The sequence below is a fragment of the Nostoc sp. DedVER02 genome (genome assembly GCF_034530675.2).
In the GTDB taxonomy this organism is placed as follows: Bacteria; Cyanobacteriota; Cyanobacteriia; order Cyanobacteriales; family Nostocaceae; genus Nostoc.
Map to the genome: position 1 here is coordinate 103,989 of NZ_JAVRCP020000007.1, position 57,671 is coordinate 161,659.

Consider the following 57,671-nt stretch of genomic DNA (forward strand, 5'->3'; position numbering starts at 1 on the left):
ACACATCAAACCCGTGATAATAGTGCGTTACGAACTCCGTTCTAACACACGCTACAATACCTAATTTCGTTCAAAAATCAAATAGTAATCCTATAGATTATTAAATATAGGAATCCGGTTTGATTTCCGAAAATACCCGTAGGATGTGTTAGCGACAGCGTAACGCATCAAACCCGTGATAATAGTGCGTTACGAACTCCGTTCTAACACACGCTACAATACCTAATTTCGTTCAAAAATCAAATAGTAATCCTATATCTTAAAATTCTTCACAAGTTCCTCATTTTTTTTAAATATAGTCAAAACATAAACAACATAAACACATTGTTTTAAATATCCAAAGGTTTAGCAACTGACTATTCTGTGCAATAACACTTTTAGTAACAGGATTTGAGAAAAATATGAATTACTGTCCTTGCTGTTCAAATTTACTTTTAGAACATATACGCCGTACAGAGAGTTATTGGTTTTGCCGCCACTGCTGGCAAGAAATGCCTGTTTATACTTTGAATGAATCTAGTTCATTTACAGAGGCCGTCGCAGAAAAAATTTCTAGAAAACCTCAAAAAGAAAAACGTATAAATACTACTGTTTACGCAAACCAATTGCAACCTATGAACGAATGGATAGGACTACAAAACTTGTCTGCCTAATATCCAATTACCGGAATTAATTGAGTAGAGTTTTTCCTTGAAATATTCCAGTAATTAATTGTCATCAAATCCGAGGCTATAGCCCATCTATAAGGTATTAGCTGACATAACTAGAAAGTTTAAAGAAGCAGGAGGAGTAAATAATCTGGTGATTTAACCCCGGATTATTTAGAGCTACTGAATGAGATTGATGCTCCGAACTTCATATTAATTCAATAATCTCTTATTTAAAACCCCCGATTTAATTCGAGGGTTTTAAATAATGAAAAATGAATTTGTAATTTTGATTTTATTAATATATCGCTCATGTGTTACAGCTTATATATAATATGCAGTCTCAATCATGTTCCCAAGATTCGTGATTGAGTAAGTCGATAATTCTATCTCTGAGTAGAAATTCATTTTTTTCTAGCTCAAGTTCAAAATTAACCCACTCACGATGAGGAATATATTTACACAGAGTATAAATTGCCTGCTGACGGTTAACAAGTCTCTTTTTAACAAGTTGAAGTGCTTCTTTCTTGATAACTTCGATGTCATATTTAACCGTAGTGTTCATAGGTCGTTCCTTTATTTTCAATCAAGGAATTAAGAATCAAAACAAGAATTTATTTGACTCTACCTTAAACTTATCAAATAAATTGGCGAGAATTATGAAGAATCAAGACATTAACTCTTGTTGGAAGTTAAGTATCTCAGTAAACTCTTTTTTAAGGTTTCAAAAGATACTTTTATTCCAGTAATTCTTGCAGAACAAGAAGGCTAGCAAGAAGAAGTTGTAAATACCAGAAGAGAATGTAGATGCTCTTTGGGCGACTTCGCCAAACTTAGGTTAGGGTAAATAACATTCTCTACAAAACTTATACTATGCTTTTAAATCTTGATAAAGTTCGTCAATATTTTCCTGCACTCACTAGTGAATGGACTTTTTTTGATAATGCTGGCGGGTCACAAACCCTGAAAAAGGTAGTAGATAGAATTAGCGAATTTCTTCTGAGTTCTGATGTTCAGTTGGGAGCTTCTTATGGTGTTTCTCAACTTGCGGGAGAACGATTGGCTTTAGCAACTAGAGGAATGGCTACTTTCATTAATGCTAATTCTCCTAAAGAAGTAGTTATGGGCCCATCTACGACAATGATGTTGAAAGTTCTCTCAATTTGTCTAGGTCAAACCTTTACACCTGGTGATGAGATTATTGTGACTAATTGCGATCATGAAGCCAATATTGGCGCTTGGGTCGCTTTGGAGAAACAAGGAATTAAGGTTAAAGTATGGCAAATTCGCCCAGATACCTTAGAACTTGATTTAAGAGATTTAGAACAATTGATGAGCCAGCGTACAAAATTGGTAGCTTTGACTCATGCTTCTAATGTTTTGGGAACTATCAATCCTATTAAAGAAATTGCTGCATTTGTACACGATCGCAATGCGATGATTTGTGTAGATGGTGTAGCTTATGCACCACACAGATTAGTGGATGTCCAAGATTTAGATGTTGATTTCTACGCTTTGAGTTGTTACAAAGTATATGGCCCACACCATGCCTTACTTTATGGCAAAGAAGAACATTTATTAAGATTGCCTGGACTAAATCATTATTTTATTCAACAGACAGATATACCTTATAAATTTCAGTTAGGGAATGTCAATTTTGAATTAAGTTATGGAATGTTAGGTTTATGTGATTATTTAAGTGAGTTAGCACAACTGCACTATGGCGATCGCACTGCACCTGATTTGAGAGGTCAGATGGTGCAGGCATTTGATTTAATGAGCATACATGAAGAAAAAATTAGCGATCGCCTTCTAAATTACCTCAACAGTAAACCTAATGTGCGAGTGATTGGCCAATCGAAGGCTGATCGAGAATTCCGCGTACCGACTATATCTTTTGTAGTAGATGGAATGCATAGCTCAAGCATTCCGGCAAAAATTGACCAGCATTACATCGGGATTCGCTACGGAGACTTTTATGCTAAACGCCTGATTGAATACCTGGGGTTAGCCTCGCAAGGTGGAATAGTTCGGGTGAGTATGGTACATTACAACACTCTTGAGGAAGTTAACAGCTTGATTGAGGCATTTGAGCAGATATTTTAAGATTGGGAATTGGGCATTGGGAATTGGGAAGTGGGAATTGGGAATTGGGCATTGGGCATTGGGCATTAGGCATTGGTATTTTTCCCCCTGCTCCCTGCTCCCTGCCCCCTTGCCTCTTCCCCATTCCCTAATACCTATTAACAAGCTGCAAAACCTGTACCTCTTCTTGTGGCGAAATTAATGTTTTACCCACAGGGAGAACAGCTAAGGCATCGGTTTGAGCTAAATTAATTAAATTGCCAGAACTATGGCTACCACCAGCTTTGTGAAATTCGTAAACTCCATCAATTAAATGCAATTTACCCCAAAGGTAAATTTCCCGCTTACCATCCGATCGCAATTCATGATGCGATCGCACTTTCAAAAACATTGGCTGCCAACCTTCAGCAATTCCCGAAAGTTTCTTAATCGCTGGTAGCACAAACCGCCAAAATGTCACCAACACAGCCGCAGGATTTCCTGGTAAACCAAAATAAAGTGGGCAGTTTGTAGAGACGCGATTCATCGCGTCTGTAGGATTCATCGCGTCTGTAAGATTCATCGCGTCTGTAGGATTCATCGCGTGTCTACTGGGAAAAGTGGCGACGGTGAGGGGTTTCCCTGGCCTCATTTCCACAGAGCGAATGTGGATTTTTGCCTTTAGAGACTGTAAAATTTTGTCAACATAGTCATAATCTCCCACTGAGACACCGCCAGAAGAGAGAACTATATCAGCGATCGCAACAGCATGAGCAATAACTTTCTCCAGAGTAACTGGATCGTCTTTCACAATCCCTAACAGTAATGGTTCTGCGCCACTCTCCTTTACCAAAGCTGCTAGCGCATACTGATTAGAATCCACAATCTGTCCTGATTGCAACGGTTGATCGACACTCACCAATTCATCACCAGTAGAAAAAATTGCCACACGCGGACGGCGGTAAACACTTAATTGGGGACACTGTGCTGCCGCTAATACAGCAATTTCTGAGGCATTTAACTTAATTCCGGCTGGTAATAGTTGTGTTCCAGCTTGGTAAAAAGATGCTTGATATCTGACAAATTCTTGCGGTTTTGGTGCAGCCAAAATATACACGCGGTTTTTCTCACGGCGTGTCCTCTCTTGCATAACTACAGTATCCGCACCTGCTGGAATCACCGCACCTGTGAAAATCCGTGCAGCTTCCCCTGGTTGAATTGTAGATTTGGGCTGATATCCAGCCGGAATCTCTTCAACAATTTCTAAAACGGCCGGTTGTTCGGCGCTAGAGTGCTGTACATCTTCGTAGCGAACTGCGTAACCATCCATTGCCGAATTATCCCAATGGGGAAAATCTAACGGACTGGTGACGGGCACTGCTAAAATTCGGCTATCGGCTGCCAATAAATCTACAAGTTCTGTATCCCGTTGACAATCCAACGGTTGTACTAAATTTAAAATAATTGCTTCTGCATCGCTGACTGATACCATAGCGATCGCCTCCGACTTTTTACTTCATCCCTGTAAAGTAACACTGAGTCTACTCTTGGTTAGCTTTGTAGAGATTTGTATGAGCAGTCAATCCCAAACTACACACTGCTAGTAAACCTATAATTACGCTTCCTTCGGGGACTTTGGATACCTGAACAGAATTGTTACTCAAATCTAGTATTTTCTTTGTCCCTGCTGCATCTCTATTGTTAAAACCAAATTCTTTAGCTAGAACCTCATCGCTAAAACCTTGGTCTATAAGTGCAAGATTATTATTCAGCCATGTGTCGCTAGGAAGTTCATCATCCTTGCCAACATCAAATGGGCCAAATATTTGCTCTTTAGTGTTATCAAAGTTAAATCTCAAAAAGCTGTAGTTAGATACACCATTAAGCACTGGAGTGAAACTATTTATGAGAGTACTAAATGGATCGAAGAAGGAAATAGAGAGAGACTGCAAGTTCTTCGTAGTTCCCAAACCTGTTTCCGAAATGACGCTGGGAGCGGTTGTTGTATCGTAGTTAAATGAACCTTTAGCTGAATAACCAGTGTCTCCCTTCCAGCTGAAGTTGAATTCAGCAGCATTAGCTAGATTATGAGTGGTGATAGCGATCGCTAACCCTAAAGCAGTAGTCGTCACCATACGAATAGCTGTTTTAGCAAACAGATGTGTCATAAATAGAACTTCCAAATAGTTTTTACAACAATACAATACGATATTTCCCAAAAATAAACTCTTGTACAATGGGCAGCATGAATGCCCTAATTATGAGACTTTTCTCTGTGTATAACGGTTTAAACGCCAAACCCAAGTCATCACCCAATACTTGTCGGTTAAAGGGAAAAAGGGAAAGAAAAAACCTTTAACCTTTACCCTTTAACCTTTACCCCAAACCCAATGCCGAGTTAAAAATGCAAAACCCGAGCAGTATTGAGTCATCACCTTAAGATAAAAAACAGGAGCAATCATTATTCTCCAACCCCTAAATAAAAATACCTATTTTGTATGACTATCGAACGACTTCCCCAAAAACACTATCCCAAGGCTGAAATTGGGCGGCGAGGTATGGCATTAGGACTTGATTTCCTTGGTGTCTGGTTAGTCAGTTCCCTACTGGGAGGCAGCGATATCGGTATTCAATTTGTTGAAATCTTAGTTTTTGTAATGCTTTGGCTGATTTTGCGGGTACTAGTGCCATACAACAATCAAGGGCAAAGTTTAGGGCGTTGGGCGTTCGATTTAAAGGTGTTGGAAGTCGAAGATAGGGAAGTTGTAGGCAGAATTCCAGATTTGCTCTCACTAGTGAAGCGAGAAGCAATTATCGGCTTGGGTGCGCTTTTGGTGTCAATTGCCCTGAGCAATATTAGAGCCAATCCCACTGCTATACTGCTAGTAATTCCCCTCGCAATTGATTGTGGGACTGCCTTCTCTGATACCCAGATGCGGCAGGCTTTACACGATCGCTATTGTGGAACCTTCATCGTTTCATCGCGTCGTGGCTACTCACTTGATATAAAAGTTAAAAGATTAGTTGAAAATATGCGGCGGAATGTGAGAAGATAGTCATTTGTGTTAAATCTCTTCAGGCTTCACTGTTTGTAAGATTATGGCTAAGAGTAAAGGTGCCCGCATCATTATCACACTAGAGTGTACTGACTGCCGGACAAATTCAGACAAGCGTTCTGCTGGTGTTTCACGCTATACCAGCACCAAGAATCGCCGCAACACGACTAATCGGCTAGAACTGAAAAAGTTCTGCACCCACTGCAACAAACATACTGTTCACAAGGAAATTAAGTAGAGATGAGTTATTTCCGTCGTCGTCTGTCTCCGATTAAGCCAGGAGAACCAATCGATTATAAAGATGTTGATTTATTACGTAAGTTTGTCACCGAGCGGGGTAAAATACTGCCACGTCGAATTACTGGGCTTACCTCTCAGCAACAGCGAGAGTTGACATTAGCAATTAAACGTTCGCGGATTGTGGCTTTGTTGCCATTTATCAATGCGGAAGGCTAAAAAGAGTGATGAGTTATGAGTTATGAGTTATCAATTAACTCCTCACTCCTAACTCCTAACTATTTAAACTGTTCACCAAATTAAAGTGCGAGAGTTGTGGAGAAGGGGACGCTAGTTGAATTTAGGGTTCAAGGCGATCGCCGTCTGGGGATCGTAGAACGCCCAGACGGTAAAACCCGCTGGTTTGTGGTAGATGACCGTGGTCAGTCCCACAGCCTCGCGCCTAGACAAATAACTTATACAGTTACCGGACAGACCTACAAGACCTCTGAGATTGCCAGCTTTTTGGAGCAAGTCAACCCTTATCTAGACCCATCTAGCTTAGAGATAGCTTGGGAATTACTGGTTGAAGATGGGGAAACAGTCACTCCAGAACTGATGGCGAATCTGCTGTTTTCGGAATCAGCCGCGCCTCATTGTTACGCCGCCCATTGCTTGTTATCAGACGACAAACTTTATTTCAAGCAAAAAGGAGACGCTTATGAGCCGCGAACTGCTGCTCAGGTGGCAGAACGCAAGCACCAGATCGAAGTAGAGGCATTAAAAGCTAAAGGACAGCAGGAATTTTTAACTCGTGTAGAACAGGCGCTCAAAGGTGAAGCAGTAGAATGGCAGCGCCACGATCGCCAGCGTCTAGAAGGACTCGAAAAATACGCCGCCTTGCTTGCTGATACAGTGCGGACAGGAGTTAATTATGACTCCTTAGCTCGCGCTTATCCGCCCAGCGCTCCAGTATTAGAAACGATGACCATGCTGGGACGACCCACAACGCCTCAAGGGGCTTTTCAACTATTAGTAGATTTAGGTTGCTGGAGTCCTTATGAAAACCTGTTCCTGCGTCGTTCTTCAATTCCGATTCAATTTCCTCATAAGGTATTAGAAGTGGCGCAACAGCGTTTGGATTTCCCACCGATTGACTCAGATACAAACCGCCTCGATCTGACTCACCTGAAGGTCTACACTATTGATGATGAAACTACCACAGAGATCGACGATGGTCTAAGTTGGGAAGTTCTACCCGATGGCCGGGAGCGGTTGTGGGTGCATATCGCCGATCCGACTAGATGGTTAGTCCCCGAAGATGAATTAGATTTGGAAGCCAGAAAGCGGGGTAGTACAGTCTACTTACCTACGGGGATGATTCCCATGTTCCCAGAAGTATTGGCAACTGGGCCAATGAGTCTAATCCAGGGAAAGGTTTGTTGCGCCCTCAGTTTCGGAATTATTTTAGATACAACTGGGGGAGTAGAAGATTACAGCATTCATACCAGCTTAATTAAGCCGACTTATCGCCTCACCTACGAAGATGTAGATGAAATGTTGCAATTACGGGTACAGGCAGAACCAGAAATTGCTGCGATCGCAACTTGGGCGCAAAAACGAAAAGCTTGGCGTTATGCTCAAGGGGCAATTAGTATCACCATGCCCGAAGCAACAATCAAAGTCAAAGGTGACGAGATCGATATTGATATTTTGGACGATTCCCCATCACGGCAAGTAGTCGCAGAAATGATGATTGTTGCCGGTGAAGTTGCGGCTCGTTATGGTAAAGCTCATAACATACCTTTACCTTTTCGCGGTCAACCTCAACCAGAATTACCTTCAGAAGAAGAATTATTGCTACTTCCTGCCGGATTCGTTCGTGCTTGCGCCATGCGTCGTTGTATGCCCAAGAGTGAAATGAGCATTACACCTCTACGCCATGCTGGTTTGGGTTTAGATACTTACACTCAAGCAACCTCTCCCATCCGTCGTTACAGTGATTTGCTTACTCACTTCCAACTTAAAGCCCATTTGCGTGGTGAAGTTCTGCCATTTTCCGCAGATCAACTTAAAGAAGTGATGATGACTGTCAGCAGCATCACCCAAGAGGTGACGATGGTAGAACGGCAAACTAATAGATATTATGCTTTAGAGTATTTACGCCGTCATCCAGAGGAAACTTGGGATGTCACAGTATTAATGTGGCTGCGGGAAGACAGCAACTTGGCCCTAATTTTGATCGAAGATTTGGGCTTACAGTTACCAATGGTTTTCAAACGTTCTGTGAAGTTGGGCGAACAGATTTTAGTGAAAGTTAGCCACGCCGATCCGCAAAAAGATATGATTCAGTTTCAAGAAATAATTTATCAAGAAGCCCAAACAGCAGCAAATTAAATAATTTGTCATTTGTCATTTGTCATTTGTCATTTGTCAAATAAGGTACGTCATAGCCCCTTCCTCGCTTGCCTACCGGGTTACACAAGTTAACCTGGAGCGAGTTTCCAGACTAAAATCTGCAAAATAATCTAAATATCATTAGTTAATACTGAGGCAAGGTCAGCAGGACGAGACAAGTGTGGGCAATGTCCTCCAGGTAGTTCTATGGCATCAACTCCCAAGCGCTTACGTGCAGCGTAGCGTGACCATGCAGGAGAGATTATCCGATCGTCACTACAAAAAATATATTTATACTCTACATTTGGTAGATCCTTCAGGGGATTAACCTCAAAAATGTATGCCATTGATTGCTGCAAACGTCTTTTTGAAAATGCCCAACGCATTGTATCCGGTTGACAATCGTGATAGAAAAATTCCATTAATACGGCTTCATCTGAAAAGTCTTTACCAGCAGAAATTGGATTAAAGATATAAGGTTCATCATTAAATTGTTGGAGTTGATGTAACTCTTTGGGTTCGTAATTTAATGATTTGAGGCTATCAGAATCTAAATGATGAGAAAATTGATCCAATGTACTGGTTTGTGGGTATGGAATAAGCGCAGTTAGGAATACCAATTGACGTACTTGACGCGCTTCTGCAACAAGGGGAATAACAGTACCAGCCATTGAGTGACCAACCAACACAACATCATCATCAGTTTTTGGAAGTGCTTGCAATACTACATCTGCAAATTGCGATAAACTTGCAGATTTATCTTCAATTGGCAAATCCATTGCTATTGTTTTGTGACCTTGCGCTTCTAAATAAGGAATTAATAAACCCCAACACCAAGCGCCTTGGAAAGCGCCATGAACTAGACAAAAAAGACTCATAGTGATTTTAGGTGAGTTTTTTGAATTGTGCTTATCTTTTACCTTACAAGTATTAGAGCAGAAAGCCCAGGAGGATACATCAGTCCTTCAAGCATTGGCTCAATGCGAAATTTTTATTTATAATTCCAGTGACTACTAATTTTTGCGATCGCCTCTGGCACTGTTATGGAGAGCGCCATTACTTTTGATTACAGCACTAACGTTTTGAACTCACCCGCGATTAAAAAGTTTCTCGGTGAAGTACTGGCGATCGTTGTGGAGGAGGAAATGCCCCTGAAAGACCGCATGGCAAAACCGCAAAGGGGGCGTGATATTCCACTTATCATTACCTGAACTCCAGCACAAGGCACAATCATGTCAACACTCCAGTTTCTCTTGCTTGAAGACAATCCAGTGGATGCAGAGTTAATTCGAGCCATACTGTTAGATGGCGGCATTAACTATGAACTGCAAAGAGTAGATACTCACGCTGATTTTGTGACAGCACTCTCAACCGAGGAGTTCGACTTGATTCTGGCGGATTATGCCCTGCCCGATTTTCATGGCATCGATGCGTTAGAAATTGCCCGCAACCTTTGTCCTGAAACTCCCTTTATTTTTGTCTCTGGCAGTTTGGGTGAGGAATTGGCGATCGAAACGCTCAAACGGGGAGCCACAGATTATGTTCTCAAGAAACGGTTAGGGCGACTGATACCCTGCGTTCAACGGGCATTGCAGGAGGCTATTGAACGCCACAAACTTAAACAGGCAGAACTGATGTTGATCGAGCAGAATCGTCTGCTGGAGTCGATCGCATCGGGGCAGGCTCTGGATGAATGCCTTGCAGCCGTATGTGCCTCGGTGTCTCAGCTTAATCCCCGCACCCGTGCCTGTTTTCTGCTGACAGATGCCCAAGGACTGACGTTTAATACCTCCATTACCCCGGATTTCGGGGCAGATTTTGGGCAAGGACTTAAAGATGCTCCGATTAATGACCTGTGTATCGGAACGTGCGGTGAGGCGGTGTATTGCGGTCAGCCCGTTAGTTGCGCCGATATTGCCAACGACGATCGCTGGTCACAAGAATGGCGAAACTTATGTGTGACTCACGGAATACTAGCGTGTCATTCTTCACCTGTGCTGAACGCGAACAGCGTGCCCCTTGGATCTTTGATGCTGTGCTTCGACGAGGCCCGGATGCCGACTGACTGGGAACGCCAACTAGCAAACTTCGGTACTAAAGTTGCTAGCATCGTCTTTGAACGCGATCGCTCAAACCAAGCCTTGCAAGAAAGTGAGGAGCAGAGCCGGAATATTCTGGAAAGCATTACAGACGCATTCTTTGCCGTGGATGAGAACTGGCTGTTTACTTATGTGAATCAAACAGCTGGGGCGCTGGTTGAGCGGATTCCAGGTGACTTAATTGGAAAAAATTTTTGGGAAGAATTTCCGGGTGTTAATGGCAGCGACTTTGAGCAGATGCATCGGCGCGTGATGCGCGATCGCGTGGCTGCTTCACTGACAGAGTTTTACCCTGACCACAATCGCTGGTATGAAGTTCACTCCTACCCTGCCGCCAAGGGAGTTACCATGTATTTCAAGAATGTCACCGAGCGAATTCAAGCCGAAGCTGAACGTGAAAAGCTTCTGCAACGGGAGCAAGCGGCACGAGAAGCAGCAGAACTTGCCAACCGGATTAAAGATGAATTTCTAGCTGTGCTGTCCCATGAACTGCGATCGCCCCTCAACCCGATTCTGGGTTGGACGCAGTTGCTGCAAAACGGCAAACTCGATGCAGCCCGCCAAGCTGAGGCGTTGGCAACAATCCAGCGCAACGCCAAACTGCAATTGCAACTGATCGAAGATTTACTCGACATCTCCCGCATTATGCAGGGAAAACTGACCTTAAGAGCGCTTCCCGTCAGTTTGACTTTTGTAATTTCTGCGGCTGTAGAAACTGTGCGTTTGGCCGCAGAAGCAAAGAACATTCAGATCGCACTTGACCTTGACAACACAGTTGCCCCCATTTATGGCGATGCTGGGCGCTTGCAGCAAGTAGTGTGTAACTTGCTTACCAATGCAGTTAAGTTTACACCCAACAGTGGACAAGTAACTGTTGAATTGAGGCAACTCCATCGCCTGATTCAGATTCGGGTAATGGATACGGGTAAGGGCATTAATCCCAGTTTTCTACCCCATGTGTTTGAGTATTTTCAGCAAGAAGACGGCTCGACTACCCGCAAATTTGGTGGATTGGGGCTAGGGCTAGCGATCGTGCAACAAATTGTGGAGATGCACAAAGGCACGGTTAGGGCAGAAAGTCAGGGAGAAAATCAAGGCGCAACCTTTATCGTCCAATTACCTGCCATGCAGCAGGCAACGCCGATGGAATCTGAGCCAACTCGTACCCAAGCAGATACAGAAGCGGCTTTAGATAACATTCAAATTTTGCTCGTGGATGACGATGGCGATACCCGCGAATTTCAGGCATTTCTGCTCCAACAGAGTGGCGCAAAGGTAACAGCCGTTACCTCTGGGTTTGAGGCATTGCAAGCCCTGGATCGGCTGATTCCCGATGTGGTGGTAAGTGATGTGGGTATGGCAAAGATGGATGGCTATATGCTGATGCAGCAGATTCGATCGCGCAGAGCCAACCAGGGCGGAACTGTAAGAGCGATCGCACTTACCGCTTATGCCACAGAACTTGACGGGCAAAGAGCAATTCAAGCAGGATTCCAGATGCACATTACCAAACCTGTGGAGCCAAAAATATTAGTTAGCAAAATCGTGAGCTTGCTAAAACACAATATTTGAAGAAGAATTCAGAAGTCAGAATTCAGGAGTCAGAATCAAGACGCGACGCTCGATGACTCGCTTGCCGTTGGCGCTATCCGCCAGTCATACAGAATACCCAACTGAATTCTGACTCCTGACTCCTGAATTCTGTTTGATAAAGGAGTTATCGCTATTATCGAAATAGCTCAACCACCGTCGGCTTAGTAACTTTCCCCATTGCGTTGCGCGGTAATTCTTCAACTATCAAAATTTTGGTTGGCACTTTATAAACAGCCAATCGCTCTTTTGCCCAACTCCTAAAAGATTCTAATGTCAAAGGTTGTGACCCTTGCAATACTAATGCAGCACAAACCCGTTCGCCCCATTCTATATCTGCAACCCCAACCACTGCACATTCTTGAATATCTGGATGCGATCGCAATACTTCTTCAATTTCTAAAGCTGAAACTTTATAGCCTCCGGTTTTGATGATGTCTACACTCATCCGTCCCAGAATGCGGTAATTCTCGTTCTCAACTACGGCGGTATCTCCAGTACAAAACCAGCCATCTTGGAAGGCTTTGACTGTTGCTTCAGGGTTTTGCCAATATTCGAGAAACACTCCGGGGCCTTTAACTTGGATCTCTCCCGGTGTTCCGGCTGAGACTAATCCGTTCTCATCTACTAATCTTACTTCAACTTCAGGTAGTGGCTTTCCTACATATCCAGCCAACCGTTCACCGTGCAGAGGGTTCGATAACGCCATACCAATTTCCGTCATCCCATATCGCTCTAGCAGAAAATGCCCACTAATACTCTGCCACTTTTCTAAAACTTTAACTGGTAATGCTGCCGAGCCAGAAACCATCAAGCGCATTTTAGCACAGCCTTCTGACATGGCTTTTTGACCTTCTTCAGAGGCATTTTCCCAAGCTGTAATTAGCTTTACATAAATCGTTGGTACTGCCATAAATAAGGTTAAGTCACCGTCACAAATTCGCTTCCAAACGGTTTCGGTATCAAAGCTCAACAGATGACACTCCGCGCCAGCCCATAAAGCACACGTCAGGATGTTAATAATTCCATGAATATGATGTAGTGGCAGTATATGTAAAATGCGATCGCTAGATGTCCATTCCCAAGCAGTATTTAAGCTAGTCACTTGCGCTTGAATATTTTGATGGGTTGTAACTACACCCTTGGGTTTACCCGTTGTACCGCTAGTGTAGAGAATTAAGGCGCGTCTAGTGATATCTACTTCTGGGAGATGAGTAACATTAGATGGGAGGGTTTCTGAGGTAAGGATAAATCTTAAATTTAGTGCTTCGGCTAGCGATGCCTGCGGCGGTAAACTACGCAGTATACTTTCAAAATTAGGATGAGCAACAATAATCGATGCTCCAGAATTAGTAATTACATACTCCAATTCTGGGCGCGGATGGGAAACACACAGAGGTACAGCTATGCCACCAGCACGCCAAATTCCCCATTGAGTGGCTACATATTCAAATCCAGGTGGGATCAGAAAGGCGACTCGCTCCTCTTGTAAATCTTCTCTATTCTGAAGAAGAGTTGTTGCTATTTGACTAGAGGTATGGAGCAAATCCCGATAGGTAAACGATCCATCCGTTGTCACAATAGCTATTTTCTCGCTGTGTTCTTCAGCACGAATAATCAATGGGAGATTCACGTTTATTTACCGATTTAAGGTTGATTCAGTCTGCTTACTCAAAACATATATTAATCCCAAATGAGATGTAGTAACAGCAGAAATATGTAACTCGAGCAATGCTACAACCAGCGTTGTTTTTTAGCATAGACAATACTAAAAATCACAATTAATAGCATCACACCGATTACAACCGGATAAGCCCAAGGTTGCTCTAATTCCGGCATATATTTGAAATTCATGCCATAGAAACCAGACATGAAAGTAATTGGTAAAAATACCGTTGATAAAATAGTTAGGCGATTAATTCGTTCGCCGGTTTTGCTAGCAATATTATCGCGTTGAATTTCCATTAATTCTGACATCCAGGCTCTCAAAGCTTGATATTCTTGCCATAATTTATCAACTTGATGAACTAATTCTTCTTGAAATAGTTCTTTTACTGGCTGGGCAAGCCATTGGAAATCTTCGTAATCCATAATAACCATAAGTGACTTAATGCTTTGGAAATTACGCCGTCCTGAACGAGTAGATTGCCTCATTGTGGCAATTCTTTGGTATGTTGATTCATCGCCAGAATCATCTAAAACTTCATCTTCTAAATCATCAAGTTTTCTAGAAATATAGTCAAATACAGTATGATAATTATGCAAAATCTCTTTAAAAATGAGATAAAAAAGATAGTCAATTCCCCATTTATTAATATCTAGAGGGCGCTTTTGCAGATTATTAGCTAAAATATTTAAAACTTTTAGTTCAGTAATTTCAAATGTAAGTATAAAATTTTTACCGACTACAATATTGCCACGTGCAACCTCAAATTCATGATTTTTTATTTGAGCGGTTAGGATTTCATAGCTATCAAACAAACAATCTTCTACGTCTTCATCAATTCCTAAAGGGGAATGGTTGAAAATCATGTTAACACGAGATGGATTGAGTTCAAAATGCTTAATGATTTTAGCCGTCCCAGTGCGATCGCGGAACTGAACACAGCGTAACCAAATATTCTGCGAAGCATCAATTCTTTTCAGTACCGTATCGACATCTCTATGAGTGAATATTTCCAGGTTATCTGGATAAAAAGTAAGGAGAATTAGCATAATTGAGTCATAGCTCAGTTTTTTTCCATTCTCCCTGATTTAGGACGAGAAGTTTTCACTAGTGCTGACTTATTTTGCAGAATGGCAATTTCTCTCTGTGCATCTTGATAACTATCTTTTTCGCCTTGCTGCTGGAACAGTTTTGCCGCTTTTTGGAAATCTGCGATCGCGCCTTGTTTATTTTTCTGCTTGGTGCGAATCACACCCCGATTATAATAGGCTAAGGCATTGTTCGCATTAATGGCGATCGCGCGTGAATAATCTTGGTTTGCAGCTTTTTTATTTCCTAATTCAAGATAGGCGTTACCACGATTGTTATAAGCTGCGATATTATTAGGATCTAATTTTAGAGCTTCGGTATAATCTTCAATAGCACCTTTATAATCTCCGAAAGAAAAGCGGTGAATACCTCTGTGAATATAAGCGGCAATAAATTTAGGGTCAAGTTGTAAAATAGTATTGTAATCTTCAGTGGCTTCGACTTTATTTCCCAAATCGCTGTAAACATCACCTCGATTAAGATATGCTTCTATATATTTGGGATTAATGTTAATTGCATCCGTGTAATCTTTAATGGCTGCATCTTTTTGTTTATTAATAGATTGAGTCAAAGCCCTTTGATAATAAGCTTTGGCATCACTAGGATTAATCTTAATTACTTTATCAAAATCTTCGATTGCTTCAAGTCTTTGTCTAAGGCGACGGCGGACAATCCCTCGCTGTAAGTAGGCTGCGGTATATTGAGGTTTAAGTGCGATCGCTTTGCTAAAATCTTCAATCGCTCCTTTATTATCCTTTGCTTGAACACGGGCTAACCCACGGCCATAGTAAGCATAAGCATCCTTAGAATTTAACTTAATCGCTTGGGTATAGTCTGCGATCGCTTCTTTATATTTACCTAATTCTGAAGAAGCAAATCCTCGATCAAAATAGGCATTACCATCTTCAGGATTGAGTAAAATTGCTTGACTAGCATCTGCTTGGGCTTGCTCATAATCTCCTAATCGATAATAAGCATCACCTCGCTTATTATAAGCCAAAGCATTTTGCGGATCTGATTCAATAACCTGATTTAAATCTTCAACCGCTCCTTCATAGTTTCCTGCGGCATATTTATTTAATCCTTTTTGGTATAATGTTTGTTGAGCATTACTTACTGTTTTTGGCAATCTTAATTGCCATACTCCAACACCAATTGCGATACAGCTAGCTACCCCCGTGAGAACTAGTAATAATTTTTTATTATGCTGTTTTTGCTGTTCGTGTTCAACATTTGCGATCTTTTTGAGATCGTCTAAAACTTCCGTTGCATATTGGTAGCGCTTACGATAGTCGAAGCGTACCATTTTATTAAGAATAATCGCTAATTTTCTATTAACTTTTAGATTTTTATTCCACCAAACAATTTCACCTGTCAGACGATTTTTCTGATTTCGTAAATGAGATATTTCATTTTCAGATAAACCTAAAAGTGCTGCGATCGCAACTATACCTAAAGCATATATATCGCTGTTATACTTAACGTTACCGTTAATTTGTTCTATAGGCATATATTCGAGACAATCGACAGTATTAGCTATGGCTTCATTTAAAATACCAAAATCAACCAAAACTAACTTTTGATCGGATTCTCGGCGAATAATATTTGCTGGTTTAATATTTCGATGAATTATGCCATAACTATGTACGATCGCCAAAATTTCTAATATCTCTGATAAAAGATTAATTACTTGGTCTTCACTCAGAGGTTTTCCCTGGATAATTTCGTCAGTTAAAGGATTACCAGGGATGAATTCATGAACTATATAAAATTCTTCGTTTTCTTCAAAATAAGCAATTAGCTTCTGAATTTGGTCATGTTCCTGCCCTAGTTTTTCTAAAGTTGCTGTCTTATTGGCAAACAACCGACGTAGGATAGTTAAAGCTTGAGGATTACTACTAGAACTAGGTAATTGCCTTACTAGAAATTGGCTGCTAGGAAGATTAGGATCTTCAGCTAGATAGGTTTTTGTCTTTTCCCCATCATTGAGAACTTTTAGTATTCGGTAACGTCCATCTAGTAAATTAATACGCATCAATATAAATATAGTCTGATAAATTATTTAATTATAGCTTACGTATTATTACTGTCATCTTTGTTAAAGACCAATAGAAAAATAATGTCATTTTGGCAAGTAAAAGTATTAATTATTAGCTAATGCTGCATATTGCTAGTAATATGTATTCATTAAGAGATTGTTACAAGCTTAATCCGCTTACATATTACCAGATTTAATTAGGCTTTGTGAGTCTGACGAGGCTTGTAAAACAAGTCAATACACACAAGGGAGGATATTTTGATCAGGACTATTCAGCAATCCCACTCATGACACCCAATCCTTAAATAAGGTAAAAAAAGAGCAGCTTGAATTATCTAGAACCCCAGATAAAAAATTGAAAATCAACGTATTTGGGCGAAAAAAAAGCTTGGTAGCGACTGCGAAGCGTCAATTGCTCAAAGCCCTCAATTTCCGTGATATCGCTGCTATTAATAGCTTAATTGTAAAGTGGCAAAGGATTCTGGGATCGGAAAAGTTAACCGATCTGATTGTTAATGAGGTAATAGTTGAATGCGACTCTGATAGCTACAGTTGGTTTTGTCAAATTTTTCTTGGACAAGCCCAATATGAAGAGATGGCAGAAAAAGCTCAAGGTAACGTCTTTCAAATTTTAGTGAGTAAAGGTTTGGAACCAGGCAAAGACTTTAGCTCTGCATCCGATCGCAGTCTTATTATAGGCGATCGCGCCAAGCAAGTTTTACTTACCCAAGTGCCACAGGAGCGTCAGACAGCATTTGAGTCCCAGTTAGAATCCTCATTAGTTTTAGATCCAGTTACCACCATCGAACAGCAGTTAGGGTGTGCATTTTTTACTAATTTAACTGAGATTGCCATCCAAGAAATGGAGTTACTGAGTAATTCTCAAGCGGCGGCTTATCTAGGAGTGCTGTTAGCTGGATTAGTATCGCGTCATCCTCAACTCCAGGATGCTGACTTTCCCACAAAATTTATTGTCAATGTTCTCCAAGGACTATCGCAAGAACGAGCAATAGCAATTTTGAACGATCCAGAGACAAATCCTCAGTTCGATGAAATGATTATTTTTGGGCAGTTATTAGCAGCAATGGGAGATCAAGAATATCACCGCATTGCTGAGGAAGAAGGTGGTATCAGTCTAAATCAACTTAAAAAACTTGATTTAGTTTGGTGTGGTGAACGTCGGCTTTCAGAGATGATAGCCATGATGGAAAAATGGGCATTCCCAAAATAGATAATCAGTAGTTTTACGCTGGCACGACAACTTTTTCACTACCAGCTAGTTCAAAAGCGGTATGAATGGCTTGCAAAGCTTTAACACCTTGCTCTTGTGCGACGACACAACTAATTTTAATTTCTGAGGTGGCAATCATTTGAATATTAATTTGGTGTTGGGCTAGCGCTTCAAACATTTTTGCAGCAACACCTGGTTGTCCTACCATACCCGCACCGACAATACTCACCTTAGCGATCGCACTATCTAAAACAACTTCACCCCATCCTAACTCTAACGCTACTTGAGTAAGCATGGTTTTGGCATTTTCCCCATCCATCCGCGAGACTGTAAAGGCAATATCTCGTCTGGGAACACCATCAATTACCCGGCAACGCTGAGATTGAATAATCATATCAACGCTGATATTATGCTGCGCTAATAATCCAAACAGCTTCGCCGCCATCCCTGGCCGATCTGGTAATTGGCGAATAGCAAGACGCGCTTGATTCAAATCTAAAGCAACACCGCGAACGGGGGGACAATTGGGCAGAGGCGCAGAGGGGCACAGGGGCAGAGGGGAATCTATGCACTCAATCTCCCCTGCTCCCTTGCTCCCCTGCCCCCCTGCCTCTATCTCAAAGGCGGCGCAAAGTGCAGTGACAGCGCGATCGCATTCGGTGGCATCGACTACGCAACTTACTTTCACTTCGCTGGTGGAAATCATCTGGATATTCACGCCTGCTTCGGCTAAGGTGGCGAACATTTTTGCAGCCACACCGGGACGGCCGATCATTCCCGCACCTGCGATACTGACTTTGGCAATGTTATGTTCTAGCATTACCTCGGCTTCGTCAGATTTGGGATTAGATGGATTTCTCAGTGCTGGGGCGATCGCTGCTGCTACTGCTTCCGCCCGTTTTAAAATTGGTGTGGTGACAGTAAAGGCAATGTCATTACTATTACCTTCATGAATTGACTGAATAATCAAATCTACGTCTACTTTTTGCCGAGAAATTTCGCCGAATAACCTTGCTGCTACGCCTGGTTTATCGGGTACGCGCAACAAAGCTACCTTTGCTTGGTCAGTGTCAAATTCTACAGCATCCACCGGACGGGCAATTTCGAGATTAATTAGCGATCGCCCTTGGGGTTTGGCTGATGTCACCCAAGTACCGGGGGCATCTGTCCAGCTAGACCTAACTACCAGGGGAACGCCATAGTTACGAGCAATTTCCACAGCGCGGGGATGCAACACTTTTGCACCCAAACTAGCTAGTTCCAACATTTCATCGCAGGTAATGTCATCCATCAACTGGGCTTCGGCAACTAAGCGAGGGTCTGTAGTTAGAATCCCTGGAACATCTGTATAAATTTCACAAAAATTAGCTCCTAATGCGGCTGCGATCGCCACTGCTGAGGTGTCAGAACCACCGCGCCCCAAAGTTGTAATTTCCATTTCTCCGGCGTTAGATGTGCCTTGAAACCCTGCTACAACAACTACTTTACCTGCATTAATGTGGCGAGTTAGGCGAGTAGTGTCAATATGCAAAATTCGAGCGCGGCTGTGTTCGGCTTCGGTAACAATTCCTACCTGAGCGCCAGTCATCGAAATTGCTGGTTGTCCAAGTTCTTGCAAAGCCATGCTGAGTAAGGCGATGGTTACTTGTTCGCCAGTAGAAAGCAGCATATCCATTTCCCGGCGGTTAGGATTGGAAGAAATTTCATTAGCTAGTTTGACGAGTCCATCGGTGGTTTTCCCCATTGCCGAAACCACTACTACCAGAGAGTTTCCAGCTTTGACAGTTTTATAAACACGCCCTGCAACAGCTTGAATGCGTTCCACTGAACCGACAGATGTACCACCGTATTTCTGAACTATGAGCGCCATAACTTTTATGCAATCAATTGTGTCTGTTTTGCTCAATGCCTCCGCCGGGTTAGGAAGCGTTGAAGATATTAATAGATATTTAGTGTACTAAAAATTGTGTATGTACCCAATCATAAGTTGATTATTCAAAAACTACATCTTCGTAAAGTGCTGCCATTGTTTCCTCAAAATCCACGCTGTTGAGTCGAAATGATTGATGTTCTGCTGTGTAAGATTGCAAAACCCACAGCCCTTGCTCATTGCGTCGAAAACACTCAACTCGCTGACGTTTGGTATTAATTAATATATACTCTTGCAGACTTTCTAGTGTTTGATAATCGGCAAATTTGTCGCCTCGGTCAAAGGCTTCTGTAGAATTAGATAAAACTTCGACAATTAAACAGGGAAATCTTTTATAACCTGGCGTTTCTCCGTCTCGTCGATCGCAAGTTACCATCACATCGGGATAATAAAAGCGATTCAGAGATTCAATTCGGGCTTTCATGTCAGCGATGTAAACTCGACTTCCAGAACCGCGTACATGATTACGGAGGAGAACGGCAAGGTTTCCAGCAACGGTAACATGTGGATCGAGTACTTCAGGCATTGCGTAGATGTAACCGTCTATATACTCATGCTTGATATTGCTCTGTTCCTCCATTTGCAGGTACTCTTGGGCGGTGAGGTAGTTTTGCTGGGGTGAGGCTATCATGTTGAAACTTCCAAGTTTGAGTAATGCTAATTTCTAGGGTAGCGTTTGCGATCGCTTGTAGATTTACACTTTAAACTAGAGCATAGACAGATTCTTCTTTAACCTCTTTACTCTGTGTCCTCTGCGTCTCTGTGGTTAAAAAATTACTTCGCACTGACGCAAAGCTACACAATAGGGGCAATTCATAAATTCCCCCTACCGGAAAATCAAGGTTTATTTATATATGTAATGAAAAATTCATTTACCAAAACAGCAGAATACCTCCGCCGAAATTTTCAAGAGTATTTGCGATCGCTAAATAATTGGTTTTTAGATACACCAGAAAGGTCACTCTTAGAAGCTCAACAAGCAGCCCAGAGAATTAAAAACATCGAAGTAGAACATTTTGGCGGCAAAAAAATCTCGCCAGAATCAGTAAATTATACTGAGAGTGTGATGTCTTACTGGCAAGGATACCTTGATAAAAATTTAACTATTATCAAAATCAGACTTGCAGAGTTCCGGCTTAGTCGGGGAATTGTCAATATCTCTAATTCTGCTTTATTGGAAAACTTAAAGATTATTGATGAAGTTGTAGAGAAATACGCTATTAAAGAGCAAATAATTAGTAACAGCGCTTTAGTATCCAATCCTCAATCACTACCAATTAATCAGAGTCAAATTAGCAAACAACCAGACTTATCTAATCTTAATCTTCTGCTTCTAAATCAACAAACTGGAGCTTTACCTGGGCCTGTTAGTAGAAGAATTGATAAAATTAAAAGAGAATTTTTTCCACAGACAGAAGAAGAGTTTGTCAAAAATCACCGAGCTTCTAAAAATAGGACAAAAATTGCTCTGAGATTTTTTATTGCTTTAATTATCATCCCTCTTTTGACTTATATTTTATCTAAAGAGTTATTAGTAATTCCCATATTAGAAAGGGTGAGAGGAGAGAATACATCTCAAATTTTCATCAATTCTGACATGGAAAAAGAAGCTCTCCATGAATTATCTAATTTTCAAGAAGTTTTAAGGTTTGAATATTTAATAAATAAATCATTACCACTTTCTTCAGAAGGAATACAAGAAAAACTAAAAGACAAAGCAGTTGAGCTAACTGAGGAATTCCGAATAAAAAGCAATAATGCTATTAGTAATGTTTTTGCTGATTTGATATCACTAATTTCTTTTAGTATATTTATTTTTTTGAGTAGAAAAGAAATTGTAGTTGTGAGATCTTTTATAGATAGTATTGTTTATGGACTAAGCGATAGTGCTAAAGCATTTTTAATTATTCTATTTACAGATATATTTGTAGGATTTCACTCACCGGAAGGCTGGGAAGTTCTTCTTGAAGGATTGGCAGAACATTTAGGTTTGCCAGCCACCAAAAATGCTATATTTTTGTTTATTGCCACATTTCCAGTTATTCTCAACACTATCTTTAAATACTGGATATTCCGTTATCTCAGTCGTTTATCTCCATCGGCATTAGCTACATTAAAAGAGATGGATGAGTAATTAATAACAGAAGTCATTTATTATTTGTCATTGGTCATTTGTCATTAGACTTATGTATACACGGTAGTCCCGCACGTGGAGAGGGGAGACAAGCTCGGATTTCTCACCACACCTCGAATGGAGGAGTAATGAGTAGTGAGTTATGAGTAATGAGTAGTGAGTTATGAGTTATGAGTAGTGAGTTATGAGTTATGAGTTATGAGTAGTGAGTTATGAGTTATGAGCGAATACTTCAATATCTTATTTCTTATTTCTTGTTTCTTACTCATTACTTCTTACTTCTTACTCATTACTTCTTACTTCTTACTTCTTACTCTTTACCAGTAGTGAGTAAGGAGTGCATAGTAAGAATGTACAAGTTCTTGCACGCTTTTTTACGCCTGTTGCTCTTTTACTTATTACTCATTACCCATTACTTATTACTCATCATCAAACGCCTGAAGCTTGGAGAAATGCGGTTCTTTGGATTTAACAAGTAATTAAGCGGACGCTATCATAAGTTAATTACAACAATTGTTGCAATCATTAAAACATTTCTTATACATGGAGAAGTAATTGTTGCAAAGTATGTAACAATTGCAGCAATTGCTTATACGTTTCTTGGAAATACTTAAACGTTTCTTATATATCAAGGGACAATTGTTGCAAACGCTTCAATTTTTGCAACTAGTCTTGAGGGTTAAGCGAGTTACAAGTGCTGATATCATCTAAAAAAATGTTTGCGGCAGATTTACCACCCGCGCTAACCTGCTACGATGTAGACACAAGTCTTAAAATTCAACCTATTGCTTGGTTTCTGACTCTAGCTTTGGACTGTTGCATCACTTTTCTCTAATTTCTGACTTCTTTAGGTGTTTTAGGCGGACACCAAAAGAGATTTTTACTAGACACCCCAAGAGATTCTAAAATTCCTCGCATTACTTCTGTGCAATACATCCAATGCCCTAAATCGTCATACATACGATCGGGATTAAACTCGACATTGTAGTGCAACACATTGGGAAGGTCTAAAAACTCATCATCGCTTTGGGGAGAAAGAAGCAAGAGATGAAATGGCTTCCCGTGGCATTGTTTTTCTAACTTGTTTACCAAATCGATCGCACCACCGCGATCGCTAATTCCTGTACGAACGAAAAGTACTTTGTCGCAGTGCTGCAATGCGTACCAAAATCTTTCAGAACGTGCTGTATAACGAACGCGCATCCGTTCATGGACAGGAGACATATCATTTATCGGATCGTCTGTCTCTTCAACTTCATGGGCAAAGGATAAACCCGACCACTTACTATGGTAAATTCTCCCTGCATCGGGGCTATAGTGCAGAAAGGCAGGATTCCACATATCATAAAAACCGTTTTCGATGGCATCCGCAACATCTGCAATATTAGTTGTGCGCGTTAAATCAAACGGAAAGGCGGGGCCATCGTACTCCATTTTATATAGCATCATGCGGACGGCACAGCGATCGCCAAGGGGAAGAATAGCCACCCGACTGATATCCGCTAATTTGCATTTGTATTGGAAAAACACCGCAGACTTAGGTGGTGCTTTCACCCGGCTTTCTAGCCCATCCTTGCCAATCATCATTGTCCGAAAGTGGGCATCGGGATAAAGCGGATCTTCATAGACACCTGAAGGCATGGCTTTAAGTGCGTTGCAAACCTCCGTCCACATCGGTTGAATGTTGTACTCGTTATCTGATTCGTTGATTATCCAGAGGTGGCGTTCGTCCGCTTGCAAAATCCCCAGATGCCCGTCATAGAATAAAACTTGCGAGTTGTTTGGCGAAAAAAGATTGAAGGCGGCGCTATATTCTAAGTCTGCACCAGGGGGGATATTTACTGTGGTTGCGATCGCACCGTCTTCTTGCACCGCGAAGAAGGGGAGTATCTCTGGTTTGACAGACTTTGCAATGTAAATACCTGGGATCAATCCTGCCCGACTTTGTAATGCAGTTTGCAATTCCTGCCAATAGAGAGCGATCGTGTAACTGTATTGTGATGAATTAACGATCCGTAAACGCTTCTCTTCGATACACACAGAGATATGAAAGCCAGCATTGTCAAAGTAGACGGGAAACTCATTCGGTTGCTGGAAACGCTGTTTTTCTTTTACTAATTCGTCTTTGTCGATGTCGAATAGGTGCTGGTCGATCTGCTCATACATCAGGCTGTGGCCGATAGTGTTTGGGTGAGCCGGATCGAAGGATATCCCCGCTTTCCATCGTCCTTGTCCATCATCTACGGCTGCCAACCAATCCAGTACAGTTACGTCCCAACTTAGCATCCGCTTATGTGTGTTTTGGAGCAACCAGTAATGTTCCAGGGAATAGTCGCCATTTGGATAGACACCGCCCAGGATCGGAATAGCCCCGATGTCCCGCGTCATTTTCACTAACTGCTGTAAGCCACTTTCAAACCGACGTTGTACTGCCCGCCGTTCGTGAGGGGGACAGTAGGCTAACCCCTCGTTGCCTAGAGATAAAGCAATAATCACGATATCCGGTTGTTCTGGGGTGACAACTGAAGGGAATCGAGCGATCGTTCTGCTGACATTCGCCCCCACTTCCGACACATTCAGTAGTTGATGCCCATATTTTTGCTGTAAAGCCTCTGCCAACAACCGAACCCAACCTTTCAAAAACCAGGCTTTATGACCTAATGCGACAGAACTGCCAATGACTACAATTTTGAGTCTCTCAGCCCCTTCTTCTACTCCCATCTTGACAGTTGATTTGTCAATGTATCCAAAGGGATAAGGTTGTAAATAACCAAATGCGCCATCATCCACAATAATCGTGTTGGAATCATCCTGAGAATCAATCGGTATCCATCGGTTTGTATCTAGTAAGCTCTCCCATTGGACGTTACCGTTGGCATCGAGGCGCACATATTTGTATTCAACTCTCTGACAATCGCCTGACTCTTGAATGTCAATATCTGTCCACCATAACGGATAGCGATCGCCACTTGTTCGCAGGTAGACACATTTTCTGATATCCCACAGTCCCAACTCTGGAGTAGAACCGATTAGACCGATGGATTCACCCGTTTGCGTGTATGCACTGATTTGGAATCGATACATAGAGTTTATCCTGCTTTAGTGAGTACGATACCAAACAGTCACGTAGCTTTGCTCCGAATTCAAAATTCAAAATTCAAAATTAATAATCCCCATAAATATAGTTGCTCTGTATCCTTTGCGTTTTCAGTCCGGGTGAAATATTTAAATCTACTTTGACAATATCACATAGAATTCTAAGGAATCCGGTATGAATCTTGTATAAGTATATTGAGGCTCTGATTTAGAACGCTCAAAGTTAACAGCAGTTAAGCTTTTCAAAAATTAAATGGGGTTTTATAGAAGATTTAATACTGATTAAATAGAATATATTGTATGAAAAGTCTCAGCACAACTAAGAACAAATCAACAAAAGGATAAGATTAAGTTAAATTTTTCCTTGAATGCTTTGCGCTTTGGAGCCAAGTAGGAATGTCTGCGATCGCAAGTGTCTTGCAAGGGATCAAAACAGCCGACACCCTTGAAGCTCATTAGGTGGAACAGATTTCCAAATCTAAAAATTGTTTCTTGAAAGATGAAATATCCCTCTCAAGTTAGAGATTGATTCTGTGCTGTGGTAGAGGATCTTTTGATTTTACTTCGCTATGCTAGTTAATAAACAAATTCTGAGATAAATCAGAAGTTCCCCCCTCTTTCCCCAATCCCTAGTTTATTTAATTAAGAGATCGATAACTCTTAAGATGATGTTAGTAGATAATTAGTTTTAAAAAAACGATACAAAATATGAATAAGAAGAACAAAGTTGATAGTACTAAAAATAATCCGATTCCGCAGACAGAAATTACCGAAAATGAGATGACTTCATCCTCTAGCGAACCCAAAGAGATAACTAAAACAATTGATATAGATGGTCAGCGTCCAGTCGATCCAAGTAATATTCAGATTAAGGAAACAATAAATATAGATGGTGAACGCCCAATTGCGAAAGCTGAAAATAATAGCAATCAAACAATTGATATAGACGGTGAACGCCCGATTGCTAAGAGCGCTTTTCAAAAGAATGAGATGCTAAATGTAGACGGCAAACGTCCAATTGACCCTAGTGATTTAGAGGTTGAGACTATTCTTGATATAGATGGTCAACGTCCAATCGCTAAGAGTAATCTTCAAGTTCAAGATACTCTAGATATGGATGGTAGCCGCCCAATAGTTTCAGATAACACTGTTGATTCAGACCTGACAACAGACTATGTAGACTAAAATCATTACCTGACTTAACACTGTAAAGTGGTGAAGAGCAAAGAAATGGATGGGCTAATCTACAAAGCCATGTTCTGTTACAATATGCCATACTGAAATATCGGGCTTGCCATAGTAAAAATATCTGAATCCAAGTTGATAATTTCACTAAAGTTAATATCGATTGCTAATTCGTAGTACTTGAGAAACTGCGATCGCATTCGATCTTTTTATTTTTGTGGGATTTTTTATTTTTGGGAAGTCCCTTAGAGCGATCGCTTCAAAATTAGCAGCAAACGCTACTCCCATAGGCTCTAACAATTTCCTTGACACATAATTTAACATTAGTCATGCACAACACAAGAGAATTTAGCCGTGTCACTGGACTGTTGATTGAAGATTAAGAGGTTGAGCAATGACATCTTTTGAATTCTTCTTCAAATAAAAATTCAGTATAATAAATAGTTAGTCTACGTCTTTTTAATTACATGAGTTTTGAGTCGAGTGAGATGAAAAGTGCGGAAGTACTGTTAGCGGAAAGCTAAGGTTTAGCCCGTGCTGAGTTAAAAGACCGCCCACACCATGCGCTGGTATCAACCAACTCCATACAAAAAGATTCCGCGCCACTTGCGGGCGGGGCTTTCATCATAGTGCGGAAGTACTGTTAGCGGAAAGCTAAGGTTTAGCCCGTAATCTTCTTGCTACTCATTACTCAGCAATCAGCACTTTTTATATGGCAAAGTTTCTAATTTACCTCATCCGTATCGCAAGGTCTGTATTAGTTTTTCAATTTTTTAGAGGAAAGGAAAATGAAGAAGTTCACGTGTTTGATTATTGTCGGAGTAGTACTGTCAATTAGTGCGCCGGCCTTTGCTGAAAGTCAAAGTCGTGCAGTTAATATCAATATTGGCAGTATTGGTGGTTCCTTAGATAATGCTGCTTTGCGAACAATTCGCCAAGTTATCGGGTTTGCGATCGCTACTAGTACCGTCGATAAATTCATTGTATATAGTCCCAGGGCCGGATCTCCTATTCCCATCGAAGGAGGTTTATCTGCTTGTGCTGAAGCTGGCTTCGGTATAAGCAATACAAAATTTAATGCTTTTATTCAGCAATTACGTTCAATTAATCCCAAGTCAGGGACTTTCTACAATGTAGAACTTACCGCAAGCTGCAAACAGGAATGAGAATGTTGTTTGCAGCTTGCGGTAGATCCTCTCATTTGTGTCAGCAGGCGATCGTTTAATCCTTGTTGATCCGATTAAGATTAAAGCATATTATTATGTCAACACCTTCAACTGGGCTATTCTTCAATACGGTTAATGCTTAACCTATCCCACATTTAAATTGAATGTTTTTACTGCTATCAGCCAAGGAATTGAGTTGAGTCAATCATTAGCAAAATATTCGCATACCTCTGAGCGAGGTATGCGAATATTTTGTGATTACTTAGCGATTGATTATCGGCTTTCTGGCAAAGTAAGCAAAGGTTTTTCCTATTGCCAACTTCATCTACTCCTGCTAACTGAACAGAAAGTAACATTTACATAGAAATAAATTGATGAGGATATGGGATAAAAAACGCCTCTTGTAAAGATGCGATTCTCCAAAGCTTAGGGTCTGCAATCTGGCTTAACTGCCGATGTATGCTATTGAGTGTTTCGGTATATTTTCAAAAACTAAATCGGAGTTTTATATGTCGGGTCAAAAGAAAGAGCCAACGGGATGTGGATGTTCAAATATTCCGATCTCTATAATCCTAATTATCTTAGGAGGTGGTTATTGGTGGTTTAGCCAGAAAGGATATCTAGAAATAAGCAAATTTTTAGATAATAGCAAGAAGATAAGTATACATATTTCTCAACCTGCTACAAGTGGTTATTCAACTAGTAGCCCAACTGCTTCTGCAACTCCGCTAGCTTCTTTGCCAAGCACTCCAAGTTTAGCTCCTAATAAAAAAACCTTACAGAAGATAATCCCAGAAGAAAAACCACCATTGTTTCAAACAGCTTGGGAGAAAAAAGTAATTAGAGGAATTTATTTAACTCGCTACCAAATTACCAATAATGCAGATGAACAAACAATTCGTAAAAGAGTTCGTTACTACCATTCTCAAGGAATTAATACAATTATTCATGGTGTTTGGGGTAATGGCTGTACGATGTATAATAGCGACGTAATGCAGCAAACTTTTGGGTATAAAAGTTGTCCTAACCAGTTTCAAGAGCAATGGTTAAATTGGTTGATAGATGAAGCACATAAGCAAGGAATGCAAGTTCATGCTTACTTTGAGAAAGGTATTAAAATAGATAAAAATAGCCCGGCTTTTGATTTTGCCATTAGTCGAAAATGGATTGTTCCAGGAGTAGATAAAACCTACTCTGGAATCGATCATTATGTACTTGATGTGGAAATTGCTGAAGTGGCTAATCTTTTTCAAAATATCTTAGTAGAGTTTGTCAAAAAATATCCTGATATTGATGCAGTTCAATGGGATGATTATCTAGGTTATTATGCTGAATTACCTGGAAAAGTTGACCGCACAGAAAATTTGACCAAATTTGTGCAACAGATGGTAACTTCTATGAAAAAAGCTAATCAATCGGTGAGTTTTGATATTTGCCATCATAACCCTTATTGGGCTAAAAAATATTTTGCGGCTGACTGGGAAAAATGGGGTGTAGATCGTGTATTTATTCAAGCTTATAATGATAGTAATTTTGCTGAGGAATTAAATTACGCTCAGAAATATGCTGGAGTTGCAATTACAGACCGGCAACTAAGTCGTTTAAAAGAATTGGCAGATAACCCAAAAATAAAAAGTATTTTAGTATTTCCGTTTTCGGGGAACCCAGAAAAAACAGCTTCTAGCTTAAAAACGTCGCTGTGATGTGGGAGCAAATCGGGAGCATCCACTTTTGGAAGATATACAAGTTCTAGGATATAACAACAGAGAAAACGGAGAAAATATGCGTCGGATGTGAGTGCGGAGAGTACGGCATCAAACCCTTGATAATAGTGCGTTACGAACTCCGTTCTCACACTCTCTACAATACTTAACTTCATTCAAAAATCAAATATTAATCCTATATTAAGCGAAATAAACTACTAACTACAATAAGCTAGACTGCTTAATCCAGGAGTATTTACTAAATCTGTATTGGCTATCCAACCATTGCCAGATAACTCTCCAGGGAAACTTCTGGAAAGGTTGATTTCTACCCAAATGTAATTTTCCGATTTGTATGACTTAACTACATTACCTGTAACTAAGTTCACATACACAATTGTATTTGGATAAAGTGTTGTAATAAAATCTCCTTTTATACTTGGTTGGCGACGTATAGTTTCAGTTTGTACAATTTGCCGACATACACTACCAATAGTAGGTTTAGTCCACAGGTTTTGAGCGTTATTATTTGTCTGACAAAATTTTAATACAGCAGTTTGAATAAACCCTGAAGTCGGAGATTTAATTCTGACAAATCTATCTCCACTAGTTGGTATATATGCTAAAGAAATATTTGTTTTTGCCGACAATATTCTGATAGCATTAGATGATGTTGAAGGTTCTTTGAAAATTGGAGTATCTACTTTAGTTGCACGACAACTCGACTGTGAAGAATTGGAGGGAATCTGTGTAATTTGAGCAACTATAGGTACACTTGGAGCTAGGGTAGCAATATTTACCAAAGTAAAAATATACAATAATTTCTGAAATTCCACTTTTTTTCCTTAATATCACTTACGAAAAACTGTACATTAGATTCGGAACTTATAACCTTTAACGTTAAAAGAGCCTAATAAACAGGAGTCAGGAGTCAGAATACAGGAGTCAGAATACTCCACTCATGAAGGGATGGAGTTTTAAGGCGAAAATATTTTATTTAATTCTTTTCGCCCCACTTGCAGGCGTTAGCGCGCAGTGGGGCGTTCGCGGTAGCGTCTCCAAGAGTTGCCCAGTTTTAAACCAATATAGCTATTGTTGAAATTTCAGAATTGACCGAGCAGGAGATTTGCGATCGCTTCCATTATTGAGCTTGCCACTTACACGACACCTTACAAGCCACGATGATTTATGTAACGCACGATCAAGTTGAAGCAATGACCCTTGCCGACAAAATTGTAGTGTTACAGGGTGGCATTACCGAACAAATGGGTTCCCCTTTGGAACTGTACCACCATCTCCGCAATATATAGCAAGGGACTGGGGACTAGGTACTGGGGACTGGGTGAAAAGTCTTTTTGCGTCTAAGTTTCATCATCTTGTTGATGTCCTAACCCGCATTTCTCACCAATGCTCAAAGCCTGTGATTGTTCAGGGGAGCAGGGAAGAGTTCAATTGCCAAGTTCAATCTCCTCCGCCCCTCTGCATTTCAAACTTGTGAGAAATGCGGGCTAACCACCAAGGCTTGTGCTACATATCAAAAATTACAACAATTACACGAGCTATTATCTCGTACCCTTTTTGTGAAGTATTAGCTAACTAATTTATGGAATGTTAAGTCTGCTAAATTCTTGGGAAACATTAGACTTATAAACCTTCTAGACATTTTAACTTGACACTATGACACTGGCAGCAATCCCCTACTCAAATTCATTGCCGCACCTCCCCGGTTATGCCATTGTTGAGCAACTCTATGCAAATTCTCAGACAATAGTTTATCGGGCAGTGGAGGAGTCAAGTCAGCGTCCAGTGGTGATTAAACTATTACACCAAGACCACCCCACCTTTAGCGAATTATTACAGTTTCGTAACCAGTATACAATTACCAAAAATCTCAACATTCCTGGCATAATTCATCCCTTAAGCCTAGAAGCCTATGGCAATAGCTATGCTTTGGTGATGGAAGACTTTGGCGGCATTTCCCTACGGACTTATACCCAAAATTATCCCTTGTCTTTAGGGGAAATCTTAGAAATTGCCCGACAAATTGCCGATATTCTCCATGATATCTGCCAGCATCGAGTCATCCACAAAGATATCAAACCCGCCAATATTCTGATTCATCCAGAATCGCAACAAGTCAAGCTAATTGACTTCAGTATTGCCTCCCTCCTCCCCCGCGAAACCCAGGAAATTCAAAATCCGAATATGTTGGAAGGAACCCTTGCCTATCTTTCGCCGGAGCAAACCGGACGAATGAATCGCGGTATTGATTACCGCAGTGATTTCTATGCTTTCGGGGTGACATTGTACGAACTTTTGACTGGACAATTACCGTTTCAATCCAACGATCCGATGGAGTTAATCCACTGTCATTTAGCTAAGATACCACTCGCCCCACACATCATTAATCCAGAAATCCCCGCGATCGCTTCAGAGATAGTATTAAAGTTGATGGCGAAAAATGCCGAAGATCGGTATCAGAGCGCCTTGGGTTTGAAATATGACTTAGAATGCTGTCTCAATCAATGGAAAGCAACGGGTAAAATAGAAACCTTTGTTCTGGGACAACGGGATGTGTGCGATCGCTTCATTATCCCTGAAAAACTCTATGGGCGAGAAACAGAAGTTGCAACTTTGCTCAAAGCTTTTGAGCGCGTCGCTAATGGCAGTTCAGAAATGATGCTAGTGGCTGGATTTTCCGGGATTGGTAAAACGGCGGCGATCAATGAAGTCCATAAACCAATTGTCAGACAACGCGGTTACTTCATCAAAGGCAAGTACGATCAGTTACAGCGCAATATTCCCTTCAGTGCCTTTGTGCAAGCCTTTCGTGATTTGATGGGACAACTCTTGAGTGAGAGTAATGTCCAGTTGGTGGCGTGGAAAGTGAAAATTTTGGCTACTGTGGGTGAAAACGGCAAAGCGATCGTTGATGTGATTCCTGAACTAGAGCGAATTATCGGTCAACAGCCGCCAGTCCCAGAACTATCTGGTAATGCTGCCCAAAATCGTTTCAATTTGCTCTTTCAGAAATTTATCCAGGTTTTCACCACCCCTGAGCATCCGCTGGTGATGTTTCTAGATGACTTGCAATGGGCAGATTCGGCTTCTTTGAACTTGCTGCAATTATTGATGAGTGAAGCCAATTCTGGATATTTACTAATTCTCGGTGCGTATCGAGATAATGAAGTATTTCCGGCTCATCCCTTGATGCTGATGCTGGAACAGATTCAGCAAGCCCAAGCTACCGTCAATACAATTACCCTGGAACCCTTGGTAGAAATAAAGGTGAATCAGTTGGTGGCAGACACATTGAGTTGTCCCACTAAACTGGCTCAACCCCTGACGCAATTGGTATACCAGAAAACCCAAGGAAATCCCTTTTTTACAACCCAGTTTCTCAAAGCACTGTATGAGGAGGGTTACATTCAGTTCCAGCCAGAAGTGGGTTCCTGGCAATGTGACTTGGCTTCGGTGCGGCAGTTGGCATTGACCGATGGAGTAGTAGAGTTCATGGCATTGCAATTGCAGAAACTTCCGGTGGAGACACAGGAGGTTTTGAAACTGGCGGCTTGTATTGGCAACCAATTTGATTTGAATACCTTGGCAATGGTCTCTGAAAAATCATTTATTGATATAGCGACCAATCTGTGGACGGCGTTACAAGAAGGGCTGATTCTCCCCATTAGTGAAACTTACAAGTTCTTCCAATCAAATAACTCAGACAACATCAATCGCGGTGGTGAGATTGCCGTTCCTTATAAATTTTTGCACGATCGCGTCCAACAAGCTGCCTACAGTCTGATTCCAGAAGATCAAAAACAGTCTACTCACTTCAAAATTGGGCAACAACTCTGGGCAAATACGCCTGAAGCAAAGCGGGAAGGGAAAATTTTTGAAATTGTCAATCAATTGAATTACGGTCTAAGATTGACATCTCAAAAAAGTTCTCCAGAATTGTTGAATGCACAAAATAGTGACGAAATCTCTAGGTTGCAAGAATTTGATCTAGCTCAACTGAACCTACAAGCAGGACAAAAAGCCAAGGCAGCAACCGCCTATGAAATGGCAAGTAAATACTTCACAGCAGGACTGGCAGCGCTCCCAGAAAACGGTTGGCAACATCATTACGATCTTACCCTTGCCCTTTATACAGAAGCGGCTGAAATTGAGTACTTGAGTGCCCATTTCGAGCAGGCAGAACGGCTTTCAGAAATTGTTCTTCAGCACGCCCAGGATTTGCTGCAAAAGGTGAAGATGTATGAAATTAAAATCTATTTCTACATTGCTCAGAATCAAATGCTGGCAGCGATCGACACTTCTTTGCAAGTGCTGAAGTTCTTGGGCGAACCTCTATTTACCGAACCCCCACGGGAGTTAGCGATCGAGGATTTAATTAACCTGCCAAAGGCGAGCGATCCGCACAAGTTAGCAGCGATGCGAATTGCGATCGCTATGGTAACTCCCAGCCTGAACGCTAAACCTGATATGCTACCACTGATTGCTTACACCCTAGTGAACTTATCGATTCAATTTGGCAACTCGGCATTTTCGGCATTTGGCTACACCTTTTATGGTCTGGTTTTATGTGGTACCTCAACCGGAATTGAAAGAGGTTATCGGTTTGGCAAATTAGGATTAAAAGTGCTAGAGCTATTTAACGACAGGAAATTGTATGCAAAAGTAGCTAATATTTTTGATGTGTTTGTGCGGCACTGGCGCGAACCCGCTCGCAAAACGATCGCTCCTTTACGTGAAGCTATTCAGGTTGGATTAGAAACGGGTGATGTGGAGTATGCCTGCTACAACGCTGCCTCCTACTGCAACTATATTTTCTTTGTCGGTGAAACACTTGAGCAGGTGAATCAGCAACAGCAAAAATACATCGATCTGTTGTTTAAATTCAAACAAGAATATCAAATTTATTTCGGGCAGATTTGTCGTCAGTTGGTGTTAAATTTGATGGGAGCAGCAGAAGATCCCTTAATACTTGTTGGGGAGACTTTCGATGAGCAAAAAATGCTGCCGATTTTAATTGAAACTGAAAACGGAACTCTCCTGTTCCTGCTCCATTTAGCAAAGACCATTCTGCTGTTCATCTTTAAGGACTATCAGCAGGCACTCATCCATGCTCAAGAAGCCGAAAAATACCGGGAAAATATGGTTGGCTTCTTGCAGTTTGCCGAACATAATTTCTACTACTCCCTGGTTCTTTTGGCTACCTGTTCAAATGCTAATCAGGCAGAGCAACAATTAGCACTAGAAAAAGTTGCAGAAAACCAAAAATTGATGAGTCAGTGGGCGTTCCATGCTCCCGCCAATCATCAACACAAATACGATTTGATTGAAGCAGAGCGGGCGAAAGTTTTGGGTCATTTAGACGCAATCACCTACTATGATAAAGCCATTCAGGGGGCAAAAGAAAACGGCTATATCCAAGAAGAAGCACTTAGCAATGAGCTAGCTGCCAAATTCTACCTTGATTGGGGCAAAGAGAAGCTGGCCGCAGACTATGTGCAACAAGCTTACTACTGCTACGCCCATTGGGGTGCAACGGCGAAAATTGTCCATTTAGAACAAGAATATCCGCAATTACTAACAGTCATTCTCCAATCGGCTAATCTTGCCATCACATCTGCGACAACCATCCCCTTAACTTTGATGAAAGGTGTAACTAAAAGCTCTAGTAACCAAAATGTATGGTTAGATTTCCAAGCGGTGATGAAAGCTGCACAAGCCATCTCTGAAGAAATTGAATTAGAGAAACTATTGGCAACCTTAATGCAAATTACGATCGCCAATGCTGGCGCACAAATCGGTCATTTAGTTCTACACCAAGATGAACAATGGTTAGTTGTAGCTCAAGCCGATCGAGAACGAGTGAAAACCTTACAAATTCCCTTGGAGCAATACCGAGAAATTCCCCAAAGTTTAGTTTATGCAGTGGCACGAACTCAAGAGACGGCTGTGTTTGAAAACTTAAGTGCAGCAGGGCGATTTCCAGGCGATCGCTACATCATAACTCACCAGCCAAAATCGGTTTTGTGTACGCCAATTAGCCGGCAAGGAAAACTCATCGGTATTTTGTACCTAGAGAATAACTTAATTTTAGGCGCTTTTAGTAGCGATCGCATCGAGATTCTCCAACTCCTAACTAGCCAAGCCGCCATCTCTGTAGAAAATGCCCGTTTGTATCAACAAACCGAAAACTATTCTCAAACCCTAAAAGCAGAAGTAGAACACAAAACCCAAGCTCTCAACCAAAAAGCCCAAGATTTAGAGCAAACCTTGAAAAAATTGCAACAAACTCAAGGGCAATTAATCCACAGTGAGAAAATGTCATCCCTCGGTCAATTGGTAGCTGGTATTGCTCACGAAATTAACAATCCCGTTAATTTTATCAAGGGTAATCTCACCCATACAGAAAATTATATTGCAGACATGATGAGTTTGCTGATGCTTTATCAGCAAGAATATCTCCAACCTAGTCCAGCCATTCAAGCCAAGTGGGAGGAAATTGACCTCGATTTTCTGTTTGAGGATGTCAATCGAATCTTACAATCTATGAAGGTAGGTAGCGATCGCATTAGCCAGATTGTCCAAAATTTACGCAACTTTGCTCGCTTAGATGAAGCCGAAATCAAAGCTGTAGATTTACACACTGGTATTGAAAGCACACTGTTAATTTTACAACATCGCTTGCCAGGTTCTGAAAATCAACCCGAAGTGCGCGTCATCAAGGAGTATGGTAATCTACCTTTGGTGACTTGTTATCCTAGTCAGTTAAATCAAGTCTTCCTGAATATTATTAACAATGCCATTGATGCGATTCGAGATAATCCCCACAGCGAAAACCCAGAAATTCGGATTCGTACTGGAGTCATAGATCGTGAATGGTTACGAATTGCGATCGCTAATACAAATAGTACAATTCCTGTGAGTCTGCAAGAACGGATTTTTGAACCGTTCTTCACGACAAAACCCATTGGTCGCGGTCAAGGTTTGGGGTTATTTGTCTGCTATTCCATTATCCAACAACATCGTGGCACTTTAACTGTGCGTTCTCAGCCCACCGAGGGAACTGAATTTGAGATTGTTCTCCCTATTTGTTGAACAATTCTCATCAGATGCTTTACCCAAGCAGTATTGAAACCTCACCCTCAATCCCTCTCCGATACTTTGGAAAGGGAAGCCGGAGGCAGGGTGAGGTTTTATATTTAGGGGTTGCTGAAAATATACGTAGGATCTGAGCGCGGAGAGTACGGCATCAAACCCATGTTGAAGAAGAATTCAGAAGTCAGAATTCAGGAGTCAGAATTCAGGAGTCAGAATCAAGACGCTCGCAGGCTCGCTAACGCTGCGCTATCAGTCGGAGATTCAGATCGGCGCAGGAATTGAAGACCACCAAATCGTAGATTTGGAGGGAGGCTATATTTTATTTAAAGTTTTCTAATACATATTTTTGACAAGTTTGGTGGGCAATTTCTAAATCACTACCATTTTCCGGATTTTGAAAAATGGGATGATAATGTAACCTGTTGCAGCAAACTTTCAACCACTCTTCCCACCCACAGCACCACAAGCGCACTGTTCCATCAAAACTACCACTGGCAATCAGTTTACCATCAGGGCTAAAAGCTGCGGAATTTACCCAATACTTATGTCCGCGCCAAGGTTGACCGATAGGGTTGCCGTGAATATCCCACAAGCGGATTGTAAAATCATTGCTGGCACTGATACAGAATTTCCCATCTGGGCTAAAAGCGACAGAATTAACTTCTTTTTCATGTCCGCGCCAAGGTTGACCGATAGGGTTGCCGTCGATATCCCACAAGCGGACTGTAGAATCATTGCTGGCACTGATACAGCATTTCCCATCTGGGCTAAAGGCGACAGAATTGACCCAATTCTCATATTTGCGCTGCGATCGCCCGATGACCCGATCTTGTAATATTTGATCTAGCTCCCACAAACGCACAGTTTGATCGCCACCACTGACAATTACCTTGCTATCGGGACTAAAAGCTAGGGAATTAACTTGTCCTTGATGTCCCCGCCAAGGTTGAGTGATGGGGTTGCCATTAATATCCCACAAGCGTATTGTGCGATCGCAGCTACCACTAACAATAAACTTACCATCAGGGCTAAACGCTACAGAATTTACATGGCCTTCATGCCCGCGCCAAGGTTGACCGATGGGATTACCTTGTATGTCCCACAACCGCACTGTAGAATCACTACTGCCACTGACAATAAACTTGCTATCAGGGCTAAAGGCGACGCAAATAATTTTTGCTTCATGTTCGTGCCACCTTTGAGTAATGAGATTACCTTCTAGATCCCACAAACACACCGTTCCGTCAAAACCAACAGTGATAATGCGTTCGCCATTTGGGTTAAAGGTGACGGAAATAACTCCTTCCTTATGTCTGCGCCAGGGTTGAGTAATGGCGTTACCTTCTAGATCCCACAAACACACCGTTCCGTCAAAATCAACGCTGACAATGCGTACCCCTCCGGGGTTGGCGTAGCCATTGCCATTTGAGATAAAGGCAACGGAAATAATTCCTTCCTCATGTGCCTGCCAGGGTTGAGTAATGAGATTACCTTGTAGATCCCATAAACACAAAATTCCGTCAATACTGCCACTGGCAAGAAAATTGCCATCAGGACTAAAGGCTACACAATTCACTTCTTGCTCGTGTCCACACAAAAATTGAGCAGTAGGATTGCCAATGATATTCCACAAGCACACCGTAGAATCACTACTCCCACTGGCAAGAAAATTGCCATCAGGACTAAAGGCTACACAATTCACCTCTTGCTCGTGTCCGCGCAAGTTATTTGCCTCTGTGGGTGTATTCATTGCTTCCTTTAAGCTTCCCAAAACAGGAGCTAGAAGCTGGTTTGGGTATTTCTCTAAATTCTCACCCATTGTTTGAATTGCCAACACCAAACCCTCTAGCGGTTGGACAGGAAGTAAATTCAAAACCCTGGCGGATTGCTCGCGCAGTTTTAATTCAGTCAGTGCAAGGTTTAATTCTTGAATCTCTTGTTCCTTTTCTTCCAAATGCCAATCGTGCCATCCAACACTAGTATTAATAAATTGATTAGCTTGTTCGCTTAAATAACCAAACGTTTGCTCTTTTAGTTCTTTATAAGTCTTTATCTTCAGAACGCGACTAGCAATATTTTCTCTTTCCCACAGTAAATTCAGGGTGTATTGCAGAAGTGGTAGGGAATCATCTTGTTGGTGAAAATCATGAATAATTTGCTCAACTAGTCCTTGTTCAAAGGTAACGCCATTTCTAGCAGCAGGTTCAGCGATCGCTAACTTTAATTCGCGATCGCTCATTCTAGTGAGTATGGAACTATAGCGATCATAGATCCTCGCAAGTTGGGGATACTCACTCAATCTATCTACAAAATTAGATTGCATTGTTAAAACAATTTTGACTGAGCTATCCTGCTGCTGAAGTAGTTGAAAGAGACTAGCAAGAAATTTGTCACGTTCTGGCTTTGGAATTTTCGTAAACAGTTCCTCAAATTGGTCAATAAAAACGAGAATAGACTGAGAATATTCTTTGAGTAGTGTGACAACTTGAAGTAGAGTATTTTCTCTTGGTTTTAGAGCGATATCTGCTATTTTTGATTGTTTGCCGTAGGTAAGGAATAGACTTTTATGAAGAGATTTAAAAGGATTTTCATCTGGCTGAAAAGTTAAATTAGTCAATAAAACTTTATGATCTTCTAAATAAGGAATTAAACCTGCCCGAATCAACGATGATTTGCCACTGCCTGATGCTCCTAAAAGCAAGATTACATTATCTTGTTTTAAGCGATCGCACAGATTAGCAATCCACTTCTCCCGACCAAAAAATTTGTCTTTATCTTTGATTCCAAAATTTTTAATTCCTATGTAAGGAGAGTCTATTTTGAGTGGGTAAAGATGAATATCCTCAGAATTACTATCAGAAAAGAAGTTGGATTCAGAAATACTTTGGACATCATACCCAATATTTATATTACCTTTAGAACTGTTAACCATCTATATCTCCTTACCTTTGGACATCTTTGGCTAAATCTTTTCCTTAGTTATAGTTCCTCGGCTAATCTTTGTAAGTATCTCAACAAAATTAATTACACATCCTCTTGTGAAGCTTTCCCTGTCCCCGCCGTATATAGAAGTTTTCTAAATCCCATCTGGAAAAAATTAAGATTTGAAATGCCTTTATTCAGCAAAATTACTTAAGTAACTTTAAAAAATATGTAGTAACTTTATCCTAAAAGGCCATAGATGGCAAACGAAATGGAACTTTTTGATAACCTACACCTTGCTATGTTTAGCGGCAAAGGTGGAGTCGGAAAAACAACAATCTCCTGCACCTTTGCATATCGTTGGGCGCAGAAATTTAGCAATGAGCAAATTCTTTTAATCTCAACCGATCCGGCTCACTCTCTTGGAGATGTCTTACAAGTTAGCGTTGATGACATTCCTCGTCCCATCGCGGAACTACCTAATTTACTAGTAAGGGCCCTGGATGCAAAGCTTCTGCTACAAGACTTTAAAGAACGTCATGGTCAGGTACTAGAACTGCTAGTAGAGCGGGGTAGTTTTGTTGAGGGACAAGACTTGCTTCCAGTTTGGGATTTAAATTGGCCTGGACTGGACGAGTTGATGGGCTTGTTAGAGATCCAACGTCTTTTTAACGAGCAGCGGGTAGATCGAGTAGTAGTGGATATGGCTCCTAGCGGTCATACTCTCAACTTGTTTGGATTGATGGACTTTTTAGACACTTTCCTGCACTCTCTGGAACTGTTTCAAGAAAAGCATCGGTTTATTAGCAAGACCTTTGCTGGGAGTTACACACCCGATCGCGCTGACGACTTTTTGCATACCCTGAAAGCTGAACTGTCGCAAGGTCGCCGTCTCCTTCAAGATCCTAAGCATACAGCTTGTTTGTTAGTTGCGATCGCCGAACCAATGAGTTGGTTGGAGTCAAAACGATTTCTAGAAGCCTTAGAAACTATGCAGGTTCCTTGCGGAGGCTTGTTTGTCAACCAAGTTCTTGCCAGTGCGACTGACCCAGATCGTTACCAAGAACAACAACCACTGATCTCTCAGTATACGGATCTTGCTAACGGCAAACCGATTTTTATCGTGCCACAGCAAGATCAGGAGCCTTTAGGGATTGTAGCCCTCAGCCATCTGATCGACCAAATCCATGTTCCTCAGCTGGAACCGCCATCTCCTATCGATCTACTCCCAGTTCAATGGCCTGAAACAATTCCTCCTAGCTTTGGAGATTTTCTCACCCAAGGTCGTCGCCTGTTACTAATTGGCGGTAAAGGTGGAGTAGGCAAGACCACAGTAGCAGCTGCCATTGGTTGGGCTATGGCTCAAAAACATCCCGATCGCAAAATTCGTATGGTTTCCATCGATCCTGCTCACTCCTTGGGTGATGCCTTTGGTTTGAGTTTAGGACACGAACCGTATCAAATAACTGCTAATCTTCGAGGTCAGGAAGTGGATAGCGATCGCATTGTCGATCAATTCAGAGCCGATTACCTATGGGAACTGGCCGAAATGATGAGTGGCGAAACCCAAACAAGCGAAACTATTGAAATGGCTTATGCTCCTGCTGCTTGGCGCAAAATAGTCGGTCAAGCTTTACCAGGGATTGATGAAATGCTTTCTCTGTTAACAGTAATGGAATTGCTAGAGCAACAAGAAGAAGACTTGATTATTTTAGACACTGCTCCTACAGGTCATCTTCTGCGTTTTCTAGAAATGCCAACTGCACTAGCAGATTGGCTAGCTTGGATTTTCAAACTCTGGATCAAGTATCAAAATGTTCTTGGTCGTACAGAATTTATGGGACGTTTACGAACTTTGCGACAGCGCGTAGTCAAAGCCCAAAAAGTGCTAAAAGACCCACAACAAACAGAGTTCATTGGGGTTACACTTAACCAGACTAGTGTACTTGCCGAACAACAGCGCCTGTTCAAATCTATGCAAGAAATAGGTGTGAGTCAGAATTACCTTGTTCTAAACCGCTTTAATTCTACAGCAACCATTAATTGCGATTTTCCCGGTTTGACAATGGTTCGCTTACCAATGCTTCCTCGCTCAGTTCAGCCTTTAGAACGCATCCAAGCAGCAGCCGGCTGTTTATTTTAACAGCTAATTAGACTAAATACTTTCATACCCAAAGAGAAATTTATTATGCACCGCACTCCAAAACGTGGACAAATTCAAGCCAAACTTAGCTCAATGCCTCCTCAACGTTCACAAGCAACAGTTTACTTAAATGCTTACAAAATGATGCTTGAAAAAGAGCGTTTAGAGGAGGAACTAAAGAAACTCGAAGCACGCCAATCTCAGATTCAGCAGCGTCTTGCTATTTTAAACAGTCAAATAATTGCTGAAGAGGACATTACCCATCAGCAAGTAAATACTGATTTGGAGGATAATAGACCAAAATTCAACACCCTAACATTGGAATATTAAGTACTAAGATTTCAGCTTGTCTATTCTTCGCAACTTCCTTGCGTGGTCGCGGCTTGACCAACAGATAAAAGAAGCATTAAACCTAATCCGGATTCATAACTAGCAATTTCTAAATTTGAATATTATCGAAATTTGCCAATGATGTTTGAAGCTTTAAAAAGATGGATAAAGGTTTTGAAGAATTAATCAAACAAGTTCATAGTATACGTTTACCTGATAATGTAGCTACTAAAATTATCAAACTTGGTAAACCTATTTATCATTATCTCTTAGTTAAAATAGATGATCCCAGCCTCAGTGAATATCAAGTTATCAACCTACTTCGGATTTTATATCAGATGAGGTATCAGAATATTGAACAATTTATCAATAAGGTTTTCTCATTTACTCAAGACGAAAGAATTAATGTACGCTCAACAGCATCATGGCTGGCTATTTGCTTATTTAAGGCTTCTTCATACCTAACAAAAGAATTTAATGAATTAAATAATATCCCTTTACATCAAGAAAGGCTAATACAATTAATTCATAATTCTTTAGCAATGGGATTACATCAATCAGTTAGACAACAAGTAGAAACTTTTATTAAACAGAATATTTAGTTTAACAATGAAGATACAACCAATGTCGTGTTTGGAGGAGAAAACGACATTGAGCTAAAAGGGTCGAAAATAAATAACCAATATATAAACATTTTACAATCAATTAATAAAGTTAGTCAGTAAATGCTTGAATTTAATATCCAGCCACAGCCTCGTGGATGGTTTATGTTCCCGGAAAATGTTGGTTGCGAAATATATCAACCGCTTGACTATCCATCAAAAATAATTGAGGGGCGTGATGTTTGTCATATTGAAGTTTGTGGCTGTGAAGTCTCATTTTCCTATGAAATGCACGGCATTCATGTTGTTTTTGAGTCGGGTATTATAACAGAAGAAGCAGCTTTTGCAATTGTTACATCAATCAGTAATCGTTTAGCAAGCATCACAGGACAGTCAACTGTTATTTATGAAAGTTAAGTACAAACTAAGGGATGGTACATCACCTAATAAGAATATTTTTGGCGAAAGTCCCCTTATAAAACGTAATTAGCCATATCGCTTCACAAGGAATGGAGAATCGACACCTAAAAGCCAATTCTCATCAATAAATTCTAGATTTTCATCATAAACAAGAACTAATTCCCCAAGTTTTTGAGCATGACTACTTGCAGTTTTTGTATTATCAACAGCATCAGCGATGAGCAAAAACTTTAGTTGTAAAAAACGTTCTTTATGAGTAACGCCTATTGAACTGCTAACTAATTCGGCTTTTAGGGTACAAGGTAATGTAATTTTCTCATAATATTCATCTTGTTCATCCCAATAGCCACACACTTTATAATCACACTGGTTAAGATGTTCTTGAACAAGAAGATTAGAATCTAAACTTTCTAATATTTCAGTTAAATCTTGCCAAACTTGATGATTTTTTAATTCGAGCGTTATCATAGTTATGTGAGCTTAATGTTAATAGGTTAATCTACAATGCTTGCTCGAATATCTTTTAAAGTCATCATTAGTGTTAATGGTTCTATTGGTGATGTTTGAAACCCACGTTTTAAATAAAACTTTTTTGCTTCTTCATCTTTAGCGTGAACCAAAATACATCTAACACCAGCTATTTGAGATACTGATAAAATTCGTTTAATAGCATCTTTTAATAAACCAGACCCTATACCTTGTCCTTCCCATTTGGTATCTACAGCTAGCCTACCAATAAGCATACACGGTATAGGATCTGGTGCGTTCCGTTTAGCTTTGCTAACAGCTGCTAAATGAGTTACAGAAGCTGTTGCTAAACAGTAATAGCCTATTACTTTATTTTCAACTGTTACTACAAATGTTCTGGCTGTATCCCCCTCACTTTTCAAAGCTCTCTCCTTCAGCCAGCTATTCAAGGCTTCTGATTTAGATTCAAACTCTGATACATCATGGTCTTTAGTAACAGGCTGAGGAGCATTAATCATTTTCGTTTGGTTTGTCATCAATCCCAAGGCGATTTAGTAGTTAAGAGTTTACGAATTTCTTCATTCGCTTTAGGTGGTGACTCCAAAATAGCAAGGAATTCTTGATATTTCTCCTCATCTAATGCAAAGAAGGTTTTGTCACAGATGACTTTTTCAGCTTCTCTACAGGCTACCTCTAACATAAAGTCAGAACGGCTTTTACCAAGAATCGAAGCCGCATTGTCAATTAAATCCCGTTGTTGTTCTTGAACTCTAATATTAATTACTTGGTTACGACCAAGATTATCCATTTTAGAACGGGCAACCATTAGGTATCTTCCATGTATATGTGTCATATAAGCATTACCGAAGTAAGCTTGCAAGCTTACTTCGGTAATGCTTAATATCTAATATAGAATATTGTATATACAAAGTCAACACATTTTATGTATCAGTGAAAATGTCGGGAAATGACTCTTTTACTGGCGTTGCTGAATCTAGAGATGAAATTGTACGTATTGAAATTTAAAACTCTTCATCCTAAGCTGTCGCGCCTACAAGTTGCCTCATAATCTTTTATGTAAAACCTGTAAACCCTCTCCTCTGCCCCTCTGCTTCTCTGCTCCCCTGCTGTCTCAATGTGCAAATTAAAAACACAACATTATCTGCGTCTGGAGCGCTTCTGCGTGAGAAAAATCATCCCGCATTTATGCAACGCCTTATTCCCTATCCTCTGTTTCCTGCTTTTCTGCTTCCAGAATCGCTAATAAAAGGGCTTCTTCCTGAATTTCAAACTCTTCTTCCGGAATTTCTCCCATATCAAAAGCAAGTTGCAGTGCAAGAAGCTGCTTGCTGAGATTTTCTTTATCATCAATTTCAGTATTGGCTTGTTCTAAAATTTTTTCCCCAAGCCACGTTACCCCCATTAATGGGCCAGTAATTGGTAATAGTAAGAAGCGCAGAACCATATTAATTTACACTTGTGTAGATTTGTTACAGCCGTTTCACAAGACCGTAATCTTGCTGATGACATTATATAAAACATTACTTAGTCTTATGTTGATGCCAAAATGTGTTGGATTTGAGTTCAGTTAAGGCTTCTTGACATCTGTATTTTATATTTACGATGTGCAAAAAATTACTTTTACATAAAATTATTATTGACGAGGTACTTAGAGCTTGACAACAGTATTAAATGCATCTCCCCAACGATTTGTCAATACCCCTGCCATTCAACGCATCGCTCAACGTGCTTTGCGCTATCTACAGTCGGGTTTTTCAGTACATTTACGTGGTGCGGCTGGAGTCGGAAAAACTACTCTGGCAATGCATCTAGCTGATTTGCTCAACCAGCCGATCATCCTCTTATTTGGAGATGATGAGTTTAAAACCTCAGACTTGATTGGTAATCAATTAGGTTATACCCGCAAAAAGGTTGTTGATAATTTCATCCACAGCGTTGTCAAAGTTGAGGATGAACTTCGACAACACTGGGTTGATGCCCGATTAACCCTAGCTTGTAAAGAAGGATTTACGCTGGTTTACGACGAATTCAATCGATCGCACCCGGAGGTAAATAACGTTTTACTCTCCGTACTTGAGGAGAGGTTGTTGGTATTGCCAACAAATCAACAGCGAGCCGAGTATATCCGGGTTCATCCTAAGTTTCGGGCAATTTTAACATCAAATCCTCAAGAGTATTGTGGAGTTCATGCAACTCAGGATGCTTTGATGGATCGTGTTATTACCATCGATATGCCTCCACCTGATGAACTAACTCAGCAGGAAATTGTAGTTCATAAAACAGGCATAGATTCTGAAAAAGCAGACAAAATCGTGCGTTTAGTGCGGATGTTTTGGAGTCGATCTGCCTCTGGGATGGGCGGTGGATTACGTTCCTGTCTGATGATTGCTAGAATCTGCCACGAACACGACATTTCTGTAAACTTTGAAGAGCCTAACTTCCAAGATATTTGTGCCGATATCCTGCTTTCTCGCACAAATCAACCTCGTATGGAAGCAACTCGGTTACTGGAAGAGGTTTTGCGTGAATTGTATCACAGTACAAATACTCAATCTCAGCCGGCAGAAGAGATAATACCAGACAGTCAAAATCAGATTGTATTAGAACAACGAGTACCTTACGAGTATGAAGTCTACAACTATCTGTGCAAGTCTCCGGGAAGGCGTTTCTCTGATTTGGCAACAGAATTAGGGATCGATCGCAGTCAAATTGTGGCTGCATTCAAGTCTCTCAGAGAGCAGGGAGTATTATTGCAAATGCAAAGTACCGAGTTGCCGAACATCTCACAGACAGTTCCTTTTGATTCTGGCCATTTAATAAACAAATGAGTACTAATACTAATCGGGGAACTATCACCACATCAACTCAAGGTTCTACCTTGGCAGATATTCTAGAACGGGTTCTAGATAAAGGCATTGTGATAGCAGGAGATATTTCTGTTTCCGTCGGCTCCACAGAACTGCTCAACATCCGAATTCGTTTGTTGATTTCTTCTGTTGATAAAGCCAAGGAGATTGGAATTAACTGGTGGGAGAGCGACCCCTACCTCAATACTCAAGCTCGTTCCTTATTAACAACTAATCAACAACTTCAAGAGCGTGTTGCCAGTCTAGAAACAGAACTGCGATCGCTCAAAGCAGCCAATCCTATTAATCATCAGAATGCAGGCGATTAGCAAATCAAAAGGTTCCGATTCAGGTTTAGCGCCGTTATTACTGACGGTTGTTGAACTGATACGCCAACTTATGGAAGCTCAAGTTATTCGGCGAATGGATGCTGGCAACCTCAGCGACTCTGAGTTAGATCGGGCTGCCGAAAGCCTGCAAAAGCTTGAACAGCAGGTTATTCAGCTTTGCGAGATATTTGATATTGACCCAGCCGATCTAAATATTAATTTGGGTGAAATGGGAAATTTACTTCCCCAATCTGGAGGATATTACCCTGGCGAAACCTCCAGTCAACCCTCTATTCTAGAACTCCTCGATCGCCTATTAAATACGGGTGTTGTGGTTGAAGGTGATTTGGACTTAGGACTGGCTCAATTAAGCTTAGTTCATGCCAAGTTAAGATTAGTACTCACTTCTAAACCCCTGTAACTTTTTTATCGAACAGAATTCAGGAGTCAGGAGTCAGGAGTCAGAATGAATTTTGACCGAAAAAGTGGATAAATAACAGGCGTTTTTGTACCCCCAGCAAATCGTATATTTGGTAGTCAACAAGAAAGTCCCTGGTATAAATCTCCAACTGTAAGCGTTGCGTTAACGAGTTTCGTAGAGAGCGTCTTGATTCTGACTCCTGAATTGTGAGTTCTGAATTCTTCTTCAACTACATTCTTCTTGGTAAGACATTCTTATGAGTTATGGCTTTTACATTTACGGAATTTTGACCTTACCTGCTCCACAAAATTTAAATTTACAGGGCATAGATCAGCAACCTGTACAAATTAAAATTTTGGATGGTTTTGCAGTCATCTACTCCGAAGCACAGCAAGAGCGTTATTTAGCAAGCCGCCGTAACCTGCTAAGTCATGAGAAAGTCCTTGAGGACATTATGGAAGCAGGCGATCGCAATTTACTACCCATGCAATTTGGACTTTTGATTTCAAGCTGGGAAACAGTTTCAGAGCAATTAATTCGTCCTCATCAAGAAGAATTGACGCAATTGCTTGCGAAGTTATCGGGTTGCCGAGAAGTTAGTGTCAAAGTTTTTTGGGATACTGAGGCAGAAATTCAGGGATTGTTAGCAGAACATCCAAATCTCAAAACTCAAAGGGATAAGCTAGTGGGTCAACCCTTGAGTATGGAGCAAGCGATCCAAATAGGGCAAGCCATCGAACAGGGAATGAGCGATCGCAAGCAAGGCATCATCGATGTATTTCAAGGCACGCTCAACTCCATTGCTGTCGATATGGTGGAAAATACTCCCCAAATGGACACAATGATTTACAATGCAGCCTACCTAATTCCTTGGGAAGCAGAATCACAATTTAGCGAGCACGTTGAAGCACTCGATCGTCAATTTGAAAACCGTTTGCGAATTCGCTACAACAATTTTACTGCCCCCTTTAACTTTGCTCGTCTTCGATTATTGATTTCCAACTAATACCAAGATGCACTCAATTTTTTGATTACGAACCGCCAAGTACGCCAAGGAAGAGAAGAACAATCATTAAGTGCAAGTAATTGGTATAAATTAATTTGTTTCCCTGTTAAACAGTAAGAAAAATTGAAAATCAAAAATTATTGAAACTTTTGAATTTTTTGGAAATTAAATTTTCTCTACCTTTTATTTAATTAAAATCAATGGACGACATATTTAAAGGATTTGAACAGCTATTAGAAATTGCCAAAGCTTTAGAAGAGAAAGTAGAGAAAGGGGAGTTAAAAACTTCTATTGAAATTCGATCTCATCATCTCAGCAGTATTCCCCGGCAAGGCAATATTCCGAGAAAAACTAGTTCCAGCCGAGTTCGATCCAATTCTACCGATGCAGCTACACCAATGGATGATGTTGATGATGTCACCACCCCATCAGCTAACAAGAACTCAAAAGCTTCTTGGCAAGGTGTCGGCGGCTTGGGTGATGTTCTCAAGGAAATCAGAGAGTTAGTTGAAATTCCCCTTAAACGTCCAGATTTATTAGTGAAATTAGGGTTAGAGCCTCCGCGTGGGGTTTTGCTAGTTGGCCCGCCCGGTACGGGAAAAACTTTAACAGCCCGTGTTTTGGCAGAAGAGTTAGAGTTAAACTACATTGCCATCAATGGCCCAGAGGTGATGAGCAAGTATTACGGGGAAGCAGAAGCTCGTTTGCGAAGCATTTTTGAGAAAGCAACTCGTTCTGCTCCCTGCCTAATATTTATTGATGAAATTGACAGCCTTGCTCCAGATCGCAGCCAAGTGGAAGGCGAAGTTGAAAAAAGACTAGTAGCGCAGTTGCTTGGGTTAATGGATGGATTTGCCAAAACCGAGGGCGTACTTGTATTAGCGGCAACAAATCGTCCCGATCATCTCGATCCGGCGCTGCGTCGTCCGGGACGCTTCGATCGCGAAGTTCATTTTCGGGTTCCCGATCGCAATGGACGATTGGAAATTCTCACGATTTTAACAAATGCCATGCCCTTGGAGACTGCGGTTGATTTAGGAGCGATCGCCGATTTAGCCGTTGGTTTTGTCGGTGCTGATATCAAAGCACTCTGTCAAAAAGCAGCCTACATAGCCCTGCGTCGTCAAGTCCCCTCGCTCAACAGTGCCATTCCTGAGAACATGACTGTTATGCAGCAGGATTTTCTCGAAGCAATTAAGGAGATAAAACCCTCAGTTCTCAGGGATGTAGCAATTGAAGTACCGAGTGTAAGTTGGGATGACATTGGTGGTTTGGATGATGTTAAACAAAAACTTCAAGAATCTGTAGAGGGCGCACTCCTTTATCCCGAACTATACGAGCAAACCAAAGCCAAGCCTCCCCGTGGAATTCTGTTGTGGGGGCCGCCGGGAACGGGAAAAACCTTACTTGCAAAAGCGATCGCTTCCCAAGCAAGAGCCAACTTTATTGCTGTGAATGGCCCGGAATTACTCAGCCGATGGGTAGGAGCCGCAGAACAAGCAGTTAGAGAACTTTTTCGCAAAGCTCGACAAGCAGCGCCTTGCGTTGTGTTTGTAGATGAAATTGATACTCTAGCCCCAGCACGGGGACGATTCACTGGTGATTCTGGAGTTAGCGATCGCGTTGTCGGTCAACTACTCACCGAACTAGATGGGTTGCATGAATGCCCGAAAGTACTGTTAGTAGGAGCAACCAATCGTCCAGAAACCCTCGATCCTGCCTTGCTCAGAGCCGGAAGATTGGACTTACAAATCAAAATCGATCTCCCAGATCCAGCCAGCCGATTAGCGATTTTACGAGTTCACAATCTAGATCGTCCCCTATTTGATGTCAATTTAGAAACCTGGGCCACAGTTACCGAGGGCTGGAATGGGGCAGACTTAGCTTTGTTGAGTAATCAAGCTGCTTTAAGCGCCATTCGTCGATACCGCGCCCAAGGATTGAGCGACTCCAGCCTGATTCAGATTACAAATGATGATTTTCAAGCTACATACCAAATGCTTGCTAATCAGCGTCAATCTCAATAAAAAGGGTGTAGGGTGTTGGGTATAAGGAATATTCCAATTCACTAAAATCCTGAAGTCTTGCTGCATCTTACGTTTTTTAATTGCAAATGGCGAATTGTGAATTGGTATTAATTAGTTAATAAGTATTCCAAGTTTATGTCAATATACGCCTATGCTCTTCTAGTACCGACCGCATCACCACTTGTTCTACCTTTAGGGATGGAGAGGAATACCGAACTCGTTTACTCTTCTGGTTTAGGTGCGATCGTAGAGTCGGAAATCTCACTGGAGGCAATACAAGCAACAGATGAGCGTTTACTTCAAGCTGTATTAATCCACGATCGCGTGATTCGAGAACTTTTTCAACAAACTCCCCTCCTTCCCCTACGCTTTGGCAACGGTTTTACCTCGCAAGAAAAACTGCTGAATCATTTAGAAAAGCACCAAGAGCAATATCTTGAAACCCTAACTCAGCTAGCAGATAAAGTTGAGTACACTTTAAAAATGACACCCTGTTCTTTACTTGACGATTCTGAAACTATTGATGCCAAAGGAAAAGCCTATTTATTGGCTAAAAAACAACGCTACCAAACACAGCAAGCATTTCAAACACAACAATGCGAACAGTGGGAACTCTTGAACGAGTTAATTCTCAAAACATATACAAATGTTATCTGTGAAACTCGACAGTCAGATGTGCGGCAAATCCACTTTTTGGCACAGCGTAACGATTCAACGCTCAGTATGCAGCAGCTTTCTCTGTGGCAGGTACAATGCTCGCACTGGGAATTAGCACTGAGCGAACCTCTGCCACCCTATCATTTTCTGAAAAATACTCTCATGTAAATTCATAAAAAATAATATTTAAAGTTTTTCAAGAAAAAATAAAGATGAGTTTATTTTTTATTTAACTTTTTAGTTTTTTTTAATTGTCTGCTATTTCTCTGATATTTTTGGGAATCCTAAATTTAGGAAGAATAAAACACATTGTGTAAGTTTTACCTATTGCTCAATCAGAGCAAGATTAAACCAATAATCAGAGTTGTGAGAGTAAAAGAAAATGGCTGTTGAAAAAGTTAACTCATCTTCTAGTCTAGCTGAAGTTATTGACCGGATTTTGGACAAAGGAATTGTGGTTGATGCTTGGGTACGTGTTTCTTTAGTTGGGATTGAACTGCTATCAATCGAAGCTCGGATTGTGATTGCTTCAGTTGAAACTTACTTAAGATATGCTGAGGCAGTTGGTTTAACATCTCAAGCTGCTGTTCCATCTGCTGCTTAATAGCACATTATAAAAAGGGAGTCTTCATGGCTCCCATTTAATGTTTCTAGTTAACAAAATAGGAGATTTCAGCTGATGGCTCTCAAGAATTTGTGGAAACAAGAGCGATCGCAGCGATTGCAAATAACTGCTGAACGCCGTCAACAAGTTAACCAGTGGAAACAGCTAACTCAACAAGAATTTCAGATGCAAGCAGATTTGCTTCATCAGGAATTGAGCAGTTTTGTCAGCAACCTTCACAACAACAGAAACTTACAACAGCAGCAATTTCAACAAGAGATTGTAGAGCGGCAATTGGAAATATTGCAAATAAAAACAGATGTCTGGCAACGTCAGCAAGAATACCGCCAACAGCGAGCAGCCAAAGCTCAGGCATTATTCCAAAACTTGCGAAATTTCCGGGCTACCTTACATAACAGTGTTTGGGGCGATGGCAGTCACGAACAAGCAGTTTCCCCGGCTCCTGCTGAAAAAGAGAAATTAGTTGCAACAGTTCCAAAATGGTCAATTTCCCGTTCTTCAATTAAAGCCGCTGGTTTTCGTCCTTCCGTCACTAGCATGACAAAGAAAGTACCTGTCTTGAATGCAGATACTGTTAAATCTAAAGTGCAGCAATACATTCAGCAAGCTGAAGGAGCTACTCTGATAGAAATTGAAGAAGTGATAGGCTTAAGCCGAGTGCAAACAATAGATATCCTGCGCTCCTTGATCAAGCAAGGCGTACTAGAACAACGCGATCGCCAATACTTTATTCGGTGACAAGCAATTTCTTGACAAACTTAATTCAGGCTCATTTTTTGTATTTGCTCCCCTCGCAGAATGCGATCGCTTGTGTATGTGGCCTTAAGCCGCATAGTACAAAATCGATAAGCATTAAAGTTGGTCTATGCTTTGTAGTATTCAACATTTCCATCTTTTTAAGGTCTGTATTGCAACTACATCTATAACAAGCAATTTGCTCAGTAAATGTAACATGGAAAAAGTAATATAGTTAACCTATTAATAATTATAAAAAGAGCTTAAATCTTTGTTCAAGCTTCCGACTTTGAACTTTAAAAATGCCCGGATTGGAAAGAGATATAACAAGCTGGGATAGCTCAATCGAGGTTCTGAACTGTGCTATTGGCGATCGCACGATGAGGTTAGTAAGCTGGATTGTTTGAGGAATTCTAATGTAAATGCAAAACTCAAGATATATAAGGAGGTGCGATCCATTGTGAATCAATTGATCGAGCAACTTCAAACTAAATTATTCACAGGCAGGCTAAATCTTGAAGCAAGGGATGGGCCGACTTGGACGCTATATTTTCGTTTAGGACGATTAATTTGGCAGGCTGGCGGTTCTAATGCTGATGAACGATGGCGACGGCACTTGTCGCAGTACTGTTCTAATGTGGATGTGACACAGTTGGAGCGGCTTGTTTCTCCCCAGGAAAATTATCGGGAGTATTTCATTCTTACTAAGTTGCGAGAACAAAAATTAATCGAACAACAACAACTTGTTAGCCTGATTACAAGCTCAATAGCTGAAGTTCTGTTTGATATAATCCAGTACAGTGAAGCCAAAAAAAATGGCGACAATCCAGCAGGGCACTTATCACATACTACTGTTGTTGGTGAAGTTCCTGGGCTTCTCCTAGCTGTAATACCAACAGAGGAAGTCTTGAAAAAGGCTACACAAGCTTGGCAACAATGGCGAGATGCAGGATTGGTAAGTTACTCGCCGAATTTATTTCCTGTCATTCAACAAGTTGAGCTACTCCAAGGACAAGCATCCTCTAAACAGATTATTTCCCTAGTTGATGGGACAAAAACTTTACGAGGTCTAGGGCAAAAAATCGGTCGGGATGCCTCAATTTTGGCCCGCTTATTAATGCCATCGGTAAAAGCAGGAGCGATCGCTTTTTCACCCACCCCAAGCCCCAGGAAAGTTGAGATTACTAAAGAAACTGGCAACCCATCCAGTGCAGTTAATAATCCCAATTCTTCACCGAATAAAGAAGAGAACACTTTTATACAAGTTGGGCCCAATTTCAACAAAGTTGCTCCCCCAGCGCCTAGCAAAGAAATTATCACTCCCTCCAGTGCAGTTAATAATCCCAATTATTCACTGAAGACAGAAGAGAACACTGTTATACAAGTTGGGCCACCAGCAGCTAGCAAAGCAATTATTGATCTTTCAAGACCTTTAGTAGCCTGTGTAGATGATAGTCCAACAATCTGTCGCAGTTTGGAGGAAATTATGACCCATCAAGGTTATCGCTTTGTTGGCATTCAAGACTCCTTGACAGCAATTTTAAAGCTAATTAAAAGCAAGCCCGACTTCATTTTTTTGGATCTTTTGATGCCAAAAGTGAATGGCTATGAAATTTGTTCTCAAATCCGTAAAACTCCAAGTCTCAAAGATGTGCCTGTTGTCATCTTAACGGGGAAAGATGGAATAGTAGATCGGATGCGAGCAAAATTAGTTGGGGCAACTGACTTTTTGGGTAAACCTGTAGAGGCAGACAAAGTACTCAATGTGCTTCACAAGTATTTAAGCGTTTAGGTTGCAGTGACAATCATGCCAGTGGCTTCCCTACACCCATTTTCAAAACAGATTTTGAATGTTAATTCATTAGTCGCAATCATCTTTCAAATTCTAAATTAAATAGTTAGGAAAAAATGAAAAAAGTTCTTTTAGTTGAAGATAGCCTCACAGAATCCGAAAAAATGACACGTTACCTGGAGCAAGGAGGATATTCAGTTTATGAAGTTCGCAGTGGTGAAGAGGCTCAACTTAGGTTGAAACAACAAAAACCTGACTTGATCTTACTGGATTTAATTTTGCCAGGTCAAAGTGGATTTGAGTTCTGCCGCAAGTTGAAAGCCGATCCGACAACAAAAGCAATCCCAGTAGTGATTTGCTCAACTAAAAACACAGATGTTGATAAAACTTGGGGCACTATGAGCGGTGCTGATGGCTATTTAGTCAAACCTGTAGATGAAAATACCTTGCTCCAAACTGTTAATAAATTTATTCGCTAAAGGAAACTGAAGCAATGGTACAGGTCAATGATAGTTTTTCTTCACTACCCATTAATAGCCAATTTCGACTTGAAAGCTCTCCTCAAGGAAACAACCAGAGGTTTTTAAGATTTCCGTTGAATGCAAAGGTGAATGGGTTACTCCCATTAGCTGATTTGCGGGGAGTAATTCACGTTGCACTCACAGAGATTTTACCAGTGCCGCAGGTAGCAGAATTCTTGTTAGGCATAATGAATTGGCGGGGAGAAGCTATCTGGATTCTTGATTTAGCAGGTTTACTGGGAGCAACACACTGGTGTCGGCGGGAAAATGTACGCAACTCCGGCATGGCGATGCTTGTTCAAGTCCAGAATCAAACCGTCGGGCTGTTGGTGGAGCAAATCAATACCATTGAAGTTTATGACCCCCAAGAGCGATTAGCGATTTCGGCATCGATGTTACCTGCCCGATTAGGCTCGTTCTTGCAAGGCTACTTTGTGGATTCTCAAGGTAGCCCTTTGATGTTACTTGACACCCATGTTGTGATTCAAGCCCTTCAGTCTCTTTAAAGTTTAGAGATCCATTCTAGTAGTCTGCTAACCCAAAAATGCGCTTGTGAGGGCTGGGGAAAGGGGAAAGGGAAAAGGGTAAAGGATTTAAACCCTTTCCCCCCGCCCCTTATCCCCAGAGGGGGCCCCACCTTCCCCCTTACCCTTTACCCCACCAAGTCACGAAAGCATAACTTATTAACTCCGGCAATCTTAATAGCAAGAAAGATTATGGTAATGCAACACAATCTTACACCCAGCCAACCACACTCAACTCCCAGCAACGGTTCTAAGGACACCAGTAACGGGCATACCGTTATACCTACACAACAGCAAGTCATTTCCACTCTAGAAGAATTGCGAACTGAATTGGATCAAGCTGATTGGGTAGAAACAGGGCCATTGCGAGACAGAATCCGCAAGTTAAAAGAACTGGTAAATGTGTTGCCATATCAAGATGGAGGAGATGGATTAGAGGTAGAGCAAGTACAGGCGATCGCCAGCAAAATCCGCCAATTTTCCGATCTAGACACTTTGCTTGCTACTGCTGTCATGGAGGTACAAAGCGCCCTGCAAGCCGATCGCGTGGTGCTGTATGAGTTTACCAATCCGACGCTGGGGATAGTTGCTGCGGAGGCGATGAGGGATGGCTTTACCCCAATGCTGAAGGAAAAACTGCCCGCCGTCACTTTTGGCTTAGGTTCTGCCAAGGTTTATCAACAAGAAAAATTAGTAGCGATCGCAGATACCTACACTGCAAGCTTGTCTCCTTACCAAAAGCAACTCATGGAGCGGTTTCAGGTTAGAGCTTGTTTGAGTTTGCCGATCTTAGCAAAAGATGGGGTTTGGGGTTTATTGGTAGTGCAGCAATGCACTGCTACTCGCCAGTGGCAGAATGCTGAAATTCGGTTACTAAAATTAATTGAGCAGGAATTAGAAGCGCAACTGCAAGTTGCCGTAATTCAAGCTACATTGCAACAAGAAGTCGAAAAAGACCAAATCCTGGTCGGTGTAGCGAATAAAATTCTCCAGTCCAAAGATGTGGATGCCATCTTTCGCACCGCCACTCAAGAAGTGCGGCAGTCTCTACAATGCGATCGCGTGGCAATCTATCGTTTCCAGCCAGATTGGAGTGGGGAATTTGTTGCTGAATCTGTTGGATCTGAGTGGGTTTCTCTGTTAGAAGAACAGCGAAACAACCCAGCAATTGCCAAGAATGTTAACTATTGCAGTGTTAGGAACCTTGCAGACGAAGGGGGATTAGTTGGGACAACAGGGCGATCGCACAGTGCGGACAGCTACATTCAGCACAGCCAAGGCAAAACTTTTCATCGCGGACAGATATATCGAGTCACTAATGATATTTACAGCGCTGGTTTTTCTGACTGCTATATCAAAGTTTTAGAAGCCTATCAAGCTAAAGCATACATTATTGTTGCCATCTTCCAAGGAGAACAATTGTGGGGCTTGCTCGCTGCTTATCAAAATTCTCAGCCTCGTCAGTGGAAAGATAGTGAAGTTCGATTGATGGTGCAGGTTGCATCCCTATCTAGTATTGCTATTCAACAGTTGCAATATCAGCAACAACTTTATAAACGCTCTGAGGAGTCAGCCAAACTTGTTGAACGAGAACGTACTGTTTTCGGCATCATTGAAAAGATTGGGCAAGCAACGGATCTTCGCACCCTTTTCCGTACTGCAACCCAAGAGTTGCGGCGATTTTTAAAATGCGATCGCGTTGTTGTTTATCAATTTTATCCAGACTGGAGTGGAGAAGTTACCGCTGAATCTGTGGCTGCTGGTTGGTCGTCATTGTTGGAGATGCAGGAAGAAGACAGCATTTTAAAAACAGGTCTGATAGCTTCAGAGCGTTGCAATATTAAGGACTATGGCTCCTCTGCTAAACCTGATACAGATACTTATTTTAAGGAAACGCAGGGAGGAATGTACGCCAAAGGAACGCGCTTTCGCAAAGTCAACGATATTTATGCTGCTGGTTTTTCACCTTGCTATTTAGAAGCATTAGAGAAGTTCCAAGCCAAAGCATACATCATTGTTCCCATCTTCCGCGCTGGTAATCTTTGGGGTTTGTTAGCAGCTTATCAAAATTCTGATGTGCGGAAATGGACTGAGGAAGAAGCCGGTGCTTTGTTGCAGATCGCTGAACCGTTGAGTATTGCCCTTCAGCAAGCTGAGTATATCGAACAGCTACGGTTAAAAAATATAGAAATGACACAAGTAGCTGAAGTAGAAAACGCGCTGGCACGAATGACGGAGAGAATGCGTCAGTCCCAACAGCTAGAAACGATCTACCGGACTACCTTGGCAGAATTGCGGCAGTTGTTCAAATGCGATCGCCTAGCAATATATCGCTTCAACTCTGACTGGAGTGGTGAATTTATTGCTGAATCTGTTGGATCTGACTGGATGCCTCTGGTTGGCCTTGATGCCAAGACCATTTGGCAAGATGAATACCTACAGCAAACCCAAGGCGGACGCTATCGCAACAATGAAACCTTAGCCGTCAATGACATTTACACTTCTGGTCATACCCAGTGCTACATTGACCTACTGGAGCAGTTTCAGGTTAAAGCTTACACCATCGCCCCGATTTTTACTGGAAACAAACTTTGGGGTTGGTTAGGAGCCTATCAGAATAGCGGGTCGCGACAATGGAATTCCGATGAGGTGCGATTACTGAGCAAATTGGGCATTCAGTTGGGTTTCAGTGTGCAGCAAGCCGAGTACATCGAACAACTGAAAACGAAGAATACAGAGTTGGCGCGAGCAGCAGAAGAGGAACAGGTGGTGACAGGGATGGTGGACAAAATCCGTCAAGCCCAGGATAGAGACACAATTTTCCACAATGTACTGCCAATTTTACGCAAACAACTACAG

General features: G+C 41.3%; 47 protein-coding genes (1 of these 47 only partly in view). 30 read left to right on the forward strand and 17 right to left on the reverse strand.

Translation table 11 applies throughout. The annotated features are described in order from the left end of the window. Positions 1–990 precede the first annotated feature (990 nt). Positions 991–1,212 carry a DUF4327 family protein gene (locus RMZ41_RS10525; RefSeq protein WP_322641385.1) on the reverse strand — a complete coding sequence of 74 codons (222 nt, stop codon included), beginning with the start codon at positions 1,210–1,212 and terminating at the stop codon, positions 991–993. A 308-nt stretch (positions 1,213–1,520) separates the two neighbouring features. On the opposite strand from RMZ41_RS10525, the gene RMZ41_RS10530 reads away from it, so the two are divergent. Beyond that, a complete protein-coding gene (locus tag RMZ41_RS10530) occupies positions 1,521–2,753 on the forward strand; it encodes a cysteine desulfurase-like protein (RefSeq protein ID WP_322641384.1) in 1,233 nt (410 codons plus the stop codon). 127 nt (positions 2,754–2,880) lie between these two features. Here RMZ41_RS10530 and glp read toward each other — a convergent pair whose 3' ends face one another. Then, positions 2,881–4,203 carry a gephyrin-like molybdotransferase Glp gene (gene glp, locus RMZ41_RS10535; RefSeq protein WP_322641383.1) on the reverse strand — a complete coding sequence of 441 codons (1,323 nt, stop codon included), beginning with the start codon at positions 4,201–4,203 and terminating at the stop codon, positions 2,881–2,883. A 49-nt stretch (positions 4,204–4,252) separates the two neighbouring features. After that, positions 4,253–4,879, reverse strand: a complete 627-nt coding sequence (locus RMZ41_RS10540) for a PEP-CTERM sorting domain-containing protein (protein WP_322641382.1) — start codon at positions 4,877–4,879, stop codon at positions 4,253–4,255. A 330-nt stretch (positions 4,880–5,209) separates the two neighbouring features. Between RMZ41_RS10540 and RMZ41_RS10545 the strand changes: the two genes are divergently transcribed. The 4 genes from RMZ41_RS10545 (at position 5,210) to RMZ41_RS10560 (ending at position 8,380) form a co-directional block, all read left to right on the forward strand. Next, entirely contained in the window at positions 5,210–5,767 is a 558-nt protein-coding gene (locus RMZ41_RS10545) for an RDD family protein (RefSeq protein ID WP_322641381.1), read from the forward strand. A gap of 43 nt (positions 5,768–5,810) precedes the next feature. After that, positions 5,811–6,005: a 50S ribosomal protein L33 gene (gene rpmG / locus RMZ41_RS10550; RefSeq protein ID WP_322641380.1), complete on the forward strand. Its 195-nt coding sequence runs from the start codon at positions 5,811–5,813 to the stop codon at positions 6,003–6,005. A 2-nt stretch (positions 6,006–6,007) separates the two neighbouring features. Continuing rightward, positions 6,008–6,223 carry a 30S ribosomal protein S18 gene (gene rpsR / locus RMZ41_RS10555; protein ID WP_012411240.1) on the forward strand — a complete coding sequence of 72 codons (216 nt, stop codon included), beginning with the start codon at positions 6,008–6,010 and terminating at the stop codon, positions 6,221–6,223. A 96-nt stretch (positions 6,224–6,319) separates the two neighbouring features. Next, positions 6,320–8,380, forward strand: a complete 2,061-nt coding sequence (locus tag RMZ41_RS10560; RefSeq protein ID WP_322641379.1) for a ribonuclease R family protein — start codon at positions 6,320–6,322, stop codon at positions 8,378–8,380. A 131-nt stretch (positions 8,381–8,511) separates the two neighbouring features. On the opposite strand, the gene RMZ41_RS10565 is transcribed toward RMZ41_RS10560, so the two are convergent. Beyond that, entirely contained in the window at positions 8,512–9,258 is a 747-nt protein-coding gene (locus RMZ41_RS10565; protein ID WP_322641378.1) for an alpha/beta hydrolase, read from the reverse strand. Between the two features lie 165 nt (positions 9,259–9,423). Between RMZ41_RS10565 and RMZ41_RS10570 the strand changes: the two genes are divergently transcribed. Continuing rightward, positions 9,424–9,591 carry a hypothetical protein gene (locus tag RMZ41_RS10570; protein WP_322641377.1) on the forward strand — a complete coding sequence of 56 codons (168 nt, stop codon included), beginning with the start codon at positions 9,424–9,426 and terminating at the stop codon, positions 9,589–9,591. Between the two features lie 21 nt (positions 9,592–9,612). Continuing rightward, the gene (locus RMZ41_RS10575; RefSeq protein WP_322641376.1) at positions 9,613–12,051 is read left to right on the forward strand and encodes a response regulator; all 2,439 of its coding nucleotides are present in this window, start codon (positions 9,613–9,615) and stop codon (positions 12,049–12,051) included. A 154-nt stretch (positions 12,052–12,205) separates the two neighbouring features. On the opposite strand, the gene RMZ41_RS10580 is transcribed toward RMZ41_RS10575, so the two are convergent. From RMZ41_RS10580 to RMZ41_RS10590, 3 genes are all read right to left on the reverse strand, one after another. Continuing rightward, positions 12,206–13,702: an acyl-CoA synthetase gene (locus RMZ41_RS10580; protein ID WP_322641375.1), complete on the reverse strand. Its 1,497-nt coding sequence runs from the start codon at positions 13,700–13,702 to the stop codon at positions 12,206–12,208. Between the two features lie 101 nt (positions 13,703–13,803). After that, complete coding sequence (locus RMZ41_RS10585; RefSeq protein WP_322641374.1) at positions 13,804–14,784, reverse strand: magnesium transporter CorA family protein; 981 nt, start codon at positions 14,782–14,784, stop codon at positions 13,804–13,806. A 14-nt stretch (positions 14,785–14,798) separates the two neighbouring features. Further along, on the reverse strand, positions 14,799–16,859 hold the full coding sequence (locus tag RMZ41_RS10590; protein ID WP_322641373.1) for a tetratricopeptide repeat protein: 2,061 nt from the start codon (positions 16,857–16,859) through the stop codon (positions 14,799–14,801). Between the two features lie 358 nt (positions 16,860–17,217). Between RMZ41_RS10590 and RMZ41_RS10595 the strand changes: the two genes are divergently transcribed. Continuing rightward, the gene (locus tag RMZ41_RS10595) at positions 17,218–18,093 is read left to right on the forward strand and encodes a hypothetical protein (protein WP_322641372.1); all 876 of its coding nucleotides are present in this window, start codon (positions 17,218–17,220) and stop codon (positions 18,091–18,093) included. Positions 18,094–18,106: 13 nt separating this feature from the next. Here RMZ41_RS10595 and RMZ41_RS10600 read toward each other — a convergent pair whose 3' ends face one another. Then, on the reverse strand, positions 18,107–19,963 hold the full coding sequence (locus RMZ41_RS10600; protein WP_322641371.1) for an aspartate kinase: 1,857 nt from the start codon (positions 19,961–19,963) through the stop codon (positions 18,107–18,109). A 121-nt stretch (positions 19,964–20,084) separates the two neighbouring features. Further along, positions 20,085–20,654 (reverse strand): Uma2 family endonuclease, encoded by a 570-nt coding sequence (locus RMZ41_RS10605; protein WP_322641370.1) that lies wholly within the window; start codon positions 20,652–20,654, stop codon positions 20,085–20,087. A gap of 228 nt (positions 20,655–20,882) precedes the next feature. Between RMZ41_RS10605 and RMZ41_RS10610 the strand changes: the two genes are divergently transcribed. Next, positions 20,883–22,157, forward strand: coding sequence for a proton extrusion protein PcxA (locus RMZ41_RS10610; protein WP_322641369.1), 1,275 nt, complete (start codon positions 20,883–20,885; stop codon positions 22,155–22,157). Positions 22,158–22,988: 831 nt separating this feature from the next. On the opposite strand, the gene RMZ41_RS10615 is transcribed toward RMZ41_RS10610, so the two are convergent. After that, the gene (locus RMZ41_RS10615) at positions 22,989–25,241 is read right to left on the reverse strand and encodes a DUF1796 family putative cysteine peptidase (RefSeq protein ID WP_322641368.1); all 2,253 of its coding nucleotides are present in this window, start codon (positions 25,239–25,241) and stop codon (positions 22,989–22,991) included. A gap of 720 nt (positions 25,242–25,961) precedes the next feature. Between RMZ41_RS10615 and RMZ41_RS10620 the strand changes: the two genes are divergently transcribed. Then, a complete protein-coding gene (locus tag RMZ41_RS10620; RefSeq protein ID WP_322641367.1) occupies positions 25,962–26,438 on the forward strand; it encodes a hypothetical protein in 477 nt (158 codons plus the stop codon). A gap of 153 nt (positions 26,439–26,591) precedes the next feature. Here RMZ41_RS10620 and RMZ41_RS10625 read toward each other — a convergent pair whose 3' ends face one another. After that, positions 26,592–26,726 carry a hypothetical protein gene (locus RMZ41_RS10625; RefSeq protein ID WP_322641366.1) on the reverse strand — a complete coding sequence of 45 codons (135 nt, stop codon included), beginning with the start codon at positions 26,724–26,726 and terminating at the stop codon, positions 26,592–26,594. A 500-nt stretch (positions 26,727–27,226) separates the two neighbouring features. Here RMZ41_RS10625 and RMZ41_RS10630 point away from each other — a divergent pair, with 500 nt between their 5' ends. Then, positions 27,227–27,604: a hypothetical protein gene (locus RMZ41_RS10630; protein WP_322641365.1), complete on the forward strand. Its 378-nt coding sequence runs from the start codon at positions 27,227–27,229 to the stop codon at positions 27,602–27,604. A gap of 509 nt (positions 27,605–28,113) precedes the next feature. Then, positions 28,114–29,307: a family 10 glycosylhydrolase gene (locus RMZ41_RS10635; protein WP_322641364.1), complete on the forward strand. Its 1,194-nt coding sequence runs from the start codon at positions 28,114–28,116 to the stop codon at positions 29,305–29,307. A gap of 218 nt (positions 29,308–29,525) precedes the next feature. Here the strand turns inward: RMZ41_RS10635 and RMZ41_RS10640 are convergent, their stop codons facing one another. Then, positions 29,526–30,143, reverse strand: a complete 618-nt coding sequence (locus tag RMZ41_RS10640; RefSeq protein WP_322641363.1) for a hypothetical protein — start codon at positions 30,141–30,143, stop codon at positions 29,526–29,528. Positions 30,144–30,488: 345 nt separating this feature from the next. Between RMZ41_RS10640 and RMZ41_RS10645 the strand changes: the two genes are divergently transcribed. Both RMZ41_RS10645 and RMZ41_RS10650 read left to right on the forward strand, forming a co-directional pair. Continuing rightward, positions 30,489–30,617, forward strand: coding sequence for a hypothetical protein (locus tag RMZ41_RS10645; protein ID WP_409875096.1), 129 nt, complete (start codon positions 30,489–30,491; stop codon positions 30,615–30,617). A 367-nt stretch (positions 30,618–30,984) separates the two neighbouring features. Beyond that, a complete protein-coding gene (locus RMZ41_RS10650; protein WP_322641362.1) occupies positions 30,985–36,420 on the forward strand; it encodes an AAA family ATPase in 5,436 nt (1,811 codons plus the stop codon). Positions 36,421–36,742: 322 nt separating this feature from the next. On the opposite strand, the gene RMZ41_RS10655 is transcribed toward RMZ41_RS10650, so the two are convergent. Beyond that, a complete protein-coding gene (locus RMZ41_RS10655) occupies positions 36,743–39,355 on the reverse strand; it encodes a hypothetical protein (protein WP_322734389.1) in 2,613 nt (870 codons plus the stop codon). 249 nt (positions 39,356–39,604) lie between these two features. Between RMZ41_RS10655 and RMZ41_RS10660 the strand changes: the two genes are divergently transcribed. From RMZ41_RS10660 to RMZ41_RS10675, 4 genes are all read left to right on the forward strand, one after another. Continuing rightward, positions 39,605–41,488: an ArsA family ATPase gene (locus RMZ41_RS10660; RefSeq protein ID WP_322734388.1), complete on the forward strand. Its 1,884-nt coding sequence runs from the start codon at positions 39,605–39,607 to the stop codon at positions 41,486–41,488. A gap of 45 nt (positions 41,489–41,533) precedes the next feature. Then, positions 41,534–41,818: a hypothetical protein gene (locus tag RMZ41_RS10665; RefSeq protein ID WP_322640335.1), complete on the forward strand. Its 285-nt coding sequence runs from the start codon at positions 41,534–41,536 to the stop codon at positions 41,816–41,818. Between the two features lie 161 nt (positions 41,819–41,979). Continuing rightward, positions 41,980–42,420, forward strand: coding sequence for a hypothetical protein (locus tag RMZ41_RS10670; protein WP_322640336.1), 441 nt, complete (start codon positions 41,980–41,982; stop codon positions 42,418–42,420). A gap of 123 nt (positions 42,421–42,543) precedes the next feature. Beyond that, positions 42,544–42,837, forward strand: coding sequence for a hypothetical protein (locus RMZ41_RS10675; protein ID WP_322640337.1), 294 nt, complete (start codon positions 42,544–42,546; stop codon positions 42,835–42,837). A gap of 69 nt (positions 42,838–42,906) precedes the next feature. Here RMZ41_RS10675 and RMZ41_RS10680 read toward each other — a convergent pair whose 3' ends face one another. The 4 genes from RMZ41_RS10680 to RMZ41_RS10695 all read right to left on the reverse strand — a co-directional run bounded on the left by RMZ41_RS10680 (position 42,907) and on the right by RMZ41_RS10695 (position 44,773). Next, on the reverse strand, positions 42,907–43,308 hold the full coding sequence (locus RMZ41_RS10680) for a hypothetical protein (protein WP_322640338.1): 402 nt from the start codon (positions 43,306–43,308) through the stop codon (positions 42,907–42,909). Between the two features lie 26 nt (positions 43,309–43,334). Then, entirely contained in the window at positions 43,335–43,844 is a 510-nt protein-coding gene (locus RMZ41_RS10685) for a GNAT family N-acetyltransferase (protein WP_322640339.1), read from the reverse strand. After that, positions 43,844–44,134 carry a DUF1778 domain-containing protein gene (locus RMZ41_RS10690; RefSeq protein WP_289796050.1) on the reverse strand — a complete coding sequence of 97 codons (291 nt, stop codon included), beginning with the start codon at positions 44,132–44,134 and terminating at the stop codon, positions 43,844–43,846. The genes RMZ41_RS10685 and RMZ41_RS10690 overlap by 1 nt, the downstream gene beginning before the upstream one ends. 390 nt (positions 44,135–44,524) lie before the next feature. Then, entirely contained in the window at positions 44,525–44,773 is a 249-nt protein-coding gene (locus tag RMZ41_RS10695; protein WP_322640341.1) for a gas vesicle protein GvpG, read from the reverse strand. Positions 44,774–44,984: 211 nt separating this feature from the next. Here RMZ41_RS10695 and gvpN point away from each other — a divergent pair, with 211 nt between their 5' ends. The 12 genes from gvpN to RMZ41_RS10755 form a co-directional block, all read left to right on the forward strand. Beyond that, positions 44,985–46,157 carry a gas vesicle protein GvpN gene (gvpN, locus tag RMZ41_RS10700; RefSeq protein WP_322640342.1) on the forward strand — a complete coding sequence of 391 codons (1,173 nt, stop codon included), beginning with the start codon at positions 44,985–44,987 and terminating at the stop codon, positions 46,155–46,157. Then, entirely contained in the window at positions 46,154–46,504 is a 351-nt protein-coding gene (locus tag RMZ41_RS10705) for a gas vesicle protein (protein WP_322640343.1), read from the forward strand. The genes gvpN and RMZ41_RS10705 overlap by 4 nt, the downstream gene beginning before the upstream one ends. Next, on the forward strand, positions 46,491–46,925 hold the full coding sequence (locus RMZ41_RS10710; protein WP_322640344.1) for a gas vesicle protein K: 435 nt from the start codon (positions 46,491–46,493) through the stop codon (positions 46,923–46,925). Before RMZ41_RS10705 ends, RMZ41_RS10710 begins: the two co-directional genes overlap by 14 nt. 256 nt (positions 46,926–47,181) lie before the next feature. Continuing rightward, positions 47,182–47,931 carry a GvpL/GvpF family gas vesicle protein gene (locus RMZ41_RS10715; protein WP_322640345.1) on the forward strand — a complete coding sequence of 250 codons (750 nt, stop codon included), beginning with the start codon at positions 47,182–47,184 and terminating at the stop codon, positions 47,929–47,931. A gap of 200 nt (positions 47,932–48,131) precedes the next feature. Further along, positions 48,132–49,958: an AAA family ATPase gene (locus RMZ41_RS10720; RefSeq protein WP_322640346.1), complete on the forward strand. Its 1,827-nt coding sequence runs from the start codon at positions 48,132–48,134 to the stop codon at positions 49,956–49,958. A 135-nt stretch (positions 49,959–50,093) separates the two neighbouring features. After that, on the forward strand, positions 50,094–50,783 hold the full coding sequence (locus RMZ41_RS10725; protein WP_322640347.1) for a GvpL/GvpF family gas vesicle protein: 690 nt from the start codon (positions 50,094–50,096) through the stop codon (positions 50,781–50,783). Between the two features lie 214 nt (positions 50,784–50,997). Beyond that, on the forward strand, positions 50,998–51,219 hold the full coding sequence (gene gvpA, locus RMZ41_RS10730; protein WP_163931998.1) for a gas vesicle structural protein GvpA: 222 nt from the start codon (positions 50,998–51,000) through the stop codon (positions 51,217–51,219). Between the two features lie 75 nt (positions 51,220–51,294). Then, on the forward strand, positions 51,295–51,978 hold the full coding sequence (locus RMZ41_RS10735; protein ID WP_322640348.1) for a gas vesicle protein GvpC: 684 nt from the start codon (positions 51,295–51,297) through the stop codon (positions 51,976–51,978). 457 nt (positions 51,979–52,435) lie between these two features. Continuing rightward, positions 52,436–53,767 (forward strand): response regulator, encoded by a 1,332-nt coding sequence (locus tag RMZ41_RS10740; RefSeq protein WP_322734387.1) that lies wholly within the window; start codon positions 52,436–52,438, stop codon positions 53,765–53,767. Between the two features lie 116 nt (positions 53,768–53,883). Next, a complete protein-coding gene (locus RMZ41_RS10745) occupies positions 53,884–54,246 on the forward strand; it encodes a response regulator transcription factor (protein ID WP_073640802.1) in 363 nt (120 codons plus the stop codon). A 14-nt stretch (positions 54,247–54,260) separates the two neighbouring features. Next, the gene (locus tag RMZ41_RS10750; RefSeq protein WP_322640350.1) at positions 54,261–54,794 is read left to right on the forward strand and encodes a chemotaxis protein CheW; all 534 of its coding nucleotides are present in this window, start codon (positions 54,261–54,263) and stop codon (positions 54,792–54,794) included. Positions 54,795–55,010: 216 nt separating this feature from the next. Continuing rightward, positions 55,011–57,671, forward strand: partial view of a GAF domain-containing protein gene (locus tag RMZ41_RS10755; RefSeq protein WP_322734386.1) — the 5' portion only. It continues 2,577 nt past the right edge of the window; the window shows 2,661 of its 5,238 coding nt (coding positions 1–2,661); the start codon lies at positions 55,011–55,013; its stop codon lies off the right edge, out of view.

Coding starts and splice junctions, on each gene's coding strand:
- RMZ41_RS10525 (WP_322641385.1), bottom strand. CDS start 1,212: ATGAACACTACGGTTAAATATGACATCGAAGTTATCAAGAAAGAAGCA.
- RMZ41_RS10705 (WP_322640343.1), top strand. CDS start 46,154: ATGAGTACTAATACTAATCGGGGAACTATCACCACATCAACTCAAGGT.
- RMZ41_RS10720 (WP_322640346.1), top strand. CDS start 48,132: ATGGACGACATATTTAAAGGATTTGAACAGCTATTAGAAATTGCCAAA.
- RMZ41_RS10695 (WP_322640341.1), bottom strand. CDS start 44,773: ATGGTTCTGCGCTTCTTACTATTACCAATTACTGGCCCATTAATGGGG.
- RMZ41_RS10600 (WP_322641371.1), bottom strand. CDS start 19,963: ATGGCGCTCATAGTTCAGAAATACGGTGGTACATCTGTCGGTTCAGTG.
- RMZ41_RS10585 (WP_322641374.1), bottom strand. CDS start 14,784: ATGCTAATTCTCCTTACTTTTTATCCAGATAACCTGGAAATATTCACT.
- RMZ41_RS10750 (WP_322640350.1), top strand. CDS start 54,261: ATGGTACAGGTCAATGATAGTTTTTCTTCACTACCCATTAATAGCCAA.
- RMZ41_RS10710 (WP_322640344.1), top strand. CDS start 46,491: ATGCAGGCGATTAGCAAATCAAAAGGTTCCGATTCAGGTTTAGCGCCG.
- RMZ41_RS10670 (WP_322640336.1), top strand. CDS start 41,980: ATGGATAAAGGTTTTGAAGAATTAATCAAACAAGTTCATAGTATACGT.
- RMZ41_RS10735 (WP_322640348.1), top strand. CDS start 51,295: ATGGCTCTCAAGAATTTGTGGAAACAAGAGCGATCGCAGCGATTGCAA.
- RMZ41_RS10635 (WP_322641364.1), top strand. CDS start 28,114: ATGTCGGGTCAAAAGAAAGAGCCAACGGGATGTGGATGTTCAAATATT.
- RMZ41_RS10715 (WP_322640345.1), top strand. CDS start 47,182: ATGAGTTATGGCTTTTACATTTACGGAATTTTGACCTTACCTGCTCCA.
- RMZ41_RS10665 (WP_322640335.1), top strand. CDS start 41,534: ATGCACCGCACTCCAAAACGTGGACAAATTCAAGCCAAACTTAGCTCA.
- RMZ41_RS10615 (WP_322641368.1), bottom strand. CDS start 25,241: ATGTATCGATTCCAAATCAGTGCATACACGCAAACGGGTGAATCCATC.
- RMZ41_RS10575 (WP_322641376.1), top strand. CDS start 9,613: ATGTCAACACTCCAGTTTCTCTTGCTTGAAGACAATCCAGTGGATGCA.
- RMZ41_RS10565 (WP_322641378.1), bottom strand. CDS start 9,258: ATGAGTCTTTTTTGTCTAGTTCATGGCGCTTTCCAAGGCGCTTGGTGT.
- RMZ41_RS10620 (WP_322641367.1), top strand. CDS start 25,962: ATGAATAAGAAGAACAAAGTTGATAGTACTAAAAATAATCCGATTCCG.
- rpmG (WP_322641380.1), top strand. CDS start 5,811: ATGGCTAAGAGTAAAGGTGCCCGCATCATTATCACACTAGAGTGTACT.
- RMZ41_RS10660 (WP_322734388.1), top strand. CDS start 39,605: ATGGCAAACGAAATGGAACTTTTTGATAACCTACACCTTGCTATGTTT.
- RMZ41_RS10675 (WP_322640337.1), top strand. CDS start 42,544: ATGCTTGAATTTAATATCCAGCCACAGCCTCGTGGATGGTTTATGTTC.
- RMZ41_RS10645 (WP_409875096.1), top strand. CDS start 30,489: ATGATTTATGTAACGCACGATCAAGTTGAAGCAATGACCCTTGCCGAC.
- glp (WP_322641383.1), bottom strand. CDS start 4,203: ATGGTATCAGTCAGCGATGCAGAAGCAATTATTTTAAATTTAGTACAA.
- RMZ41_RS10690 (WP_289796050.1), bottom strand. CDS start 44,134: ATGGTTGCCCGTTCTAAAATGGATAATCTTGGTCGTAACCAAGTAATT.
- RMZ41_RS10530 (WP_322641384.1), top strand. CDS start 1,521: ATGCTTTTAAATCTTGATAAAGTTCGTCAATATTTTCCTGCACTCACT.
- RMZ41_RS10545 (WP_322641381.1), top strand. CDS start 5,210: ATGACTATCGAACGACTTCCCCAAAAACACTATCCCAAGGCTGAAATT.
- RMZ41_RS10630 (WP_322641365.1), top strand. CDS start 27,227: ATGAAGAAGTTCACGTGTTTGATTATTGTCGGAGTAGTACTGTCAATT.
- RMZ41_RS10745 (WP_073640802.1), top strand. CDS start 53,884: ATGAAAAAAGTTCTTTTAGTTGAAGATAGCCTCACAGAATCCGAAAAA.
- rpsR (WP_012411240.1), top strand. CDS start 6,008: ATGAGTTATTTCCGTCGTCGTCTGTCTCCGATTAAGCCAGGAGAACCA.
- RMZ41_RS10680 (WP_322640338.1), bottom strand. CDS start 43,308: ATGATAACGCTCGAATTAAAAAATCATCAAGTTTGGCAAGATTTAACT.
- RMZ41_RS10570 (WP_322641377.1), top strand. CDS start 9,424: ATGGAGAGCGCCATTACTTTTGATTACAGCACTAACGTTTTGAACTCA.
- RMZ41_RS10540 (WP_322641382.1), bottom strand. CDS start 4,879: ATGACACATCTGTTTGCTAAAACAGCTATTCGTATGGTGACGACTACT.
- RMZ41_RS10655 (WP_322734389.1), bottom strand. CDS start 39,355: ATGGTTAACAGTTCTAAAGGTAATATAAATATTGGGTATGATGTCCAA.
- RMZ41_RS10625 (WP_322641366.1), bottom strand. CDS start 26,726: ATGGGAGTAGCGTTTGCTGCTAATTTTGAAGCGATCGCTCTAAGGGAC.
- gvpA (WP_163931998.1), top strand. CDS start 50,998: ATGGCTGTTGAAAAAGTTAACTCATCTTCTAGTCTAGCTGAAGTTATT.
- RMZ41_RS10605 (WP_322641370.1), bottom strand. CDS start 20,654: ATGATAGCCTCACCCCAGCAAAACTACCTCACCGCCCAAGAGTACCTG.
- RMZ41_RS10590 (WP_322641373.1), bottom strand. CDS start 16,859: ATGCGTATTAATTTACTAGATGGACGTTACCGAATACTAAAAGTTCTC.
- RMZ41_RS10725 (WP_322640347.1), top strand. CDS start 50,094: ATGTCAATATACGCCTATGCTCTTCTAGTACCGACCGCATCACCACTT.
- RMZ41_RS10685 (WP_322640339.1), bottom strand. CDS start 43,844: ATGACAAACCAAACGAAAATGATTAATGCTCCTCAGCCTGTTACTAAA.
- RMZ41_RS10610 (WP_322641369.1), top strand. CDS start 20,883: ATGAAAAATTCATTTACCAAAACAGCAGAATACCTCCGCCGAAATTTT.
- RMZ41_RS10650 (WP_322641362.1), top strand. CDS start 30,985: ATGACACTGGCAGCAATCCCCTACTCAAATTCATTGCCGCACCTCCCC.